Source organism: Aliiglaciecola sp. 2_MG-2023 (assembly GCF_030548145.1).
GTDB lineage: Bacteria > Pseudomonadota > Gammaproteobacteria > Enterobacterales > Alteromonadaceae > Aliiglaciecola > Aliiglaciecola lipolytica_A.
The window spans coordinates 1-57,671 of record NZ_JAUORY010000006.1 but is presented as its reverse complement, the minus strand read 5'-3'; the positions used below and the strand labels follow the sequence as shown (position 1 = coordinate 57,671).

The window sequence follows — 57,671 nt, the reverse complement described above, 5'->3', positions numbered from 1 at the left end:
TTCGCCGCGTCAAAACAGCTCTGCACAAAATGCAGTCTTACGTTTAGAGGCTTGTGGGAAAAAGTTCATACGCTATGTTGGTGCAAGTTCTGCGGCATTTTCCCAAAGCTTTGACACTAATTTGCACATAGGTCTTGGAAATTGCAGCACTATTGATAAAGCGACTATTACTTGGAGCAACGGCGAATTGCTTAACTTAACAAGTTTAACAGTTAATCATTTAAACAAAGTGGGTAGCTAATAAACCCAAAAGCCGTCTAACCAATTATTGAGGCAGCGCTACACGTGGTTATGAAACAATGACCATGCTCAGTGTTGCTTTCCCACACCATATTACGTTTTTAGGGTTCTAAAAACGTCCACAATATCAAAAAATCAGACTCAAATTACAAATATGCAACCTTTGAGTAACAATTTGTTGCTAATATAAACATCATATGTTTATATTAATAGCATGGAATCCATTTGTTAATAAATGCTTTAGTAAACGTAGATTTATCTACCGGGTACTTACCACTAAGAAGACAGGCCAAACTAAAAATGAATATAAAGTGCATAAGAACACACCACGTAAGATGCAACTTGGACAACCCTTTTGGATTTTCCCAATGGTATTACGACCAACGTAATGTGTTGATAGTAGAAATCATCGCCGATAATGGCGTGACAGGTTGGGGGGAGTGCTACGGTCCCGCAGCTGTTATTGAAGCGGCAATCGAAAAATTCTATGCGTCAAAAATACTAGGTATGAATATTCTGTCGACCGAAGCAATTTGGCATTTCATGTGGCGCGCTTCATTAGATTTTTCACGTTCAGGAATCATGATGGCTGCAATGTCGGGTATCGACATGGCACTTTGGGATGCAAAAGGGAAAGCTCTAAATCAAAGCGTTGGTCAACTAATGGGTGGCTCAAGTAGAGATAAAGTACCTTGTTACGCGACAGGTATGTATTTCCGAGATTTACCTGAAGATAATCTGCTAGAAGTTTTGGTAGACGAAGCCCTTTCTTATGCAAAACAAGGCTTCAAAGCAATGAAAATCAAAATAGGTAAAAACCCTAATTTTGATGAAAAGCTAATTGTTGCTATGCGTAAAGCGTTACCTAAGACGATCTTAGCTGCTGATTCGAATCACGCCTATGACCTACCAGAAGCAATAAAAATAGCTCGCATATTAGATGATAATGATTATGCGTGGTTTGAAGAACCATTATCGCCAGAACATCCAGATTTGTTTACGAAGTTACATGAAAAATCCAATATTGCTATTGCGACCGGTGAGTGTGAACAAACACGTTATGGTTTCCAGCGACTTATTAGTGCCGGAGGCGTGCAGCTGATTCAGGCTGATTTGGGATATTGCGGTGGTATTAGTGAAGCACTAAAAATTCGCGCTATTGCTTCTTCTAATGGACTCAACATGATCCCACATGTTTGGGGTACTCAATTAAATTTAGCTGCTGCTACCCATTTTTTATCGACTTCTTACAGTGAACCTGGCCGAGCGGAGGAAAAGCCTCTATTCCTTGAATATGACCGAACAGAAAACCCATTGAGAGATGAGCTATACACAACCAATGTGGAAGTGCTGAATGGACACGCGATCGTACCAAAAGGGGTGGGGCTTGGAGTAGAGATTGATGCTAAAAGGTTGAAAGAATTCACTGTTAAGCAAACAGAAACGGTGTTAGCTGAGGGCTAAAAACCTCTAGACCGTTAAATAGTATTTTGAATATTGAACACGACGATAAACAAACGTGGAGAGACCACATGACACACAATTTTAAACTCAACGCAATATCAGCTGCTGTTATAGCTACTTGCTTTAATCTTCCGGTGTTAGCTCAAGAGCTAGAAGATGAAGTAGAAAAAAAAGAACTCGAAAATGAAATAGAAATCATAGAAGTTACTGGATTTAAGGGGAGTATTCAAAAAGCGTTGAACGCCAAGCGCTTTAGTGAAAACGTCAGTGACTCTATACATGCAGAGGATGTAGGAAAGTCAACAGACCAAAATATTGCTGATGCTCTGTCAAGAATTACCGGTGTAACCGTTCAAGAGGATTCCGGTGAAGGAACAAGGATTTCAGTGCGAGGTGCTGGTCCTTCTATGAACCAAATTTCGATTAATGGAGTAGCTCTCACCGGTGGTATAAGTGATCCCTCTGGCAATGGTAGCAACGACAACAGTATAGATTTAAGCTCCTTCTCAGCGGATATCCTTTCTTCCGTTGATGTAGTAAAAACAGCCGCAGCAGATCAAGACGAAGGCTCTTTAGGGGCTAACGTAAACTTGAAAACAGTTCGCCCTTTGAATTTAAACAAACCACGTCGTTCATTTACTGTTGAAGGTCGTCATAACGAGTTTGCAGATGATCAAGACTTTCGGATCAATGCGAGTTTTTCTGACAAGTATTTTGATGATAAGTTTGGATTTATTATTACGGCTTCAAAAGACACTCAGAACACTCGTCAAGACAGAATAAATACTGGTTATGAGCAGGGGGCAATCCCCATTGCCGATTTAGCCGATGCCACTAATTTGCGCAAAGCGACAGATTTGGAATCTGGAATGCCTATACGTGTTTTGGGCTATCAGCGAGATGCAAATGGCGAACTATTACTCGATGCTCAGGGGCAACGACAACTCAATCCTATTGAAAGTTTATTAGATTATGATCCTGCGACACAAAAATTGGTCGAAGGCGATTTATTCGTTTTGGCCAGAGACAGCGTAAATTTTAGTTTAAGTAATAATAAGCGAGAGAGATTTTCAGTCTCTAGCGGTTTTCAGTACCGTCCAACAGACACAACAGATATTCAGCTTGACTTGACCTACAGTAAGCAACAGGTCTACACAGATTATCAAAGTTTGGTTATGAACATTTCACCCGATAATTTAATACACCCAGGAGATGATAATGTTGCGTTGAACGTTGTTGATTTAAATACAAATACGCTCCAACGCTCTACCAGTCGCTCGATTTCGGGGGGCTTTAATCGTACAACAGGGTTACGAGAAATAGATACAAAAGTAGCGACCCTTGATATCAATCATGAACTTACCAACGATTTATCAATGAGCTTTCTAGTAGGTTATTCAAAAACTACTGACGAAACCCCAGATGATAATGAGGCAGATAGATGGTTATCAATTGGAACTGCTACATGGGGTACTGCGGGCAGAACTATTGTTGAAGCTCAACCTAGCGAACGTTTAGAACTTGTGGGTTACGACTGTACTCAGGGAAGCACGAGAGATTGTAATTACTTTACTGGAACTCAAAACGCTATCTTTGATGCTCTTGATGGTTCAACTAACTATGTTACGAGCAGGTTTAACCCTTATGACCTAGAACACAATCATCTTGGAAATCTTAATTTCCGTAAGAATGAATTAGTTGATGAGAATAAATCTGTCTTTTTAGATTTCGATTGGGTTTTGGATTTCGAACACGTAACTAAAGTTGAATTTGGTGTGAAGTGGGCGGATAGGTCACGCTCTGTAAGCATAAACAATACTAATGTAACAAATGGAGCTGAACTGATTGATGTTGATGATCCTTCCGCAAATTTTGAGGTCAGAGGATTAGGGACAATTCGTGTTGCTGATTTTGTTTCAGGAGAGGCTTTCCCATACAACAATTTCGCAGAAGATATTCAAGGCAATCGCAGTAATGCCTTTTTTGGTGGTTGGGCGCAATTAGATGCAGAAAAAGCCTTAGAGCTGGTGGGTGGTAAAGATGCCGGTGAGTTAGGGGTTCGACATTCTAGGGCCGGTACACGAGAGATTGCGACAGAGACTGTAGCCGCATATTTCAAAACTAATTTTGAATTTATGGACGGAAAACTAACAGGTAATATCGGTGTTCGCTATGTTGAGGATAATACTGATGCAACAGGGTTAGGTGGTATAAATTATATTCGCTTCCCACAAATGCTTGACCCCTATGATTTGATTGTAAATAGAGGTTTGGCGAACATGGATAATCCTGCCTGCCCAGAGGCAGTTATTGCAGAAGGAAGTGATACTCGTTATACCCCTGCTAATGATGATCAACTGCGTAATTGTTGGTCATACACTATTACCCACGCTTACAACTTTAATAATGCAGCGACGATTCCGTTTGAATCATCCACTGGTGAATTTGTTATTCCAGGAGCTGATGGTATTCCAGGGCCGGATGTAAACCGAATGCTGTTTGTCGATGCCTCAGGCAATATTATTATGAGTAACGAATTGCCGTCACAGATATACGACCGCAGTGGTAATTTGGTGCCAACCAGTGCTTCAGATTGGGCTCGTTTTAATTCCAACGGATTAATATGGCCATTCCTTGACAGAAGCACAGCGTTTACTGGTCCTAATGGAGATGGACAAGAAGTGCAACAAAGAGAGGCTGCGGTATCTGACAAAGCGAAAAACAAACAATGGTTACCTAGTCTTAATCTAAATTACGCTTTGAATGAAGACACGATTGTCCGTTTTGCGTTAACAAAAACAATGACACGTCCCAATTTTGATTCATTAAATCCAGCTAATACTATTCGCGAAAGTCAATTTAACGCGAGTAATGGTAGAGCCGGAAATACCGGTTTGAAAAATTTAACGTCTAAAAACGTAGACTTTTCCTATGAGTGGTATTTCGACGAATCTGGTTTGTTATCAGCCGCTCTATTTTATAAAGATATGAGTAACTTTGAAGAGAATATTGTGACTCCTTTCCATTATAAGGACGTGCGAGATCAAATACCGCTGGAAAATGCCAATTTGTTGTTAGATTTCGATGCTAATCGCACACCTGGAGATGCGGATAAATGTCACCCTCATCGTTTACCTGCTGGCTTTTTCAATCAATGGACGATTGAATGTGATGTGGCCAATATTAATTTTGTTAAGAATGGTAAAGGTGCCACCATAAAAGGTATTGAAATTGGTTACACACAGAACTACAACGAGCTACCTGGTTTACTTTCTGGATTAGGAGTTAGTGCAAACTATACCTATCAAGATTCAGAACGTGATGTTGAATTAATCGGCACAACTGGTCGAACTTTGCGTCCACTCCCTCAGCCATTTACGCCCAAACACTCAGCTAATTTTACTTTATTTTGGGAAAAAGACGGAACGCAAATGCGTTTAGCACATCGTTACAATGGTGTCCAAGCAGTCTCGCAAAGTGGTTTTGGTGCAGTATGGCAAGATGCAACTAATCGTCTCGATTTTAGTGCTAGCTATAGAATTAATAAGAACTTTTCTCTGACCTTCAACGCATTAAATTTAACTGATGACACAATACGCAATTTCTTTACTGCAAGCGGCACAACCGATGTGACTAACGCGAATTCTCAAGAAGTCGTATTGGACGAAGGAAATGTTCTTGATAACAGCGATGTTACGCGTGACAGAACAGTGGCGGCATTTAAAACAGGGCGGCAGTTCCGCTTCGGTTTGCGCGGTACTTTTTAGTTAATTAGATGAACAATTATTTTAGGGCGCTGAGCTCAAAGCTTCAGCCCAAAACAACAAAATTTTGGAGAAGTAAGATGAAAGAACACTTACTAAAAAATACGCTCATTACCGTTTCTATTGCCGGATTTCTGACAGGGTGTGGAGGTACCGAAGAAGGATATGACTCGGGTTTTAAAGCGCAAGATCCTGTGGTGATTTCTATGCCTGAAATCTCAGCTAGTTTAACTGAAGAAACTGGTATCCAAGAAATAGATTTGTTAGAGGGAGCGACGGCGGGCGGTGAACCTTTAAACGGCAATATCAATATTTCCGATTTAAACTTTTCCGTAGATCAAAATTATCTCACACCTGATGTCCCGTCGGGAGGGGTTGCCAATCAACGAGTTTCTCCTTTTACAGAAAAAAATGGCAAATTAATCGTCGATACCGATATGTTCTCTGATTTCTTAAGTACCTGTGATGATACAGATAGACGAGGTGGACCTAGAGTAGATGGTTCACCAACACCTGATGGCTTTTTAGATTCCCCTCCAGTGGTTACATATACTATTGATTTTGCAGTTGATAATGGTTTTAAACTACAACCGGGCGAGTCACTACCCAGACGCACATTAACGTTAGACGTGAATGCGGTATTTGATGGGGTTGTAGGCATAACTGCGCAACCCGCTAGAATTTTGCTTGGTCAAGAGTTTAAGTTATTTGCAACTGTGTTGCCTGAAAAAGCCTGTGCGCCTGAAGTTGGATTTGAAGTTGCGGATACCGATATTGCCACTATTGATGCTCAAGGTAACGTAACCACAAAAGATGTCGGCCAAACCACAATTACAGTTACAAGCTTGGATGATCCTAGTAAAGCGATCACGGTTGACTTGGAAGTTTATTCAGAATTTATTGTCGCGATCACTAACAAAGATACTGATGAAAATGGTCTAGAAACCGACATGAAAGAAATTCCTGCCTGTGTTTCTGCTGGTTTCGATGTTTCTCCAACACCAGCCGCCGGTGAATCACTCTCTGGTAACTACGCCTATACCTGGGAGTCAAGTAATAACAATGATTTCCCTCTTATTGAAAATATTAGTTATGGTGAAAAGGGCTCAGGTCGATTTTCTACCGGTGATGAAACTAACGTTGGAGACTCTTTCACTGCAACAGTAGGTTTAGCATCTGGTGATACTGGTACTACGGCTTTGGCTAATGTAGAAGCGAAATTAGTAACCGCTACTATTGTAAAAAATGAAATGTGTGAACCGGGTATCTCAGCCCATCCCGCTGGATTTAACTCTGATTTCTTATTGGATTTCTCTGGTGCTAAGTGGGTTGTAGCTAGCGGTGGCGCGTCTGGGGGAGCGGTTGCGCAGTCCGATATCGCGTTGTCTGGAAACTCTGTTGAAATCACATCGTCAACGGAAGATTTCACTGGCATCTTGCAAGGTGTTTTCAATAAGCAGCGTAACTGGGCTAGCGCAACTTATGGTTTAGGAACAACATCCATTGGGAACACATACAGATTTGCAGTTTGGGTGAAGTTGCAGGTTGTTCCCGATACTGAAATACGTGTTGACCACACTTTGTTACCTTGGACCTATGAAGGCGGCCCGTCAGGCCCCGGGTATAATTTAAGAAGACCTGGTGCTGGCATTATGTCGGCCACACTTAAGCCAACAACGGAGTGGCAACTATTAGAATTTACTGATGCTAATGGCAACAGAGAATGGACTGTGCCTGCTATATGGAATGTTGTTACTGATGTATTTGTTACTTGGGATGTTTATGGATTACCAGCTGGTGAGACTATTCTACTTGACGAATATTCAGTGATTAAAGTCAATTAAAATTTGTTGTTATGGGTGCAAATAAGACCACTTGATTGTGAGTGGTCTTTTCCTTCAATTTAGTTGCTAAGTATAGGTGACTAAGGCAAGGAAATATATGCACTATCATCTACAAGCGTTCATCAAGAACTTGTCGCCAAGTAACTTCCGAGAAGATGTTTCCCTTAGTCTGCGAGAATTAGGGTTTCAAAAAGTTGTAAATGTTTACGCAATTCAATATGAAAAAAGAAAAATTTTTTGTTTTGGGGAAGTGTACTAGCGAAACCTCATACCGTTAACAAAATGGATTAAGTATGAAATTAGTTGTTTTACTATCGTTAATTATTTCAGTAATAACCTTTGGCTTGGTTGGATGTAGTTTAACTGAGTTGCAAAGATCACAAGAGGTGGTCAATTCTCACCAGTTGTTTGCTCAGGATGACACTTTTCTAAGTAATCAGAAAAACCTCAGAAAGTGGGATGCACCAACCATTGCTGATTTAGATCAAGACGGATATCCTGATTTGCTCCTAAACGATCATGGATTTAGTGTCAAAATTATTTGGAATAATCAGGGAGAGTTTGACGAGCCTTTCGATTTAATTATGGGGGATATGCATGGTATATCAGTGGCTGACTTTAATACTGACGGAAAATTAGAAGTTATTTTGGCTAGAGGAGGTGGGTCAGGTTCAAATGCGCGTAATTCAGTCATCTTTCAAATCGACAAACAGCGCAACATTGTCCAGCTTGCTGATTTTGATGAACCATTGGCAATGATGCGTGGTAGAACCGTTAAGTTTGTTGATCTCGATAAAGATGGCGATTCTGATTTAATTAACTTCGCTTTCCCATCACAAGAAAAGCAAGGTGCAAGTGAAAACTATCTGTATGAAAATGATCAAGGTAAAACGCTTCTCTTAAAAAATACCTTACCAGCCTCTATTCAAAATGGCCAAAAACTATTGTTGACCGATACCAACAACGACGGCTATGTAGATATTTTTATGTATGGTCAGGGTTCAGCAAAGTTATATCGAGGCGGACCCAATTTCATGTTTGAGTTTGCCAGTGAACAAATATTGCCCCCTAATATTCGTGATGTCACTGGGGCAGTAGAAATAGACTTTGATAATGATGGAGATTTCGATTTATTCCTAACTCGAGGCAAGGAATTTGAAGCTGGTCAAACGTTTTATAATGAGCCCACAAAAACCTTCGGATTTTATACCAAAAGAGGAAAGTTTGACTTTTTGCTTGAAGGTGTTGGCGATATTCTTTCACTAGAAAATATCCAGTCACAATGGCCCAACAAAAATATCTATATTGGTGAATCTGGCTACGATTATGTGTTTCCAGGAGAAACACATTCAGGTCGTGATATTCGGTTAGTGAATAGCGACGCGTTAGGATTTCCACAAACGCGCGATAAAAAAGGCACATACATTGGTTACGTCGGTAATCAAAATTGGCGCATTGCGGGTGATATCTTCTCACCCTTCACAGGAATTGTGCACGGTGTTGAATCTCAACCTATTGCTCCTCCTGACAATGGATTAACCAATCTTTTGCTGATTAATAATAAGGGAGCTTTCACTGATGGTACTAAAAACGCCAACCTAATGTTGCTCGAACATAGTATGGGAGTAGCCGTGGGTGATTTAAACAATGATGGCTATGAAGATTTAGTGGTTGTTAAACGAGGCGACTTAGTAAATCAAAATTCTGCCATATTGTATTTCAATATGGGCGATGGGCGCTTCGAGGAAGTAACTGACCATGGAGTTGTGACCACAGAGTTAGGTGCTATCGGAATGGCCGTCGATATTTTTGATTATAATCGTGATGGTCAACGAGATATTTTGATTGGAAATGAAAGAGGAAAATGGCATTTATTTGAAAATCAATCGAAGCAAACCTCTTTTGTCACAATTCAAGTTGGAAAATCGCCTGCTAATCAGGCCAGTCCATTAGGTGCTCGGATTCAACTAAATTCATGTAATGGAACTCAATTGAAAACAGTCGGATCTACAGGAGCTGCATATTCGTTAAATTACGTCACCAATATACAATTTGGGCTGGGCGACTGCGCCGATGAAGGCGCAGTAAAGGTGCTTTGGAGTAATGGAGAACAGCAATCAATCAAGCTAAGAGATGAATCACTGTATAAGGTAGGGAACTTTGTCAATTGATTTCTTAATTTAGCCTTTGATCCACGTACGAACGTAATCTACGGTCATAGTAGGTGGATCTTGGTTAAACTCCTCGCCGTCGAAGTCTTGAATATGTTGAGTCGGATCTAAGGGGACAAATCCATTACATTTGAATTCAGTAAAGGGCTTTCTTAGCCCTAACGATAATGCAACTTGCATAGGACGTTGCTTCCAAAACATGTTTTTTGATCTACCAACTTCAATATTGTCTACGTACCAAATTATCAACTCTGTGGTCACTTTTGCGCCGTATACATGGTAGGTTTTCCCTGGATCTTGCTGCAAAACATGCACATTCTCTTGCTCATGATATTTACCTGGACGGCGCCATTCTCGACCGGAAGGATTGGCTTTTGCGTTCTCTTTAGTTATTGCAGCATGTAGATTGTGATCGGTAATTTTTTCATTACCTGGAGTGAACGATTGGCGTTGCTGCATTTCAACAACATCTATTTCACTGTAACGCACGCTACCCGCTTCAAGTACAGAGTCATCAAAATTACTATACATCCAAAATGCAGGCGAAAACCCAGGAAATGTTGATACACCTTTTATGCGTGCTTCATAGTAGCCTAAAATTCCAGATGCTTTTGACTGCAGCATGGCAGATTTAAAATATAAAGTACTGTTCGCTATGCTTTTACCTTGCGAGCATGCATTACTAATGGTTCTTTTATGTTTATCATAAACCATTTTAATTTTTAACGAGCCTTGGCTTAATTCGGCATTTTCAGAGTTGTTCCAGGTCCATGTTTGCACATGCTTAGGATCTTCGATCCATTTTGTGTAGTCTAGTTTGTTGTTATTGAACTCGTCTGATCGCAGTTCATCAAGTATCCACTTTTCATCTTCAGTCGCATTCAACGGTCTAAATTCGTCGGCTTTAGCCAAGTTAGCAGACAAAGCACAGGGTAATAATGCGACGAAAATGCCAGTTCGTATTTTATAAATTACGTTGACCATAAATGGCTCCATTAATTAACACCAACATCGATTGCTGCTGGTAAGGGTTATTCTCGTTTTTCACTACCAATTAGTAACATGCGGCGTTTATTACACTTAGCTGAATTTAGGTAGATTTAAATTTATTATTATGTTGCCATATTGTAAATCAAAACATCATATGTTTAAATACATAATATTAAAGGTTTGTGGGTATTTATTCGGCCTTTTAGTTTCATTTGTAGAGATTGTGAGTAAAGGGAATAGCCTCTAGATAGCGCGTGCAGACCAGCCCTTTTATATCTGCAAGCAACAGTAGTTAAGCAGACCAAAATAAACGAACGTTTGATAGCGCATTATATTTTGGGAACAGGAAAAGGTTATAAACTATGAAAAAAATGTTAATAAAAACTACATTAATCTTCGCAATATCAGGTTTTTTATTGAGCAGTGCTATTGCCAGCGAGCAACCTGTGCACGTAAAAAAACCAAATATTGTTTTCTTGTTCTCTGATGATGCCGGCTTTGCAGATTTTGGTTTTCAAGGTAGCGATACCATGATTACGCCAAATCTAGATAAACTCGCGACTCAAGGTGTGAAGTTTACCCAGGCATATGTCTCTGCTTCCACTTGCGGTCCTTCAAGAGCTGGATTAATGACCGGGCGCTATCAACAACGTTTTGGCTATGAAGAAAATAACGTTCCCGGTTACATGAGCGAAGTTTCAGCGCTCGATGGCGAAGATATGGGCTTGCCACTATCAGAAACTACGATGGGCGAGTACATGAAATCTCAAGGTTATGCTACTGCATTTTTCGGTAAATGGCATTTGGGTGGAACTGATCAGATGCATCCAATGAATCGTGGCTTCGATACTTTCTATGGATTTCGCGGCGGAGATAGAAGCTATTTTGCATATCCGCCTGATGCATCGGCACGTCAACAGGTACAAACATTCTTCGATAAAAAGTTAGAGCAAGGTCTGGGAAATTTTATAGAGCACAATGGTTACCTAACAGATGTGCTTGCAGAACAAGCCAATCAATTTATTAATGATAATAAAGAAAAGCCGTTCTTTGTGTTTCTCTCATTCAATGCGGTACATACGCCAATTGAAGCATTACCAGAGGATTTAGAAAAATTTCCTCAGCTATCGGGCGTCAGAAAACAAGTTGCGGCGATGACTTTATCGCTAGATCGGGCTAGCGGTAAGGTATTAGATAAACTTGAAGAACTTGGTTTGGCAGACAATACAATTATCGTCTACACAAACGATAATGGCGGTCCCACGGATAAAAACGCTTCTTCAAATTGGCCTCTAAGCGGGACAAAATCTAATCATCTTGAAGGTGGAATTCGGGTTCCTTTCTTAATGAAATGGCCTGGCAAGTTACCCCAAGGTAAAACGTATGATAAACCAATTAGTACCCTTGACTTGCTACCAACATTTTATGAAGTAGCGGGTGGAGAGCAATATAAAAAACCAGTTGATGGGGTCAATCTTATGCCATTTCTTATGGGGATGAAGGAAAGCAAACCCCACGAAACATTGTATTGGAAAAAAGAGTCAAGAGCCGCTATTCGTCATAATGATTATAAGCTAATTCGTTTTCCTGATAGGCCTGCAGAACTATACGATTTAAAAAGTGATATATCTGAACTGAACAATATTGCAGCTGAAAAGCCGAAGTTGGTCAAACATCTTTTCAAACAACTTTTTGCGTGGGAGTTAGAGCTTGAAAGGCCCCTGTGGATGTTAAAAAGGGAGTACGAGAAATACGACATTGACCGGATGGATAAATATCGTCTGCAACATGGTGATATCGATAAAAAATAGATGTGAATTTACCTAAATCGTGCGACTTAAAATTAATTTCGGAGTGAATATAAATGATGCTCGATAAATCTCAATATATCGCGGGCAAAATAGTAAAAGGTCCAGTCTTACATGAAGTGATTAACCCTGCGACGGGGTTGAAAACGGGGGTGATACATGCCGCCACAGCTAACGAGGCCAATAATGCGCTAATCGAAGCTCAAAAATGCTTTGTAAATTGGTCTAGTACCGCTGTTGCTGAGCGGGTTGAGTGGATGATGAAACTAAAACAAGCCATTATTAACAATGAACATGAATTACGCATGTGTGTGCATTTGGAAATGGGGAAAAGTTGGAGTAGCACTCAAGGCGACTATCAAATGCTAATCGATAGTCTAGATTACTACGCAGACCTGATTAGTAATAGAAAGCACAAGCAAATTCTGGCTAAAGATGGCAAAACTACACATACAATTATGGATGAGCCAATTGGTGTGGTCGCGGCTTTTCTAGCGTGGAACTTTCCATTGTTAAATTTAGCCTATAAATTGGGTCCAGCAATGGCTGCGGGATGTCCAATTGTCATTAAACCTTCAATCAAAACGCCACTGTCAGCCTGTTTGATTGGTGAGTTGTGTGCGTCAATCAACCTACCTGCAGGTGCAGTAAGTATTGTATGTGGTGATGATATTGAAATTGGTGATGCTATTTCAACGTCGACGATACCCGCGTTAATCACGCTAATTGGTTCAACCGAAGTTGGAAAGCATGTTATTGCCAAAGGCTCTACATCTATTAAAAAATATTCAATGGAGTTGGGGGGCAATGCACCCGTTCTCGTTATGCAGGATGCTGATATTGAACTGGCAGCAGATATTGTTGCAACGTTAAAAACAGAAAACGCTGGCCAGATTTGTGTCGCCCCTAATCGTATCTTTGTTCATAAAGATGTCCATGACCAATTCGTGGAAGCGCTGAAGTCTAAATTTGAGGCGAAAAATGTGGGTTTTGACCGTGAAGAGGATATAGATATGGGGCCTGTTATGGATACAGGTGCGTGGTCAAGAATCGATGGGTTAGTGAAAAAAGCAGTCCATCAAGGAGCGACAGTCGTAACCGGCGGCGGACGACCCGAAGGACTCTTAGAGGGATCATTTTATGCGCCAACTCTATTAACAGGAGTCACTAATAATATGGATATTTGTAGAAATGAAATTTTTGGGCCTGTTGCTAGTATTATCGCTTTTGATGAATTGTCTGAAGTTATCACCCAAGCGAATGATACGGATGCCGGTTTGTCTTCGTATATTTTCACTGAAAACTATGATGTAGCTAATAAAATAGCACGACAACTTAGATTCGGTGAGGTACACATTAACAGTGTCAATTATGCTATAAATTTACCGCATTGTGGATTAAATCAATCTGGAGTAGGGGTAGACTGCTCCGAATTGGCATTGGATGATTATTTTGCCACTAAACGCATCTCTGCTTTAAAACACTAACGCTGATATTTTCTTTCTCAATTTTTGACACTGCTGGAGCTGTTCCTCGAGGAAGCTCTAGCAGTGTTAACGTTGACAACACTTCTATTGGAATAACCACAATCGCAGCGCTGGCCTTTAATTCGCATCAATTGGCCGTGGTGTATCGACGTTTACGCTATGATCAAATACACCTAAATACTTCCTTTTTAAGACCGCCTAGTTAAGGACACCTTTACTTTCTTGACGGTTTAGCATTTTATCTAAACGTTATTTTAACTTTCCTATTATTTGTCAATGTTCTGTTTACGCCAAATTACCCTTAGGTATATAACTGAACACAGTGCCTGAACAAGTACGATATAAAATAGGCTTTCAGGTAACAGTGTCGAAATCCCCGACACTACCCCTGCGATGGTAAATTGAGTTGCACCAAACAACGCCGCCGAAGTCCCACTGTTTTGTTTGAAATAATCCATATAACAACTTTGAATATTAGAGGAAATTACTCCCAATGAGCCAATCGCTACTATCATTGATGTAGCAAACATCCAAAGTGGGGGCTGCAGACTAGTTAGTAGGAGAAGTACGACTAAGGTTACCCCTTGTAACGTCAGGCCCCAACGCAAAATTTGCAATGCGGGAAAATGATTTAACAAACGGCGGTTACTAATGTTAGTGACTATTATTAGCAAAACCTTTGCACTGAGTAACGCAGAAAATTGCGCCGGACTAACTGCAAAATGGTGCTGATATATAAATGATGCGTGGGTTAAAAAACAATTAATACTGAAAACGTCAGGGATTCAATGTGAATAATGCTCTGCCTCAACGCCGGAAAAGTCACCCAACACACTATGTTTGTTGGCGATGGCCATCGCCTTTGCATGGTCTGATTGATTCCAATCTGACACTGCTTGTTGATGGCAAGAGACACAATCGCCTTTAGCTGTTATTTACACATCTTATTTTAAATTAAAGAATTCACCTTGAGAGCATAAATAGCTGATTTATAGCTTATATATTTGTTTTTTAAATTATAGTATTTTGGAATTGCGTATTGGTAAACCTAACAAGTCGGAATCTACCGTCATTATTGCGTCGGAATAGGATTAATAATTTGAGTCATAGTATTCAGTGCTTTCAACGAGTTTGAAAGTGCGATGTATAACCGGAAACTTAAGTGGGAAAGTATGAGTGAACTAACAACGAATAAGACTATAAATTCCTCACGCCGCGCGTTTATGGCAACGTCAGGTAAATTAGGTGCAGCGCTTATTACCACAAGTTTAGGTGCGGGGGCATTCGCTAAGACAAAGTTAAAGCATAGCACATCGATAACCGAACTCTCGGCCAGTGTCCTTTCGAAAGCTATTAAAAGTCGACAAGTTAGTTGCGTTGAAGTTATGCAGGCTTATTTGGCTAGAATCGAGAAGTATAATCCGATTTACAACGCCATAGTGAGTCTACGAAATAGCGATGAGCTTCTTGCTCAGGCTAAAACTGCAGACGCCGCACTAGCAAAGGGTGAATATCATGGTTGGATGCATGGCATGCCGCATGCAGTTAAAGATCTCTCTGATGTAAGTGGAATAGTCACTACCAGTGGCTCGCCGATCCTCAAAAGCAATCTGGCAAAAGCGGACACCATTTTTGTTGAAAGGTTACGCAAACAAGGCGCTATTTTCATTGGCAAAACCAATGTGCCTGAATTTGGCCTCGGCTCTCAATCCTACAACAGTGTATTTGGCGTAACGCGTAATGCGTAATGCGTATAACCCAGCACTGTGTGCGGGTGGCAGCAGCGGCGGAGCAGCAAGTGCTTTGGCTTTGCAGTTACTTCCCGTTGCAGATGGCAGCGATATGATGGGGTCTTTAAGAAATCCTGCTGCATACAATAATGTTATCGGCTTCAGGCCAAGTCAGGGGCGTGTTCCCTATAAAGATAAGAATGGATTCTACCAACAGCTCGGCTATGAAGGGTCAATGGGTCGAAATGTTGAAGATACTAGGTTATTACTCGAAACAATGGCTGGTTATGATGCCCGCGTTCCCCTTAGTTTGCGTGATTCATTAGCATCCAGTCGTCCTGCCAATTTGTCTGAATTTAAGGTTGGATGGATGGGCGATTACAATGGGCATTTAGAGATGGAGCCTGGTATTCTTGATATGTGCACATCGGCATTATCCGGCCTTAATGGTGAAGGCCTGGTGGTTGAGGATTGTATTCCTAATTATGATTTTAATCGTCTATGGCAAACTTGGTTAACATTGCGTCATTGGACTATTGCTGGCGGTGCTAAAGGACTCTATGACAATCCTAAATTTCGAGCTTTAATGAAGCCCGAAGCCGTCTGGGAGATTGAAGGTGGTTTAGACATAACTGGCTTGGAAGTTTATAAAGCAGGTATAGCTCGCACAGATTGGTACAATTCACTATCTACACTATTTTCCAAATATGACTTTTTAGCCTTGCCATCGGCCCAAGTGTTCGCTTTTGATGCTGATTTGCACTGGCCGAAGAAGATCAACCAGAAATCAATGGAAAGTTATCACCATTGGATGGAGGTTGTAGTGGGCGGAACACTATCTGGCTGCCCAGTGATAAACCTCCCGGTTGGGTTTGACGCCAAAGGTCGAGCCATGGGAATACAAGTGATGGCGCCCATGGGAGAAGACGCCAAACTGCTTGATTTCGCTGCTGCATACGAAGCTAAAACTGACTATTTATCTATACGGCCTAGCTTAAGCTAGGCTGCCTTCGTATGGAACTGCAGGTAAGTTAAATCAGTTTACCCAAAACGGTTTTGGTTTGTTCCGAGGCTTCAACTGATGGTACATGGCCGACATTTTCAAGTTCGATAATGTCGTTTTCGCCCATTAATTTAGCCAATTCTCGAACCAATTCAGGGGGGGTGGCAACGTCGTCTTTACCAGCGATGAAGGTAAGCGGTATATCAATAGAATGGAGTAAAGTAGTTTGGTCGCGTTCGCCTAACCATTCGCACAATAGGCCATATGAGCGATCATCAGTGGCAGCTAAACTTTGTTGCCATTTTACTTTTAGGCTTGGATCACGTTCAGTGGACTTTGGACTAAACCAGCGCGCGACTATGTCTTCACTCATCTTTTCTAAGCCAATGTTTGCAACATTATCTTTGCGCTCTGCCCAACCTTCAGCGCTACCAATTTTGGCGCCTGTGTTGGTAAGCGTGAGGCTGAGCAAACGACTTGGATGATGTATCGCAAGTTGTTGACCGATGGTTCCGCCAATGGATGTTCCTACATAATGGAAGGTATCAATATTGAGATCGTCACAGACTTTAAGGAGTTGATTAACTAGGTCGAGCTCGCCTAGGTGAGCGGCACTTTCAGCCACAGGCTGACTCTTTCCATGGCCGGGTAAATCCCATCTGAGAACATAAAAATCTTTCGCCATTGCTTGGGCAACGTCATCCCACGCATATAAATTCATGCCCAGAGGGTGGCCTAAAACCATTGCTGGGTTTGCGGGATCACCTGCTACTTCAAAGTGTGTCATTGGTTCGATATTATTCATAATTTACCTAAGCTCTCTCAATTAACATTGCAATGCCTTGGCCTACACCAATACACATTGTGCACAGAGCATATCGTTGCTGAGTTTGTTGTAGTTGCATAGCTGCTGTTTGCACTAAGCGCGCTCCCGACATGCCCAATGGATGTCCTAGGGCAATAGCACCTCCATTGGGGTTAATACGCTCATCGTTATCTTGTAAACCGAGCTCGCGAATGCATGCTAACCCTTGGGCCGCAAAGGCTTCATTTAATTCAATGACCGCAATATCTTGAAGTTTGACTTTGGTTCTAGCCAGTAATTTCTTGACCGCATTGACCGGCCCCATTCCCATAAATGCCGGATCAACACCCGCGGTTGCCATACCGATTACGCGAGCAATAGGTTGTAAGCCATAGCTGTTAACCGCATGTTCACTGGCAACAAGCATTGCTGCAGCTCCGTCATTTATACCAGAAGCGTTGCCCGCGGTGACGCTACCATTTTCCCGAAACGGCGTTTTTAATTTTGCTAAATCGGCTAATGTAGTTTGTGGGCGTAAATGTTCATCATTAAGTATCTCAACGGCGTCACCACGTCTAGGTTGGTAGATAATCGGCGTGATTTCTTTGGCAAAACGGCCTTCAAGCTGTGCCCGGTTAGCTTTTTGTTGTGACTCATAGGCGAATATGTCTTGATCTTCCCGTGAAATTTTATAGCGTTCAGCCACATTTTCGGCTGTCTGTGGCATAGTTTCAGTGCCATATAAGCGGTTAAGCTGAGGATTCACAAAGCGCCAACCCATGGTGGTATCTTCAAGCTTCTGGGCGCGATCGAATGCATTCCCCGCCTTTCCCATAACAAATGGGGCACGAGACATGGACTCAACACCGCCAGCAAGATAGACGTCTGCTTCAGAACATGCAATTGCTCTGAACGCGGTGCCAATGGCATCCATACCCGAACCACATAGGCGGTTAATGGTTGCAGCAGGCACGTCAACGGGCAAACCAGCCAGTAGGGTAGACATACGAGCAACGTTACGGTTGTCTTCACCGGCTTGGTTTGCACAACCAAAAATAGCATCATCGATGCGTGTTGTATCTAATTTAGGGGTATCAGCGATAACCGCTTTAATCACTTGAGCTAGCATATCGTCAGGTCTGACGTTTGCCAGCGCACCGCCGTAACGGCCGATGGCAGAGCGTTTAGGAGAACAGATAAAAGCCGACATTATACTGCTCCTTGAGCACTATGAGCGCGCGCTGTTTTTTCTTTTAATGTACGCAAAACATCCAACTCTTGTGCATTGGGAGTGGGTGTGGTGGTGACGGATTCTGAAAACTTGATAGGCCAACCTGTGGCCGCTATTACTTGTTCTTTGGTGACACCAGGATGCAAGCTGACAACCACCAATTCTTTGCTGTCAGGATCAGGTTTAAGAATACATAAATCGGTAATAACAACAGTCGGGCCTCGACCTATTTGCGGATGTTGATCGCGAACTTTACCATCGCGGCCAAAGCCCACGGTGGTCACAAAATCAACTTGCTCCACAAAAGTACGCGTAGAGTGTTTCACTGTGATAAACACTTCTTTGGCGTTGGTGGAAATCTCGGGTGCGCCGCCGCCACCGGGTAAACGAACCTTAGGGTTAGCGTAACTTGCTTTGCCTTCTTTTACAGACGAATCATCCTTTGCTGCAATAACGGTGGTGTTTAGGTTTGCGTATTTATCTATTTGCGCTGTCCCTAGAAAACCAACATCAATGTGCCCACCTTGTAACCAGTATCTAAACATTTCGGGTACAGAAACCGTAGTAAGTGCTGACTCGCATAATTCACCATCACCAATAGATAGAGGTAAAATTTCAGGTTTGGTTTGAATTGTACCTGATTCATAAATTAGGGTGATGTCGGGTGCGTGGGTCATGCGGGCTACGTTCGCCGCTTCGCTGGGTAAACCGATACCCACAAAACAGGTCATATTATTCGACAGCGCGCGAGCTGCGGTCACTGTCATCATTTCAGCTGGGGTATAATTGGCTGTCATCTTAGTTTGCTCCCGTTTGCAGAATTTCGTCTTCTAACCATTGATTGAAACGCTCTCTGTCTCTGCTGATCGCATCCCAGTCTAGATAATATTGATTATCCCGTTGATAGTAACCATGGGCATAGGAAGGGTGAGCGCCTTTAGGAGCAACTGCAATTTGGTCAACGGTCCAGCCTGGCAACACACAGGAGTTTGGTCCAGCATTAAGGTCATCAACTATTTCTTCAACGGTGACAATGCTTATTTTTGAACTCAATACGACTTCTTTTTGCACACCAACAATACCTTCTATTAGTACATTACCTTGGCGATCTGCTTTTTGAGCATGAATAATACCGACGTCAGGTTTTATGGCGGGAACACAAGCTAGTTTTTCGCCGGTGAAAGGGCAGGTAACTGAGGAAATAGCGTCATTCACATCGGTGAGTTCACTGCCTATGTAACCCCGAAACACCGCCATTGGTAGACCCGCAGCGCCTGCTTCATATGCATTGGCCATAGCTGCATGGCTATGCTCAACAGATTCTAAAGCATTGGGATAATTATTTTGAAATGCATCACGAACACGGTGTAAAGAACCTACTCCTGGATTACCACCCCACGAAAAAATCAGTTTTTTGGCGCATCCCGCTCCCACCAATTGGTCATAGATCAAATCAGGCGTCATTCTTATAAGGGTTAAATCACGTTTTTTCTGGCGAATAATCTCATGTCCTGCGGAAAAGGGAATAAGGTGAGTAAAGCCTTCTAACGCAAGGGTATCACCATCTTTAACCGATTCGGATATTGCTTGTTGCAGTGAATTGAAAATAGCCACTTTTGCCTCTTGTTCGTAATACGAATTAAAATTCAATATGCGAACAATATAATGTATGCTCACTATACCGTCAAGTTCTACCTGTGGATCTGGGTATTAAAAACAAGTTGTCATAATGATAAAACGGGTTTTAATGGTTTGGATTAGATAGAATGTAATAAGCTCTAAAAAATAAATTAAAGCGCGTATAACGCGAATGAAGCATCGCTAATGAATGAAGAAAAAATATCTGTAGATAACCGAGATTATGTGGGCGCATTAGCCTCAGGACTTGAAGTGTTAAGCGCCTTTGATGTGCAGCATAAAAAAATGACACTGTCTGAAGTCGCGCAAATAACTGGAATGGACCGAGCCAAAGCTCGTAGGCTGCTATTGACCCTACACGCCCTAGGATACATTGCTAAAGATGGCCGTCAGTTTATGCTAACACCTAAGGTATTGCGCCTTGGCTATGCATTTAACGCCACTAATGATCACCTAGACGTAGTGCAACATTATTTGCAGTCGGTCACATCAGAGCTCGGTGAGTCTTGCTCATTGTCGATACTCGACAACCAAGAAATCATATATTTGGTAAGGTCGTCGGCTGCCCACCGATTAATGGCGATTAATTTAACCCCAGGTACTAGATTACCGGCAGCTTATACGTCGATGGGCAGAGTGTTGCTTGCTCAATTGTCTGAAACCCAACAGAAAGCGTGGCTGCAGACGGCCGAACTTTATCAGCATACAGAAACCAGTATTGTGGATAAAAAAGACTTTTTGAACATGCTGAAAGAGGTCAAACAGAACGGGTTTTGTGTGGTTGACCAAGAATTGGAATTAGGTCTTCGATCCCTCGCCATTCCCGTGTTTGATTATCATGGAAAACTACTTGGGGCGGCCAATATAAGCACCAATTCTCTGCGAGTCAGTATCGAAAAGCTTATTAACGAATATTCACTGGTGTTAAAAGATGCCGCTAAACAGATTTCTGCGCATGCTAAATAGCCGGTTTGAATTGTTTATTATGGCCTAAATCTAATACTGCTTACGAATACCGACCGTTTTTTTGATTCTCAACTAATTCATCCAGTATTTGTGTCGCAGCTTGCATTATTTCGCTATAGGGCTCTTTTCGTCGGCTGCAAATGACAGGGCTAGTTATGGATTTATCTTCTAGTTGCACCAGCACTACATCATCTCTCGTCATGCGTTTAACTTGTTCAGGCACAAGCGCAAAGCCCATTTCTGAGGCCACCAATGCCAACGCCGTTTGAATATCATTTACCTGTTGTGCAATACGTACGTTTAATCCGTTACGAGAGAATAAATCAATACAAATGTCGGCAAATGTCGGGCTTTGACCAGCTGGATATAGGATCATAGGTAACTTTGCTAATTCAGCCATGGTGATGGTTTTTGATGCCAATGGGTGTTCTTTATGCAGTGCCACTAACATCGGCTCTTGTAACAAGGTTGTCTGTTCAATTTCTGGATCGTTTATATAGATGCGTCCTAAACCGATATCAATTTTGCCGGTTTTGAGTGCGTCTAATTGGTCACGGGTTTTTAATTCGTACAATATAATTTCAGCTGTGTTGTTCTGCCTTAACCTTCTAACCATGGTCGGAAATTGACCATAAAAAACCGATGGTACAAATCCAATACCAAAAACAATTTTGCCACTTTCGGCCACTCGACGTGTATCTTCTATGGTTACCGATACCTTAGATAGGATTTGTTTAGCATGTTGCCAAAAGTATTGGCCGGCCGGCGTCAAAGTTAATCCACGTGGATGGCGGTTAAACAGAGTGACACCGATCTCTTCCTCTAACTGTTTGATTTGTCTGGTTAAAGGTGGCTGAGCGATGAAGAGTTTTTTAGCCGCGTTGGTTAAGTTTAACTCCTCAGCTACCGCACAGAAATAGCGTAGATGCCTTAGTTCCATCATACCTCCAAGGTATTGCTCGCAACCAATTCAATATTGGTAAGCACTCAAAATAGCATTTAAATTAAATAAACTTTAACTACATGGTAACAGACGATTAACATGAGCAAGATTGCAAGTATCAATACTTTTATTGTCGATATTCCGACAATTAGACCACACAAACTGTCGATGACCTCGATGTCAGTACAATCAATGGTGATTGTACGCATCCGTGATAATAACGGTTTAGAAGGTATAGGTGAAGGTACTACTATTGGTGGTTTAGCTTATGGACCTGAAAGCCCCGAAAGTATTCAAACGAATATCGACAAATATTTTTCGCCACTCATTATCAATCAGCCAGCAAGCAATATCAATGTGCTGATGCAAATGCTGAATCAATCTATCCGCGGAAATTACATTGCTAAATCAGCAGTAGAGACCGCTTTGTTGGATTTGAAAGGCAAGCAGTTAGGTGTTCCTGTTTCTGATTTATTAGGTGGTGCTTGTCACGATAAAGTGGACTGTCTTTGGGTATTGGCCTCTGGAAATACTGAAAAAGATATCGAAGAAGCCAAAGCAATGATTGCCCAAAAAAGACATTGCCACTTTAAGATGAAAATTGGTGCTAGAGCACTCGAAGCAGATATTGAGCACGTCATAGCCGTGAAAAAAGCTCTTGGCAGTAACATCAGTATTCGCGTGGACGTGAATCAGGCGTGGAACGAAGTGACCGCGGTAAAAGGTATGGCAGCGCTACAAGATGCAGGCATTGATTTAGTTGAGCAACCGACACCGGCTAAAGATTTTGCCACTTTAGTGCGATTATCCGAAAAATTTAATATTCCCATTCTGGCCGATGAATCTATTGCAGACAAACAAGACGCCTACATTCTTGCCAAGCAGGGCTTTGCTGGCTCAGTGGCACTCAAAATTGCAAAAGCAGGCGGGCTTAAAGGCGCACTCGATGTTGCTACTTTGTGTACCGCTGCTGGAATCGATGTTTACGGTGGAACCCTGTTGGAAGGCTCAATAGGCACAGCCGCCGCCTTACACGCATGGTCGACCATCCCTAATATGCAATTTGGCACAGAAATGTTTGGCCCTTTGCTTTTAAAAGACGATTTTATCAAAAACCCACTTCAGTATCGTGATTTCGGTGTTGAAATTCCTACGCTTCCAGGATTGGGACTTGAGATTGATGAAGATAAATTTACTCACTACATGCGTAAGTAACGCGAGGATAAAAATATGTTATTTCAAGTAAATATGACCGTAATTCCACCAAAAGATATGCCTAAAGAGCAATTTGACGAAATAAAAGCAACAGAAAAGAAATATGCCGAGCAGCTTCAGCAGCAAGGTATTTGGAAGCACCTTTGGCGCGTTGTAGGGCAATATGCCAATGTGAGTATTTTTGAAGTAAAAGATAATGCGCATCTCCATGAGATTTTGATGGGGCTTCCTTTATATCCCTATATGGAAATGACCGTGACTCCTTTGTGTGATCACCCTTCTTCCATTCATTAATCATAATCAATTAGCGTACTTGGAGATTTTTATGAGCGTTAAAACAATGCAAACAGAAGCAGTACAAACCCTACTAAAAAAAGCGGCTGGACTAGATAAAGAAGGCGGAAACCCGCGTTTTAAAACCATAATGCATCGGTTTTTATCAGACATTTATCAAATGATAGAAGACTTGGACATTACTCCAGAAGAGTTTTGGCAAGGCGCTAATTACTTAAATGAGTTAGGTACAAACAAAGAAGCGGTATTGTTAGCGCCAGGTCTTGGATTCGACCACTATTTAGATATTCGCGAAGATGCAAAAGATGAGTTAGCAGGCATCGCTGGTGGTACTCCTCGCACAATTGAAGGGCCACTTTACGTAGAAGGTGCACCTATTATCCAACAAGGCGAAAAAATGGATGATGGTAAAACACCAGGCCAAGAAATGTTGCTACATGGTCGTGTTACCGATGAAGAAGGAAAACCAATCGCCGATGCAATGGTCGATATCTGGCATGCAGATACGAAGGGCGCTTATTCATATTTTGATCCAAGCCAAAGTGAATTTAACTTGCGTCGCAGAATTCGTACCGACAAAGATGGGAAATATGTTGTGCGCTCAATCGTGCCAAGTGGATACGGATGCCCTCCAGGCGGATCTACCATGAAAGTGCTTGAAAACTTAGGTCGCCACGGCAACAGACCTGCTCACATTCATTACTTTGTATCTAAACCTAACTTTAAACACCTTACCTCGCAAATTAATTTAGCCGGTGATGAATACACCTATGACGACTTCGCTTTCGCCACACGTGACGAACTGGTTGTTGATGCAAATCCGGTTAATGATGCCAAACTTATTAGTGAACATGGTTTTGCCAAAGAATACCTAGATGTTGAATTTAACATCGAACTTGTTAAAACCACTGAAGAATCAATCCAGCAAGCCCATCCTCGTGCCCGAGTATCCTTAGAACAAGCATAAGTTTATTCTTTGGTGATGCAAAAAGTTTACAAAAAGAAGGTTACTAAAGCCTCGGAATGTAAACGCATTGAGCCCATTTGGGCTCTTTTTTTATATTTTTTGTAGATGCTTTAACCTATATGCCTTTTATTAAACGACTAGTTGCTCGTTAATCTCCTCTTCTAACTAATCTGCTTTATTTCACATTGATTGATGCAAAGGAGCGCTCTGTATTTATTGATTTGCGGCTGAGTGCTGTATCGCACAGACTAGCGTCCATTAAAAGGTCAGTTTAGGGTGTAATGGTCTAATTTTTCAAGACACTTTGTTGGAGGTATCATAACCAAAACCAACGAGGTAAAAATGAAAAAGTTTACAACTGAATTTAAATTGGAATGTGTAGAGCTGATCACCATTCAAGGGTATCCAGTTAAGCAAGCTGCTGAATCTATGAATGTTGGTTATTCAACATTACAGAAATGGTTACGACAATATAAAGAAGAGCAACGTGGTATCACTCCAAAAGCCTCAGCAATTACAGCTGAGCAAAAACGAATTCAAGAGTTAGAGAAACAAGTTAAACAGCTAGAAAGTGATAACAACTTATTAAAAAAGGCGTCAGCCTTCTTCGCTATCGAAATGAACAAAGGCAGCAAGTCGCGCTAAAGTTGAAGAAGGCTGGGTTTAGTGTTCAACATATTTGTCGTTGTTTTAAATTGGCGCGTAGCTCGTTTTACTTTAACGCAAAACCTAAACCGTTAAAACCAGATGAAATTCGTTTAGAAGCCGCGGTAAAGCATCTTCACAACGAAATGGATGCGACTTATGGTAGTCGCAGAATGATGATAGAGCTTAATCATCAAGGTTACCGAGTGGGTCGTTATAAAATACGACGATTGATGCGCAAATTTAAATTGATAGCGAAACGGCCTCGGTTACATCGTTATCCCTATGCAGGAAAGGCGTCTATCATTGCCCCTAATTATTTAAATAGGCAGTTTAACCCTGAACAACTTAACACCCATTGGTCAGGTGACATCACGTATATCCGAACAGGCCAAGGATGGTTATATTTAGCAGTAATAGTAGATTTATGCTCGAGAAAGATTATTAGCTGGGCATTCTCAGATAAACCCAATACTGAGTTAACAACCCGCGCTATACGTTTAGCAGTTAATAAAAGAGAGCCTATGACAGGAGTCATATTCCACTCGGATCAGGGGGCTCAATACACAGTGATTCGTTCCAGAAGTGTTTGAGTGAATTTGGAATCCAGGCAAGCATGAGTCGAGCAGGAAATTGTCTAGATAACGCCGTTACGGAACGTTTCTTTAGAAGTTTAAAGTCTGAAAGAGTTAACTACCGAAGGTATCAAACTCGTCACCAGGCCCAAGCGGATATTATTGATTATATCGAACCATTTTATAACCAGAAACGACGACACCATAAACTGGGAAACATCTCACCAGTTGAATATGAGATGAAATTAATGAAAAGTGCCTAATAAAGTGTCCAAGAAGAGTTGACCATTACAAAGAGAAGTTTACTTTGATACATCTTTTCAACGACTAATAATGATAGTCACGAGCACGTCACGGAAAATGCTTAAAAGCATTGGGTATAAATGACCAATATAGATCCCCACTGAAATATACAAGTGTGGTTTCTTTGCACTGCAATGTTGAATTAACTTCCTACTCGTTCATATTATTAAAATAGTAATTAATACCCTAAAGGGTTCAACAACCAAGGACTTTAGACCGTAATATATTTCTCTGATCCTTAGTACTCTTACCATCACTTTAATTTGTAACCTGTAACAATTTGTCAGCGTATCTATTGGAATGTTACCTTCCAATCGAAAAGCCGATAATCTCTAGGCCTCAGTCTTTTTGTGTAAAATCAAAATGCAGCAAAATAACTGGCTAAAAGATTTGCGCGTTTCTTTTTATCTATGACTAGAAAAATAACCTCTTATTCATTTTTACCAGTATAAATCAATTTATATAAATTATTAGTATATTCATTTAATGGGATTATATTTATTTTTGGGTTTTGGGTGTTATTTTAATTTTTGTTGCAACTATTTGATATTTTTCATTTTATTGCTATTTCTTTGGTTTTTTTGTTTTTTATTTGGGTATTTAGGTGTTGACTGGAATTTAATCATGGGATTAAATGATGTCTTGTACGGCGCGGTTGGATTTGGATTATAAATGGTTAGCAACACTAATTTTTCTATTTAGTCTGAAATTCTTGCTGAAAAACATTGCCACTAGAGCAAATCCACATAAGAGGTGAAAAAGTGTATATCAACATTGGAAAGCGAAAATTTGCATGCAGTATCTTAGCTATAGCTATCAGTGGAGGGGCTTTAGGGCAATCTGCCCAGGAATCAATAAATTCCGCTGAAAATGAGAAAAATAATGATGCACAAGTTGAAAGAGTAACTGTTACGTCACAACGCCGAGTGCAGTCTGAGTTAGATGTTCCCATAAGTGTATCTGTTTTCACTGCTGCTGATTTGGAAAAAGGCAATATAACGGAAGCTTCTGAATATTTAAGTCTTACTCCTAATGTAGGCTTCTCTGAAGATGGGGAGGGTGGCAGTCGAAGCATAAATATCGCTATACGTGGTGTTAGTAATATTGTTTTAGATGGAATAGCCTCGGCTAATTCCATTGGTTATTACATTGATGAATTATCCGTTGGAAGTGTGGCTCAAGGTACAATTAACCCTCAAATGCTGGATATGAGTCAAGTAGAGGTGTTGCGGGGTCCCCAAGGTACCTATTTTGGCCGAAATGCGGTAGGTGGTGCGCTGAATTTAACAACCAATAAGCCGAATGATGAATTGTATTTTCAAGGTGGCTTAGGTATCGCTAGTTTCGGTACTAAAAAGGCTGATGCAATATTCAATTTACCCATAAGTGAAAAATTTATGGTTCGAGGTGTATTTAGTCACGAAGAATCAGACACTCCCATTACCAATATTGATGAAAGAGGTAACGACCCTTTCTATAAATATAACTCAGGTCGACTTGCCTTTAGATATATTCCAACAGATGATTTATTAATTGATTTATCTGTCACAAAAACTAAAGAAGATGAAGGTGGGGACATCTCTATACCTTCTGGTGTATTGGATTTGGACTCACTTTCTATCGCTGGTGAAGGTGGTTTTGACGGTGAAGGTGGCGGTTTTGATGAGGGTCCCGGATTTTACCCCAATAACGAAGATACTATTAGTCGAGATACTGAAGAGTTTAATAACAAAGATTTTACTATAGTTAATGCAAGGGTCGAATGGGATATCAATGATTTTACTGTGTTTAAATCAGTGACTGGTTGGTTGGATAGCAGTTTCGATCGTGTTTCCGACTTAGATGGTGTAGGCCAAAGCTTTGGCCCCCTTCCGCTTCGTCGTGTCAATGATTACACGGGGGAATCTTTCAGCCAAGAGTTCAGACTTCAATCAATTGATAATGGTGATATAGACTGGACTGTCGGTGTATTTTATGCAGATGATGATTTAGATCAAACGAATCAAATTCAAATGCTTCCAGATGACGAACCTAATGGGATTGAAGTAGGCTTTATCAATAATAATGTGCGTACATTTGAGCTAGAAAGTATGGCTGCGTTTGCAGAGGTTAATTGGTCTTTGAATAGTCTTTGGGATTTAACCCTTGGAGGACGCTACACTAAAGATAAAGTGACAGCCTCTGAGATCGACTTAAATCGTGGTCCTGATGCGCTTATTGGCAATGAGAAATTTAACGACTTTTCACCACGTATAGTTGTGAATTTTAGACCGGATGATGACAGCTCTATTTTTGCTAGTATTTCAGAGGGCTATAAATCCGGTGGGGTGGATGTCACTGGTGGTTCGAGAGTCATGCCAGAGCCATTTGATTCAGAAAAGCTTACCAGTTATGAGATAGGCTACAAAGGGTATCTATTAGACGGTATGGTAAGGTTGTCTAGCTCATTATTTTATCTAGACTGGCAAGACTTCCAAGTTCAAACAAATCGTTTGGCTGATCCAAGCGATATTAGTTCTGCTATAGAAACAACTCAAAATGCAGGAAAAGCTAGTAGTCGTGGATTTGAAATTGAAAGCTTTTTTGTCATTAATAAACAGCTAAATTTTTCATTTAATGTCGGTTATGCTGACGCAACGTTTGACGATTATAAAGATGCTGTATTAAAAGGTGAGCAAAATGGTTTACCTAATATTGTTGATGTGAGTGGTCAAAACCTACCTCGAACAGCAGATTGGAATTTAAGTAGTAGCTTAAATTACACTTATGACATTAATAGTGACTGGGATGGTTACGTTCGCATAGACTGGAGCTATACGGGAGAAACGACTAGTGATATAGAAGGCGTCGCTTCTTTGGTCGGAGAAACAATATACGGTGAATCGTTTGATTTACCAGAATTTCCTTATCAAATCCCATCTTATCAAGTCGTTAATCTTACAACCGGATTTAACTATAAAAGTTTAGCGATTAATGCATATGTCCATAACCTATTCGACGAACAGTATTATACTGGAACGGCTGATAACTTTGGATTTGCTGGGATAAGGCTGAAACCTCACCAACGAGAGGTTGGTATTAAATTTACTTACAGCTTTAGTGATTAACTAACCTGTTCCCCAAGCACTATAGACAATAAATGGAAGAGTATTCCGGATGTTGTTTATAGTGTTTTTTTAGAGTACACACTCTACTTACATACTATCTTTGTATGCTTACCGGATCGATTCTGCTCTAAGAATTACATTTACCAATTTTGCTATCATCATACAAATAGCTAACTTATATGATTACTACTTATACTACTAGTCGTATTTAGATTTGGTTCTATTTAGTAGGGGGTAAATGGCTTGTATTTTGAACTAAAATATCTTTTACGATAGAGTAGGCTTTGTCTGCTTGACCACTTGCTATTGCCCAGGCTAGTTCTTGGTGGTGCTGCAAATCAAGGTTAATTTCTTCAGTAGTTTGCTCTTTACCTAAATTTACATGAGCTTTTAAATAGGTAGCAACAGCCGTTTTAAATTGACTTAGAATTGTATTATGGGAAGCCATTAAGATTAATGAATGAAACTCAATATCAGCCTCAAGCCGTTTTTCCAAGTCGTCTTTATGTTCTTTCATCGACTCAAACGCGCTCATGATATTTGATATATCTTCTCTAGTTGCACGCTCAGCAGCTAATTTAGCCGCTTTCGGTTCTATTATTTGTCTGATTTCAATCAAATCTAACATAAAGCTTTCGGTTGCTATTGCAGGGTCTGCATGCCAGCTTAGTACTTGTTGGTCGAGCATATTCCAGTATATTTTGGATCTAACCTTAGTGCCGCTTCGAGGGGCTGTTGTTAAAAAGCCTTTGGCCGATAGAATTTTAACCGCCTCACGCAGGGCATTACGACCAATGCCTAACATTTCTGATAGTTCAGCTTCAATTGGTAGTGTTTCACCTTCTTTATAATCGCCAGAGGCTATTCGTCTCCCTAATGTGTCAACTGCTTGTTTTGATTGTCCTCGAGCTATTGGCTTCGAAGATTTTTTTTGGGGAGGGGTTTTGTCTAATTCCATATTCTCTTTATCACCATGATTTTGTATTTCGTCTTAATTCTATAGATTTTTGAGTTAATTGTCATCTAAAGGTATATAGATGTAAATTTCTATTAATGGGATTATTGATTTTATTTGGTTTCGTTTTCATCGGCGAATCTACTTTTATCGCCTTTTATAGCTATATTTAACAGTTTATTAATTTTATCGTTTGATTAATAGTGGGATTAATAGTATTATTTTTTTATCGTTTGGTGGGTTTATATTCATGTGGGGTTAATTATTATTTTTATGTTTGTTTTTAAAGCTCCATTGAATTTTTTTGTAAATTAAAAAGGTTATAAATATGGCTGATTTTGATGTGATTATTGCTGGCGGTGGCCACAATGGTCTGATTTGTGCCTCATTACTCGTTAAAAATGGGTTGAAGGTTTGTGTCGTCGAAAGAAACGAATGGGTAGGTGGCGGAGTTTTAACTCGAGAATTAACAATACCTGGATTTAAACACGATCCATTTGGTTCGTCTCATGTGTGGATTCACTTAAATCCCGATTTTCAAGAACTGCGCCCTGAGTTAGAAAAACACGGCTTACGTTATATTTATTCTGATGATCATATAACAGGCCACCCTAACAAATACGATGGCCAAGGAATTATAGTCTATAAAGATGTAGACAAAACCTGTGACACAATTGCCGAATATTCAAAACAAGATGCTATTCGTTATCGTGAAATTTACGAAGAATTTGGGGAAATTCAAGACGGCGTAGTCAAGAGTATGTTTTCTCCTCCTGCACCTCCAAGCTATTTGTATCAGGGCCTCGAAAATAATCCTGAAGGTATGAAACGCCTTCGAGATTACCAACTGAGTTCTCGTCAATTTACCTTAGAAAATTTTGAAGATGATCATGTCAGAGCATTTATTCTTGGCTGGGCAATGGCCCCTCAGACCTTACCTGACCAACTCGGTACTGCATCTGCATTTTCTGTGATGATTCCAAGTATCCACTACTTCGGTCAGTCAATTCCTGAAGGCGGTAGCGGTATGCTTTCGGAATCTATGAAATCTTACATAGAGGCCAATGGTAGTAAAGTTATTACCGGTGCTACGGTCAAAAAATTCATTGTTGAAAATGGCGAATGTATTGGTTTAAGACTAGTTGATGGGACGGAAATAACGGCTAGTAAAGGCGTCGTAAGCTCACTTGATCCATTTCAAACCTACCTTAATGGATTTGACGATGATGAGTTGCCTTCCGGATTTAAACAAATGGTCCGAAGTTTTAAATTTGGTGATATTACCATTGCACGAGTGCACTACGCGTTAGATGAAGCGCCCAAGTTTAAAAACGGAAGCGAAATGGACAAAACCGCTTTCCAACGGATGTTTGGCACTGTTGCAGACATTGATAAACAGTATCAAGAAATAGCAGCCGGGCAGGCACCAAGTGATCCATTCTTGTGGACTGCTGCTTGGAGTCAAATGGACCCTACCAGAGCCCCAGAAGGTAAACATACTTTGATTATGGATACCTTTGTACCTGTTGAGCTTCAATCTGGAGAAGACTGGGAAAAGTTAGCGCCTGATTATTGTCGTGACGTACTACTCAAACAACTACGAAATTACACCGTAAATATGCAGGATGACAATATTTTAGGTGAATATGTTGAGTCAGGGCCGACTTTAGCACGGGCTAATTTATGTTTTAACCGAGGCGTCACTACAGGTGGAGAAAGAACACTTTCCCAGATGGGCGCTTTCAGACCATTTCCAAATTATGCAGATTACCGTGGACCAATTAAGAAGTTTTACATGACCGGTCCTTCTTGTCACCCAGGAGGTGGTATTTGCGGTATGGGAACAATCGCAGCGAACGAAATTCTGCATGACCTTGGTATCAAAACTGTCGATGACGAATTTGACTTTTAAAACCACTAATTCAGTAACTAATAAGAGATTATAGGAAGTTTGTTATGCCTAGAAAAAAAATTGAGCCTTATACCGCATTGGTTATACAGCCAGAAGTAACAGTCGTCAGTGATAAGGAAGGAATAAAACTAAATCTAGATAGAGTCAAAAATCTAATCCATTTTGGTGTTGGTTACCACTGGGAAGTTCCAGTACGTTTGGTTGTTTTACCTGAATACTTTATGCAAGGTGTTGGTACACCCGGTAAAGGTGAAAGTACAATTAATGATGCCATGAAACGAGCGGTGACAATTCCTGGCCCTGAGATTGATCAACTAGGAGAAATTGCAAAAGAATACGGTTTATATATTTGCGGTGGTGGTGTAGTGGAACAAGTAGAAGAATTTCCTGACCGCTGGTTCAATACGAATTTTATTGTTGGGCCTTGTGGCAATGTTGTACTTAAATATCACAAATGGCATATCAATGCGTCGTTAGGTTTGGGCACGAGTCCACATGATATATTTGACGAATATTGCGCTCATTTTGGTGGTGGCATAAAAGATTTGTTTCCTGTCATTGATACCGAAATTGGTAAATTAGGTACCATGACCTGCCATGATGGCTGTACACCAGAGGTCAGTCGTGCTTTAGGATACAACGGCGCGGAAGTCATTTTGCATCCAGGAGCGATTCAAGAATTTGAAGGCGTTTCAGAGCCTTGGGACTTCTGGAAGTTTACTCGTCGTACTCGCGCTCACGACAATATGTGTTACTTACTGGGCGCTAACTGGGGAAGTGTAAATTACGAATATTACCCTAAAGCATTTTGTCCTGGCCATTCTTTTGCCATTGATTACACCGGACTAATGTTACGTGAAGCACCGTATCCGAATGAGCAAGTCTTGTCTGTAACCATTGATATTGAAGCGCTTCGTCATCACCGAACCCGAGTGAACCACAACAATTGGATAGATGTACGCACCGAAGGGTTTAGAGAAATGTATACCAATCCGATTTATCCAGCAAACCGCTTTCCTTCTGGAAAACCACCAAAAGCTCTAGTTGATAAAATTTCTATATGCAAAGAAGTTTTTGATAATTTGTACGCACGAGGACAATTTACCCCACCACATGGTTATGAACCTGAAGATATCTCTGAGTTATTGCAGTCCAGAATAGATTATGCACAGGAAACGGGACGCCTAAAAAAAGGGTGATAACTATATGAAAGTTATAAGTAAGCTAGCAGATATTGATTTTGAATTCGGACATTTTGAATACAAAAAAGATCATTTAATTATTCATAGTCATAAAGATTCAAAGATGCAGAGTAGGGTCTATGTAAGTCCCAATGACGTCGTAACAGCAATGGGAAAAGCTCTAAAAGTACCAAAGGTTTGGGTATATATCTTATTTTTTCCATTTTTTTTAATACGCTATCGTAGGCGCCATGCTGCGAAAATGGCGAGTAAACAAGGTAATAAATCATGACAAAAATGACAGGTGCTGTAGCCATTATAAAGTCTTTGAAAAATAACGGGGTGGATACCATTTTTGGCCTGCCTGGTGGGCAATTGGATCACCTTTTTGATGCAATGTATCACGAGGGGAAAGATCTCAAACTGATTCATTCACGTCATGAGCAAGGTGCAGCATATATGGCCTACGGCTATGCCAAATCGACAGGTAACGTTGGTGTTTATACTGTTGTGCCAGGTCCAGGTTTATTAAATTCAACCGGAGCTTTATGCACGGCATGGGGAAACTATAGTCCTGTTTTGTGTATATCAGGTCAGATACCTTCTACAGGTATTGGTAAAGGGTACGGCGATTTACATGAGATTCCAGATCAAATGGGAATGATTAGTAATATAACAAAATATCAAGCTCATATAGGTCACCCCTCTGAAGCACCCGAAGTTATAGAGGAGTCATTCAAACAACTGACAACTGGTTGTCCTCAACCTGTAGCAATTGAAATGCCAATGGACACCATGGGTTTAAATGCAGAAGTCAATTTATTAACTGCGGTTGAACATCCTAAACGAGCGATAGATCACGCTCAAATTAAAGATGCAATTCAAATGTTGCTGAAATCTGAAAAACCGATGATTGTAGTTGGATCTGGCGCGATTGAAGCTGCCGATGAGATTAATAGGCTTGCCGAAACCCTACAAATACCGGTAATGGCATGTCGGAGTGGAAAAGGTATTGTACCGAGTGAAAGCTATCTAAGCGCTAATTTTCCAATGGGACACAGGTTATGGGGAGAAGCGGATGCTGTACTCGCGATAGGAACTCGATTGCATTGGCCCTTGGTAATGTGGGGGAATGATGAAGATTTAAATATTATTCGTGTCGATATTGATCCTCAACAGATAACCAGAATTTGCACACCAGAAATTGGCATTGTTGGCGACGCAAAGCAAGTTACCGCAGCTATGAACGATATTTTAGAGCGAGAAAGCTTCGAAGTTACGTCTCGTAAAGATGAATTACTAAAGTTGAAATCAGTTGTTGACGCAGAAATCAAAGAAAAAGTAGGCCCTCAAATGGCTTATCTCGAGGTAATTCGTGAAGAGTTACCAGAAGATGGAATTTTTGTTGATGAAGTTACACAAGTCGGCTTCGTGTCTTGGTATGGCTTCCCTGTGAATAAACCAAGACAACATATAAGTGCTGGCTATCAAGGAACACTTGGTTACGGTTATGCTACTGCACTCGGTGTTATGGCGGGTAACATGGATAAACGAGTTATCCAGATAAGTGGTGATGGGGGCATCATGTTTAATGTGCAGGAAATAGCAACAGCGGTGCAGTACAAACTACCTTTAGTTACAATTATCTTCAATGATTCACGCTTTACTAATGTGCAGCGCCAACAGAAAGAGTGGTTTGATAATCGAGTTATTTGTTCTGATTTAACCAATCCAGATTTTGTTCAATTAGCTGAAAGCTTTGGTGCAGCCGGTTTCAAAGCGAACGATCCTGAGTCAATGCGCACCGCTATTCGTGCTGCTTTTGAGCAAGATGGTCCTTCAATCATCGAGGTGATAATCGATGACTTTTTCCCCGCACCCTGGCCTTTTCTAATGATGCCTCAGAATAGAAAAGAAGTGTGTAAGTAAGTTTAAAAATAAATTAGCAATGCCGCAATTTGAAAAAAGCTGGTATTGCTGATTTATTCTCTAATGGATATATAAAATGACTAAACCAAAACCTAACTCTTCCATTTTACGCATAAATGCATACAAGCAAGGAAAAAGTAATATTGAAGGGGTAAAAAAACCACTCAAATTGTCATCCAATGAATCCTCTCATGGTCCCTGTGAGGAGGCGGTAAATGCGTTTATAAAAAGTGCCTCTAGTTTGAATCGATACCCAGATGGAAGCCAAACAGAGTTGCGTGAGGCAATTGCTGAGACTTTCAAGTTAAACGTAAACAAAATAATGTGTGGTAACGGTTCAGAAGAACTTATTCAACTGGTCGTGAGAGCCTATCTGTCTCAAGGAGATGAGGCATTATTGAGTGAAAATGGCTTTATTATGAGCAATATTCATTGCTTAGCTCAAGGAGCCGAGCTAGTCATCGCACCGGAAAAAAACCATAAAGTTGATGTAGATGCATTGCTGAAACGGGTTACTGAAAAAACTAAGTTTTGCACTATAGCTAATCCAAATAACCCAACAGGAACCTTCATTTCAGAGGAGGAGATGCGACGCTTACATGCAGGGCTACCTAAGGACTGTATATTCTTAATTGACAACGCATATTCAGAATACGTTGATAATGAAGACTTTAGTGATGGTATCTCTTTAGTTGAGGAGTTTGACAACGTAATAATGACAAGAACGTTTTCAAAAATATATGGTTTATCTGCCTTACGCATTGGCTGGATGTATAGTTCTCAGGAGGTTCATGACTATATTCAACGGATTAGAACCCCCTTCAATGCAAACTCTGCAGCAATGGCGGCAGCAACTGCAGCGGTTAAATCAATTGACTATGTCGCTAAGATTAAAAAACTTAATCGTGTTTCTTTAAATTACGTTACTCAAAAATTGACTGAGTTAGGTATTGAAGTTGTGCCGAGTGTTGCCAACTTTTATTTGTTGGATTTTACCAATGTTGCTCAAAAATCAGCAACCGAGGCTGCTAAATTTCTTCAATCAAAAGGCATAATTCCTAGACCTGCAGGTAACGATAGCTCCTTTTTACGCATTACCGTTGGATTAGAAAATGAGAACCAAGCTGTAATTGATGTTTTAACTGATTATATGCAGCAATAGATTACGCTTGATTTTTGTTAACTAAATTTAATTTAAAGCAATTACCTATTGAGGGTGCACGATGGATACTGTAGAGCAACGACTAAATCAACCTCAAAAATTACTGATCAATGGAAAATGGTTTTTATCTTCTAACAAACAAATGTCAGAAGTCATTAATCCATCTTCAGGAAGTGTAATATCTTCTGCCGCGGTTGCTACTGACAAGGATGTTGACCGTGCTGTAGAAGCGGCTAGGGCGACTTTCGAACGTGGTGACTGGAAAGGGTTAACACCGAGTGAAAGAGGAAAAACACTCTGGAAAATAGCAGATTTATTAGAGAAGTATGGTGATGAAATCGCCACGCTAGAGATGTTAAATGTAGGCAAAAAATATTCTTCGGCTAGATATGGTGAAGTTTCATTTGCTGCAGATTGCTTTCGCTATTACGCCGGGTGGTGTACTAAAATTGAAGGAAGCACCAAAACCATGTCGGTTATTCCAGGGCAAGATTTTCATGCTTATACTCAACGTGAACCCATTGGTGTTGCAGCCCTTATCGTTCCGTGGAACGGACCTTTAGTGCAAGCCGCATGGAAAATTGCTCCCGCATTAGCGTCTGGGTGTAGCTGTATTCTCAAACCCGCAATGGAAACACCATTATCTGCGATGAAATTAGCTGAAATAATAATGGAAGCGGGTGTTCCCGCAGGCGTTTTCAATGTTGTGCTGGGGGAAGGCGTGGGTGCAGGTCAAGCGTTAGCTAAACATCCTGGTGTAGATAAAATTTCGTTTACTGGCTCCACTGAGGTAGGCAAAAGAATACTAGATTCAGCAAAAGGCAATCTTAAAAAGGTATCGCTTGAATTAGGGGGGAAATCAGCAATGGTTGTTTTTCCTGATGCAAATGTTGAAGAAGCAAGTCAAGGAGCTATTGATGCGATCTTTTCCAATGCTGGACAAGTATGCGTAGCTGCTTCGCGTTTATTTGTTCACGAAGATATTTATGCAGAATTTATCGCAAATATCAAAACCAAAACTGAGGCTATTAGAGTTGGCCCCAGTGACGATGAAAGCACCGATATGGGGCCCGTAATTAGTGCGCGACAGTTCTCCAGTATTAGCTACTACATTGAAAAAGGGATAAGTGAAGGAGCTACACTGCTTAGTGGGGGAATACCTAAATCATCAACCGGTGGATACTTTATACAGCCAACAATATTTGTAGACGTCACTGCAGATATGACCATTGTTCGTGAAGAGATTTTTGGACCAGTTTTAGTAGTTCAAATTTTTAACGACGAAAGTGATGTACAAGAAATGGCAAATGACTCTGAGTACGGGTTAGCTGCGAGTATTTGGACTAAAGACGTTAGTCGAGCTCATAAAATGGCCGCAGCTTTGAAAGCTGGACTAGTGTGGGTCAATTGCCACGGAATTCCTGATATGGCTGTACCTTTTGGAGGCTACAAAGAGTCCGGGTGGGGCAGAGAAAATGGATATGAAGCGTTGCTTCAATATACAGAGTTAAAGTCTGTCGTCGTCAAACTATAAAAAGAGGAACTAATACAATGCAGCAAACATGGCGTTGGTTTGGAGCAGATGACTCGGTGAGTTTAACGCAAATCAAACAGGCAGGGGCTACCGGAGTTGTCAGTGCTTTACACCAAATCCCCACAGGAGAAGTTTGGTCTTATGAGGATATACTAGAACGTAAACGGCTAATAGAAGAGCAGGGCTTACAATGGAGTGTAGTGGAAAGTGTTCCTGTTCATAATGATATAAAAAGCCGCCAAGGGAACTACAAACAATATATTAAGAATTATAAAGAAACTATTAAAAATCTATCAAGCGCAGGCATTTATACCCTTTGTTACAACTTTATGCCCGTTGTTGATTGGACTCGAACAAACCTTAACTATCAACTTCCAAACCAAGCTCAGGCCTTACGTTTTGAAATGACAGAATTCGCAGCATATGACATTTTTATTTTGAAACGTAAAAATGCTTCTGTTGATTATACTCCTGAAATTTTATCTGCAGCTAAGCATAAGTTTGCTCAAATGAATGCTGGTCAAATTAGATCTCTAGAAAAGAATATTATTGCAGGTTTACCAGGAGGGGAAGGTTCTTATACACGCAGTAAAATTAAGCAACAAATAGAACTGTTTATTGATCTTGGTGAAAATAATTTTAGAGAAAATTTAATAGATTTCCTTAAGGACGTTATACCAGTCGCTGAAGAGTATAAAGTAAAAATGTGCATTCACCCCGATGATCCTCCTTTTCCATTATTTGGTTTACCACGAGTTGTCTCTACTGCCGATGACGCAAGAGCCATAATATCGGCAGTACCAAGTCATTACAATGGACTAACTTTTTGTGCCGGATCTTTCGGGGCACGCGCTGATAATGATTTAGTCGCGATGGTTAAAGAATTTGGTTCGTCAATTCACTTTGTTCATTTACGTAACGTAATACGTTATAACGATGGTTCATTTTATGAATCCGATCACCTAACGGGTGACAACGATATGATTTCCTTAATTAAAGCAATTGTATTGGAAGAGCGGAGGCGTAAACAGCAAAAGTGCGCTGATTCTAGTATTCCTATTCGTCCAGACCATGGGCATTTAATGGGGGATGAAATAAATAGGGAGAATATAAACCCTGGTTACTCTTATGCTGGTCGAATGAAAAGTTTAGCTGAGTTGCGTGGAGTGATATTTGCCATAGAGCAGATTAATTAGCGGTGTTTAGCGCTCGAAATGAAGTTGCCTCTAGCAATGGAGACTGAACAACCCTACAGATTATATGGATATGTTATTTAAGTTAACTATGCAGAGAATTTGTAGGGTATAAATTGAATCATGGACCTCTTTTATGCTTACAGAAAAACGATTTTTTGAATTAACTAGAAACAATACAGCTGCTATTAAAAAAGGCTGTGCGAGTTATAACAATTCGAATGCCTACATTTTTGAGCCTATTAGTTTAGCCAGAGTGACAGCTCTTTCCGAAATACTTGGGATGGAAAAAAAACAGCTCGTTAATGAAATGATTAGTTGTGCTTTGGGTGACGCTCACAATGGTTTTCTATCAGCTTTTGATGATAAGGAAAAGCGAGAGGAAATGGATCATTTGCTTAAATCTAGAGTGAAAGAACTGCTTAATAAAAGCTAAATTAGTATTTTACGGTTTGTAACTTACTTAATCCATAAATAAACACTCTTTGATTTTAATGTTCACATTTATCCCATTATTTATGCTGTGTTAGATGTAATTTAGTCATTTGAGAATAAGTTAACACCATCCAGTTATAGTTGGGTGAACCTATTAGGAGATGTATCTACCTATGATTTCTGGAGACAATATAGCAGCTGTTTGTTCAGTGATATTTGGTTTAGCTTGGTTCGGCTTTTGGATTGATAACTTTGCGATAGGCAAAAAAATATCGGGGGTGGTTTGTATACTTGGACTAGGAATGCTTTTTTCAAACTTGCAGCTTATTCCATTTAATAGTCCTGTTTATGATTTTGTTGGAAGTAATTTAGTTCCTTTAGCTATTCCTTTGTTGTTATTTAAAAGCAACTTACTTTCCATTTTTAAAGAAAGTGGTGCCGTATTGGTCATTTTTTGTATCGCATCAATGACAACAGTATTTGGCGCTATTCTTGGTTTTTATATTTTTGATCTTGGTAATATTGGGCCTAAAGTAGCTGGAGCATACACCGGAGGCTATGTAGGTGGTGCGGTCAATTTTTTGGCCGTTTCTCAAGTTGTTGAAATGAGTACGGACGAATTTAGTGCGGCTATTAGCGCCAGTAGCATCGTTAGTATCATAGCCCTTATGATTTTACTGGCTATACCCTCAACAAAATGGATTACAAAGCATTTTTCTTCATTCAAAGAGGGAGAGTTAAAAGATCAACCTGACAGTAAAGAAATTAATGAGCATAAAGTAAACTTCAATTTGACGCATATTTCTGGTGCTATTTGCTTGAGCTTTGTTATCTGTGCTTTATCAGAATACTTAGCAAATAGCATAGGTTTTAAACAATATTCTTTTTTGATAATTACTGCATTAACTCTACTCATAGCGAATGTATTCCCAAAAACGATGGGCCAATTAAAGGGAGAGTTTGAGACTGGTATTTTATTAATGTATTTATTCTTTGCGGTAGTTGGTATTGGCACTGACATGTCAGTATTTATTGGGGCTGCAATCAAACTATTTTTCTATGGAATGTTTATTATTTTCATCCATCTTACAGTAACTTTTCTATTGGCTAAATGGTTCAAATTCGATTTGAAAGAAACATTAGTTGCATCTGCAGCAGCTCTAGTTGGCCCCGCGGTTACCGCCGCAATAGCAACCTCCAACAATTGGCGTACCTTAGTCACTCCGGGAATTATGTGCGGTATTTTAGGGTATGCAATTGCAACTTTTATCGGAGTTACAGTTACAACTTTCTTAAGCTAAGAGTTTTTAAAGTAAGAAAATTAAACTTATAAGTATTATCTACAATATCGAGAGTTTGCCTTATTGATGGGATTAAATGTCTTGTTTATAAATTGGGAGAGACGGAAGTGGCGACAATTTTAATTACTGGTACCGGCTCAGGTCTAGGTGCTTCTCTAGCATCAGAGTTAGCTAACGACGGACACACAATAATAGCAACGGTAAGGTCGTTGATTCCGGATAACTTTCCAGAAATTAAACCTAGCAGTTTGGGAACGATAAAATTCATGCAGATGGATGTGACGAAAATTGCTGAGATAAAAGGTGTAATGAAACAGTTATCAGACAGTAAATTAACTATTGATACTGTAATTCTAAATGCGGCACACTATCCAATCGGAACAATTGAAAGCGCTAATTATGAATATATTAAACAATGTTTTGAGGTTAATTATTGGGGGAACATAAACGTTATAAGAGAGGTAATGCCTTTTCTCCGGCAACAGCGCTATGGCAAAATTATTGGAGTAAGCTCATTGTCTTCAGCTGTAGGTTTACCTTGCGATGGACATTACTCTGCCAGTAAAGCCGCTATGGATAGAATGTTGGAAAGTTTAAGGTATGAAGTATCTGCTTTTGGAATTCAAGTTAGCTCAATTCAACCTGCTTCATTTGCATCTAATTTATTCAAATCATTAACTAACGAGAAGATTGAGGATGGTCCTTATTCGCAACTTATAGAGCATTGGATGCGAAGTATATCCAATGCAGAAGGTGAAAATGGAAAATACCTTGAAGAGATTCATAATACTATACGTAAGATAATCGCAAACGGACAACCTGAGTTTTTATATACGGTAGGAGCTAAAGCGACTGAGATAGCAGCATTGTTGGCATCCATGTCATCTAAAGAGCGTGAAGAAGCTATTCTCAATTGGTCCGACACTGATTGGTGGGCGAATAGTAAGATAAAGGCCAAGCTCTAATATCGTCGCACAATCTTGCATTTACACTAAAGTGAGCCTCTTCGAAATTACTTGCTATCATTTAGCATAATGACTTAGCGAGAAAACTAGAATCCTAAATGCCAACTTGGAATTAATCGGCTACGATAATCAGTTATACATCAATTCTTGTGATGCTCAATCATATCGCGAACAAACTTGACTTCATTGTGTCTAGCACAAAAATACGTAATTTCCTAATGTTAGTTTAATAGAGATTATATAAGAATCGCTGATGTTTTATTTATCAAACTTACCTTGCACTTTGTTGCGTGATTAGACAAGTTAGTAAATAAATGAAGCATGACTTGGCGCGATCACTTAACACACGCCTCTGTTTCGTGACCCGCTAAAGTTATTCTAATTTGTCCAGAAAAATTAGTCGAACAATGAATTCAAATCTACAGGCTGCTTGTGATGGTTTAGGAGGCGTTAAATCGTGAAATGGTTATTTTTAAGTCGTCAGACAGCCAAGCTCACCTCGCGCTAACGTCATCTCAGTCATATGCGCTCACTGCGTTCGGTAATGAGCTTTGATAAGACAGCGCGATAATGGCGCACTCGGTGAAAAGCGTCTACATCGCGTATATCAAGTGATTGATAGTTTCATGGTCACAAGCCGAATTACTACGATTAACACCTTTGGTCTAGATCACGTCACGGAATGGCCAAAAAACATTGGTTAAAATTAACCAATATAGGCCCCTGCGAAAAGAGTATGCCCACTATGTCGACATAGTTATCACTTGGATACCAATTGCTAGCTAAGCTTTGTGCAGGGGTATAAACCCAAATTAAATTGTTTATACCATGAGTGTTAGTCATGCGGTCGTACATTAAATCCATAGTTCTTTTAACGCTTTTTGGTCCAACTGCTCCCCACCAAAATCTTGCTCCTTCAGCTTCATGTCATGGGCGTCATAAAATAGGGATATCGGCATCAGTAAACTTTTTCAGTTCGGCAGAAATAGTGTCAGATAGTTTTACACTTAAAGGTAAATCACACCGTAAGTCTTTGATTTAATTGGTAGACATGAATTTTGCTAAATTAGATAATTAAATATAGATTCATAACAAACAGAAGTGTGATTAAACAATGAAAACATTCTATAGTTTTTTAAAAGTATTAGTTTTGGTATCTGCAGGATTAACAAGTACTGCGCAAGCAGCACTCATTTATGACTTTTCATATGAGTTTGATGGGTTTACCAGCATTGATGGTACCCTTGAAGGCACGCCTACTGGGGGTGTTGTTACTGTAAGCGATGTAATGGGGACTATTTCGTCAACTGGAGGAACGCTTGGTGTAAGTACATTCTCCTTTGATACATCACTAGGTGGTTTCCATATTTCTGGAGATTCTGATGGCGATTCAGGAACATTTTCTCTTGATGGGAGTTTTTTCGACCTAGCAGTTGTCTTTTTACCTGAAAGTAATAACTGTTTGAATGGTAATGGCTTTTGTCTGATTGGCACATTTGCATCTGTATTAACACCTTCTGGTAGTGAAAGTTATACATTAAATGCCGCAAATTTCACAGTGTCCGAACAGGTCGTATCTGAGCCTAGCACCCTAGCGATAATCGGCCTCAGCCTAGCAGTAATAGGTTTTGCTCGCCGTAAAAAAGCGTAATACATACTCTGTTATCAAAACCGATTGCGATCGGTTTTTTTGTGCCTGCAATTTGGCGATCATCAATTACCTGATCAGCCTAAAGTCGCAGTAAAAATTAAATTGACTAACTCAGGCCTTTTTCTTATCTAATTTCACCACTTCTGCTTTTTCTTCTGTCAACTGAGGTTCAGAATTTCATAGTGTTTGAACTGTACTATCAACGCCGGAACGATAGGTTTTAATAACACAGCGATCATCAGGGAAAGTACAATGGGTTGAATGAGGGCAATGCTCTGAATCGTACCCGCTTTTTCAGCCGCGGGAGTATACAAAGGCGGTTGATTTCCAAACACTCCCTCCAAATCAGGCTCCGGTTACCACCTAATCAATGCAGATGAAGCCTGAGTTTGATCCACGATTTCATTCAGTAAATCAACCATTGAAACTCTCAAAGCTGGTAATGTTACGACCCGTGACTTAGCCATTTTTTTACTGTCTAACGTTGCGCCTTCGGCTAAGTTGGCTGCGCATTGCTGCACTGACAGCAGCCATATTTTGGCTTGTTTTTGAAACCGGTGATGTAAAACATTCTTTGGCAGCGAGCAGGTGGAAAGCGTTACGTAAAAATGCAGATTTCAAACCGTTTTTAGCTTGTTAGCACGATAATGGCGCACCCGGCGAGATTCGAACTCACGACCTCTGCCTCCGGAGGGCAGCGCTCTATCCAGCTGAGCTACGGGTGCGCTGGAAGCAGGCGTGATCTTAATGAAAACCTAGGAATTTTCCACTGTTATTTTCAATTATCCTTAATCCTAGGCATTTTTTGCGAAATTATCGAGCTGAGGTTGATTTTTAAACTATAAAATAATAGTGATTACTAACTAACTTAGATAAAAACTTCTGGTTAGATTCAGTTATCGACATCTTGTGAATACGATGGAAATTTAGGCCTCATTTTTTTAAATTAATTTTTGTTTTCCTTTATGTTCTCTAAGCCTTCCTATTTTGAATATACTAACAATCAAACGCAGTGCAGAAAAATTCCAAAGTAGTATAAAGCTTGTCTTCGTCGGATTCAGATTTTACAGACAGGGCAATGCCGCGCATGAGGGTCATTAAAACATCGGCTAGTTCTTCTGGGTTTTCGGATTCTAATTTTTGTAAACGGATTTTTATATTTGTTTGTATTTCTGTTTGCTGTTTGGCTATTTCTTCTAGCAAAATTTTATTTCGACAAAAGAGGTTTCCTTGCAGAATTAAACAGCCGGATCTGTGATTGTCGTTTAGGTAAAATTCTAAACTCATTTCAAGGCAATTCCTGAACATTTCACTGGGGCTTTCTGATTCTTTTAGGGTCTGTTCAAGTTTTCCTAAAAACTGATTTTTATACAGTGCTAAGGCGCGTAGAAAAAGTGACTCTTTATTTCCATAGGTAGCATAAATAGAAGTAGCGGTTGCATTTAATGTTGAGCACAATTCGGCTACTGATACATTTTCAAATCCGTACCTTTGAAAGAGTGTTAGGGCTCTTTTTAGGCCTTCGTTGGTATCTAGTTTTCTCGGCCTGCCTCGTGTCGAGGAACTATTTGTATCATTCATTACATAATTTAGCTAATTGCTAGGAATATTAATTGTATTAAACGCTACAAAAAGCTATTTTACAAGGCTTTCGAGATAAATAAGGCGGGTTTTTTATAAATGTCGTACAAGCAAGTGACGGGGTGCTAGTGGATTTAATGTAATCATCACTACAATAATCTAAGAGGTTTTAAAATCGATTATTGTAGTGATTGATATAAAAATTGATAAGGCGCTTTTTCGGCGTCCTTAATCAGCGCTTAAAACGGTTTGTTTATAAAGTTCTAAGGCGTGAATATTGTCTTTTTGCGCCTCTTTGATTTGCGCTAAAAGCAACACATCGCGACGTTCATTTGCAAGCTTAATGGCCTTGGAAAGGGCCTTTTCGGCAAGCATATAATCGCCAGAATTATACGCAAGTTGTCCTAGAGTTGAGAGTATATCAACATTGGAATCGTCCTTTTTAAGCCACCCTTCTAGCTGTTTAATTGCACCATTTGTTTGGGTATTTTTGAGCTGTCGATAGAGATTATACAGTACCGGTATTGGACCACTTTTCTGGCTATTCACTAAAATTGTTTGTGCTTCTTCATACATCTCTTGATCGATCAATTGTTGAGAATAAGCTGCAACCTGACCGGATTCTTTGCGAACGCCTCTAGGTAAAGATTGCCATTTTTCCTTCAATTTTAACGCACCTTCTTTGCTGGCAATTTCTGCATATTCACCTTTTGATGCTTTTAATAACCAGTAATCGTATTCCTCTCCAAGTGGTTTTTTCCACTTTTTAACGTGCTCTTTTAACACCGTAAATTTCCCAGTTTGCTCTAGTGCTCTGGCCCATAATTTAATGATATTTGGATCTCGTTGGATCTTTTCTGAGGCTTCATTGATGTGTGTAAGTGCTTGCTCACCCTGATTTTCTAAGACCAAATCACGGATAAGGCATAGATTTGCGGCTAAAGCAGTTTTGTCTTTTTCTGCTGCTTCATACCATAACTCTCGAGCATCAACTTTGTTATTAAGCTGCGCTTCCACTTCGGCCAAAGCTAATAAGTTAATGCCGTCAAAATCTTCGTTACGTATTTTGTTTAGGGATTTTTTGGCTTCTAAAAAGTTTCCTTCTGCAAGTGAAATTAAGCCGTTGGTGAAAGCTTTTTGTTTACGTCTGCTGCTAAATCCGAACAACCAGTCTTGTGAGCCTGCTAAGATATCGATGAGCTTTTTAATCAGAATGATGGATAACCAAGTCACAAAAAACAAGCTAACAACTAAAACCACAAAGCCGAAAATGGAAACCTGATAAGTACCACTTTCAAGGGCGATTAGAAAATACCCTTGGTAATTAATTAGACCTGGACCTGCGTACAAACCTACGATAATGAGGCCGATGATAATTAACAGCAGAATGATTTTTTTCATAGTTCAAACTTCCCGTTTGAGAATGCGTTGCTCATTCGGTTTTCTAGGATATCTTGCAATGGTTTTGCGGCATCAAGTTGCTGAGGATATTTACGCGCGACTTCCGTTTCTTCGAGATTACGTAACGCGTCTAACATGCCCGCCACTTCAGTGGTTTCAAGATCATAATGCTGAACAATTAATCCTATCGCCCGTTGTAAACTTTGTTTAAACAGAGTGTCTTGCTCTTTCATTATTGCCGTTTGCGCTTGCATTAATGCAAAACGTAACTGCTCTTTGGCTAGCCACTGTTGTTGTTGTGATAATAAGGGTTCAACTGGTCCTTCATTGGCTTGATATTTAAAGTTGCTCTCAATATAGGCCCAAACTCTTGCCATTCCCGTGAGTTCTTCTGGCTCAAAACCCTTCACTTCTACTTCTGGTAACGACAAGGGTAGATTATTAACTTGTTGCACCATGCCTGATAACGACAAAGCGATAGAGGTTAATGAAACCTGATTGATCTGTTGAAGGTTTTGAATATCGCTGGCAATAAATTGTCTTACTGGTAATAAAGACGGATCCGCTAAATCTTGTAATCGGCTATCTGCTGCTTGCAGCATAGCCACGGCAGTGCGGACATCATTTTCCAACCAAAGTTTTCGACCGGCCATGCGGACCAAATAATCTGCTTCTGCTAATAACCAATCGGCCGGACGACGACCTGATACGTCTGCAAGATTTTTACTATTGGCTTGCGCTTGGGTCAATGCTTGGTTAGTTAATTCGTTTTGTTTGGCGATGGACTCTTCAAACTCTGTTTGTTGAGTACCTAACTGACGAGCCAATTGGTCAATTGTTCGACCTTGCTCTGAAATAGTTTCACTTTGCGCCGTCAAAGTTGCATTTTCATTATTTAACGTACTATTCCATTGTTGCCAAAACCAATAACCGGCAGCTGCAATAGCCAAGAGGCAAAGCAAATTAATTAATGTGACAAACCATAAAAATCCAGTCTTCGATTTACCTTTAGCTGGCGCATCTTTGCCTGGAGTGTTCTTAGATTTGGGCGTAAATGGCGGTTTTTCGCTTTTTGTTTCAGCTTTAGCTTTGGGCTTCGGCTGTTCCTTTACTTCGACGTAGGACGCATTCTCGATTTCCAAGGCTTTCATTTCCTCTTCGAGGGCGGTGATTTTGTCTTTTTCCGTCATTTAGCGCTCCAAAAATTGATTGATTGCGTCTTTTAATTGCTCGTCACTTGCACCAGCACTGAGATATACCTGTTGTATACCTAGTTTAGTTGCATAATCGGCAAGACGCTGACTAACCATAATCCAAGGTGTAGATTTTAACCAATTTTGGTCAAATTTGTCCCATGCTGCTTGGATAATTTCGCCACTTGTAGCCACAATACATTGAATGTCTTGCTGCTGCCAAGCTTCTGTTTGCGAATAATTTACACATGGCAAACGATTATAGAGGTTGATATGTTCCACCTCAGCCCCTCGTTGTTGCAGTTCTGAGGGTAACATTTTGCGGCCGCCAACACCTTTTAGCAGAAATACTTTGTGGCTCGATAAATTTTGCAATTGTGGGAGCGACAATAAGCCTTCTGAACAGGCCATGTCAGGCACAATTACTTGCTCGGTTAATTGTGTTAAACGCTCACCAGTGCTTGGACCTACCGCAAAAACAGCGAGTTCAGAGGGCCAACCTTTGACACCTTCAATAACGATTTCGGCAGCGTGCGTGCTGACAAATATGCACTTACTACGGCTAATTTGCTGTGCATCCATGGCTAAAATAGTTTGCGCAAATTGCTGTAGATTATCCTGATTGATGTCTATTTCTATCAGTCCTACACCAACGGTTCTAATACCTTGTTGTTGCAAGTAACGGGTACTTTTTTCAAATTTTTCTTTTGGCCGCAGCAATAAAATAGACATTTATGTTACACGTATGCTTCTGCTAAATATTCTTGTGCGCCTAGCTCTAACAATTTCTCAGCTACTGCATTACCAAGTTGTTCGGGTTCTGCAATATCGCCGTACTGCTCAGCCATAATAATCTGTTTTCCAGAAATAGAGCCTACCAAACCACGCAAGTGTAGTTGATTATCTATGATTTCGCAGAAACTGCCGATGGGGACCTGACAGCCACCTTGCAGTTTAGCGTTAAGCGCCCGTTCTGCCACCACACGGGTCGCAGTATCAGGGTGATTCAAGGGTTGTAATAATGCCACTAATTCTGCGTCTTCAGTACGACATTCAATCCCTACAGCACCTTGACCAACAGCTGGTAAAGAGACCCTGCTACTAATTTCTTGTCGTATGCGGTCAGCCATATTTAAACGAATTAACCCCGCTGATGCTAAAATAATTGCATCGTATTGGCCTTCATCTAGCTTCGCTAAGCGGGTATTCACGTTGCCGCGCAGATCTTTTATCTGCACATCTGGGCGATACGCTTTGAGCTGGACTTGCCGACGTAAGCTTGAAGTGCCAACAATCGCGCCCTTGGGTAGGGAAACAATATCTTCGTATTTGTTGGATACAAACGCATCTAATGGATTTTCCCGTTGGCAAATAGCGTGTAAACCAAAACCATCGGGAAATTCGACAGGAACATCTTTCATGGAATGCACTGCAATATCGGCTTCGCCTTTTTGCATAGCCACTTCCAATTCCTTGATGAACAATCCTTTACCACCTACCTTTGCAAGTGGTGTATCTAAAATCACATCGCCCTTTGTAGTCATAGGGACTAGTTCAATTGCAATGTGAGGGTGCGCCTTTTCTAATTCTGCTTTGACAAATTCTGCCTGCCAAAGAGCAAGGGCACTTTTACGGGTAGCAATTTTAATTACTGAGCGAGTCATAAACAATCCGATTAACCTTTTAACACCATTTTAAGGTTTTGCTGACCGGATTGGTACAGCAGAGTTGTAAAAAACCTAACAACCAAGCTGATCTGCATCAATAGCAATGAAAAAAGTTTAAAAGTTAACCACTAATGGGTATTGCTCGTCAGCTTTTCGAATATATTCATCACGGTTTTCGAGCCACTTTTCCATCACGCCGATACTATAATTTAGATAGAGTTTGTTATTTACAATTGTAAATGCCTCTTCATCTATACCAACTAAGTTGCCATCAGCCATTGCGTAAGCGCAATATCCACCGTACTGGGGGGCATATTTCTCGGGATTTGCGGCAAACATGGCTTTATGTTCTTCCGATGAAAAATGCCACTGCGCGCCACGCCAATCATAACTAATCTGTTTGTTACCTTTTACAGGTTTGTTTTCGGTGAAGTAGGCCACTGTATCGTAACCATAAATAGCGTGATTATTAAAAAAGCCTGTCTCAATGGGATCTGAAGCGTGAGCCGCAGTGAAAAACAAACTGGTTAAGGCAAATATTAGTACTTTTAAAGCGTTCATGAGGAATCCGATTTGGTAAGTAAATTATAGTTACTTACAAAACCGGCTATTCAGACTTAAAATTTCATCACAATTTTATCACGGTAGAATTACGGGAATCGCAACGCTTACGTATTTTACATGGGATGTTCACTAAAACCTATTTAATATAGGGTAAAGGCAGTGTGAACACTTACTTTTTTACGGATAGCTAATTTAGAATACTCAATAAGAGTTTATAAAATGTGCCATAGACGCCTTTTTTAAAACCGTCGCTTGTGCTGTTTAATCTCATTATCTAAATAATCATGGCCTTGAGACGCGGCTCTTATAAAAGTTCATGCTGTTATTTATAAAAATATTAATGGCGCTAGCCACAATGAAACAGCACTAATAAGAATTAAACCCACAATATTTAGTACAAAACCCGCTTTTATCATCTGTGGAATATTGAGCAAACCTGAGGCGAAAACTATCGCATTTGGAGGTGTTGCAACAGGTAACATAAAGGCACAGCTTGCAGCTAAGGTAATAGGAATACACAACACTAACGGAGATACACCAAGCTCTAATGCAACGGCCGCTACTACTGGTAAGAAGGTTGCCGCTGTTGCAACATTACTGGTTAGTTCTGTTAGGAAAATAACCAATGCAGTAGCTGCGATCACCAACACAAATACACCAAATGTGCCTAAAGGCATTAAGCTACTTCCCAACCATGCTGCCAGCCCAGATGAAGAAACTGCTGCGGCTAAACTTAATCCGCCACCAAATAAAATCAACACTCCCCAGGGTAGCCGACTTACATCGTCCCAAGTCATTATTTGCGGTTGAGCTTTGTTACCACTTGGAAGTAAGAACAATAGTAACGCCGCGGTCATTACTATTCCTGTATCAGTTAAAAAGTCGATACCAAGAAGTAACGAGATAGGGCGTCTAACAATCCAAAATGTGACAACTAGAGCAAATACTATTGCTACTCGCTTTTCGGCACGACTCATTGGCCCTAATGCTTGGCGTAACTCGGTTAAGTGCTCATGGACTACTGGATTTGCTGGAATATCGATCTTAAAAGTCCAGCGTGTTAGAGACCACCAAGCCAGCGGCAACATTAGCAACATTACAGGTATGCCAAGTGCCATCCAGCTAGCGAAAGTGAGTTTGATATCATAGTTTTCATTTAAAAATGCAGCTAACAATGCATTAGGCGGAGTACCAACTAGTGTGGCTAATCCACCGATTGTAGCGGCGTAGGCTAAACCCAGTAACATTGCTACTTGAAAAGACTTAATTTGCCGTTTGTTGAGGTGCGCATTTTGCTCAGAAATTATATGCGTAACCGATAAGGCGATGGGCATTAACATCATAGTAGTGGAAGTATTTGTCATCCACATTGAAAGCAATGCCGCGACTACCATAAAACTACCAACCAGATTTCGACCATCGGTGCCGGTATAAGACAAAATGACTAGGGCTATTCGTTTATGTAAATTCCAGCGTTCAACCGCCAATGCTAGGATAAAGGCTCCCATAAACAAATAAATAATTGGGTTAGCATAATGGGATGTGGCGTCTGCTAGAGTTGTTATTTCTAGAAAGGGAAAGGTAATTATGGGTAAAAATGCGGTGACAGGGACGGGCGCGGATTCTGTTGCCCACCATAGTGCCATCCACATACCTACAGCCGCGACGCGCCAAGCGGTAGGATCCATTGTTGTTTGATTTGCTCCTAGAAGCATCATTAAAACGAATAGGGCAGGCCCAGCCAATAATCCAATATTTTGATATCGACCACGTTGCGGATCAGTTATTTCCGGTAAACTATCACTCATAATACTGCCTTAACATCGAAAAGGTCGAAACTGGAAAACAATTCCAGCTATAGGACAAATTTAAAGTATTGTTCTAAAATCTGTGTAAAAGCCACGTTTGTAATTATTCTGCGTATTGCATTGCAATTGAACCCAACCAATCTAGTCATTGATAAGACTTGTGGGGCAGTAAATTACGAATACCAAGACACAGCCGAGTGTCTGCATATTGGTATTTTTATGTATTTAGATAAATGAGGTTAAGGCTGGTATTTTATAAAGCATGTCACCACCCAAGGTGAACGAAATCAAATTCATCCACATGGCGATTTATGATGACGGTTGAAATTGCTATTACTTTGCTTAAATTACCGCTCTTTTAATAAGATATACCGCGTTAGCGTAACGTTGGCAAGTCTGAGTTGCTTAGGTTAAGTATTTGCTAGTTAACCTAAACGCTCCTGCAACCACTCTGAAACATCCTTAATTTCTTGGGGGCAAACATTATGTTGCATTGGATATTCTTTCCATTTCACAGGGTAACCAATATCTTCGAGCACTTTAAACGCAGCATGTCCTAAAAACATTGGTACTACTTCATCTTGCTGGCCATGGGCACATAGAATAGGTGTGTTTTTATTGGCCTGATGAACTTCACTGGCAAACTTATCTGGTTCAGACATATAAGTTGAAAGCGCCATAATGCCAGCTAGCTTTTCTGGGTATCGAGTGCCTAGGTGAAGTGCGATAACTCCGCCTTGTGAAAAACCGGCCAACACAATGCGATCAGCTGATATTCCTTTGGCTTTTTCGGCTTCAATTAAATCACTGACTTTAGCTGCTGAGTCCAACACTCCGTCCACATCTGCGCGATTATTAAAATCCATGGTTTTAATATCGTACCAAGCACGCATCGGCATACCATTATTGATGGTTACTGGTCTTACAGGCGCGTGAGGGAACACAAACCGTACCGCCATACTTTCCGGTAACTTTAATTCGGGCACGATTGGCGCGAATCCATTACCAGAATCCCCTAGACCATGCATCCAAATTACAACGGCATCGTATGGCTTTTTGGGATTTACTTCTACGTAGGGCAATATCTGCTCAGTCATTTAGCTACTTCCTTTGATTTAAATTATGACAATTTTACGCTTTGCTCTGCTTGTTTACTGGCAGCTTCATCAATAAATGACCAAAATTCAACACCGGTGCGCTCATCTATCCATACTTCATCTTGATAATTGAAATGATGACCATTGAATTTGGTCGCCACCCAAAGTTGGTGCAAAGGTGCTTGTTTGTTCAAAATAATCTTGGTTTTATTTTGAAACTCTAGGGTTAAAATTCCTTCTGCTGATTCGTAGTCGATATCCACTTCGCAGGCATCTAACGCTTCTTCCAGTTGGATAAACATGTCATCTACAAGTTGGTGATACTGGCTGTCATTCATTTTGTGATTCGCTAGTTAGGTAATAAGTCAGAATATGTTAACATTGCTAAAAATTCGCGACAGTTATTTTATTAAATTTTATGGCAAAAGCACCCGGTAACTTATTTATTTTGGCCGCTCCTTCAGGAGCAGGTAAATCTAGTCTCATTAATGCGCTAATAGAAAGGCATAGTGAGTCGAATATGCATAGCAATAAACTGCAGGTTTCAGTTTCGCATACAACCCGCGCTCCTAGACCCGGAGAAGTCGATGGTCAACACTATCACTTCGTCTCAAGAGAGGAGTTCGAGGATTTGATCAAACAGCAGGTTTTTTTCGAATGGGCTGAAGTATTTGGAAATTATTACGGTACGTCGCGAGTGGTAATAGAAAAAACCCTTAAAGAAGGTACCGATATTTTCTTAGATATTGACTGGCAAGGAGCGCGTCAGGTCAAAGCGCAAATTCCTGACACTGCGACGGTTTTTGTCGCGCCACCGTCTCGAGAAGAACTTTTCCGTCGTCTTACACAACGCAATCAAGACTCTCAAGAGGTGATCGAGCAGCGAATGCAAGAAGCGGAGTCAGAAATTTCCCATTATCATGAATTTGATTTTATTGTCGTCAACGATCATTTCGAATCAGCTTTAAATGAGTTAGATGCGATAGTAAGTGCTCGCAGACTACGAAAAGAGAAGCAAGTAATTCGGCATGCTGGCTTATTTGCTGATTTACTCGGAAAATAAACAGTCTAATGATCGTGAAAGATCTTTCCTTTAGACCAATAAAAACGTAAACTACTCGACCTTTTTTTGAACACCTTTAGACATATCGACCACCTCGGAGAAATATATGGCTCGTGTAACAGTAGAAGATGCCGTAGACAAAATTGGCAATCGTTTCGATTTAGTATTAGTTGCTGCTAAGCGCGCACGTCAGATTGCTATTGAAGGCAAAGACGCTCATGTTCCTATGGGAAATGATAAGCCCACAGTAATCGCTCTTCGTGAAATTGAAGAAGGTTTTGTTGATGCTTCAACAATTGCAGCTGAAGCAATTCGTGACCAACAAGAGCACGATCAAGCTGAATTCTCGTCAGTTGCTAACATCCTGTCTGAGTAAAAATAAGCCAATCCTGAACTCATATGAGTTCAGGACAAACTTATAGGCTGACAAGCTTACAAAATCTCCGTATTCTTAACTCCTAAGTCAACTAAAAGCATGTGTTAAGTGTATTTATTCGAAGGCCTTAAAAACAAATTAAGTGATTACCTACCTCTAGACGCGGTCAAGGGGATTGAGGCTGCCTTCGTTTTAGCCCAAGATGCACATGATGGACAAATGCGTTCCAGCGGTGATCCTTACATTACCCATCCAGTTGCCGTTGCAGGCATACTTGCCGACATGAACCTTGATGAAGAAACCATCAAGTCTGCGTTATTACACGATGTGATAGAAGACACCCATTATTCCAAAGAAGATCTGGTTGAAGCATTTGGTGAAACTGTTGGCGATTTAGTGGAAGGGGTGTCTAAGCTGGATAAAATCCAGTTTAGTACCAAACAAGAAGCCCAAGCCGAAAATTTCCGTAAAATGATGATGGCGATGGTGCAAGATATCCGGGTCATTCTGATTAAACTCGCAGACCGAACCCACAATATGCGCACTTTAGGTTCGCTAAGACCAGATAAGCGTCGCAGAATTGCCAGAGAAACCCTCGAAATTTATGCGCCTATTGCTCACCGACTCGGTATCCACGATATTAAAAATGAGCTAGAAGACTTAGGTTTTCAAGCCATGTACCCGATGCGTCATCGAGCTCTTTCGGCGGCCGTTAAACAAGCTCGCGGTAACCGCAAAGAAATCATTGAAAATACCCGCAATGAAGTGGAAACTCGTTTAAAAGCCCATGGCCTTGATGCGCAAGTCATTGGCCGCGAAAAACATTTGTATTCGATTTATCGGAAAATGAAGAACAAAGAATTGTTGTTCAACGAAGTCATGGATATATATGCGTTTCGGGTGATAGTCTCCTCTGTCGATAATTGCTATCGCGGGTTAGGGGCTATGCATGGTTTGTATAAGCCTATTGAAGGTCGTTTTAAAGATTACGTGGCCATTCCACGCACCAATGGTTATCAGTCATTACACACTTCTTTGATTGGACCTCATGGTATTCCTGTTGAAATTCAGATTCGAACTGCTGAAATGGATCAGATGGCTGACAAAGGCGTCGCCGCACATTGGATTTACAAAGATGATGGTGAAACGCAGCAAGGCACTACGGCGCAAGTTCGAGCACGCAAGTGGATGCAATCCTTATTAGAACTGCAACAAAGTGCAAGTTCATCATTTGAATTTATAGAAAACGTTAAAACCGATTTGTTTCCTGATGAAATATACGTGTTTACACCAGACGGCCGAATTATAGAATTACCCATGGGTGCCACGCCCGTCGACTTTGCTTACGCAGTGCATACTGATGTAGGTAACTCTTGTGTGGGTGTGCGAGTAGAACGACGTAACTACTCACTTAATAAGCCACTGCAAAATGGTCAATCGGTGGAAATAATTACCTCTCCAAGAGCAAAACCTAACGCCAACTGGCTCAATTTCGTGGTCAGTGCCAGAGCCCGTTCTAATATACGCCACTACCTTAAGCGCCAGCAGTCCAAAGAAGCCATCAGTATGGGTAATCGTTTACTTAGACATGCTTTAGGGGCGAGAAGATTAGACGATATTCCGCAAGAAGATAGAGATCGTGTTGTGGCTGAAACCAAACATGATTCTTTTGACGAATTGCTTTCAGATATTGGTTTAGGTAATGAACTCAGTGCCATTGTCGCTCGACGACTGTTGGGCGAGTCTGAAGAGCTGCCAGATAAAGGCCGTAATGTGGCGATTAAAGGCACTGAAGGCTTGTTAGTGACCTACCCCAAATGTTGTTACCCGATTCCCGATGATGAAATTATCGCGATTCTTAGTCCTGGTCGGGGCATGGTTATCCATCAGGTAGGTTGCAGTAACATTCGTAAGCTAAGTAAAGAAGAGCCTCAACGTGTTTTACCAATGCATTGGGATAGCGAAGCTCAAGGTGAATTCAAAGCGTCGGTAAGAATAGAGCTAATTAATCATCAAGGCACATTGGCTACGCTAACCAATGCCGTTGCTTCGTGTGATTCAAATATTATTGGTTTACAAACAGAAGAAAAAGAAAGCAATGTTTATTACATTGATATTGAGTTAACCACAAAAAATCGTGTACATCTGGCTAAGGTCATGCGCAAAATTCGCTCCATGCCGGAAGTGCAAAAAGTCTCACGTCATAGTCAAATTCGACACAACTAAGGTAAATAATTATGTCAAAGTCCGTAATTCATACTGACCGGGCCCCTCAAGCTATTGGGACTTATAGTCAAGCTGTAAAGTCTGGTACAACTGTGTATTTATCTGGCCAAATTCCTTTGGTTCCAGAGACCATGGAAATGGTTTCTGACGATTTTAAAACACAAGCTATTCAGGTATTTGAAAATGTAACTGCAGTGTGTGAAGCCGCTGGTGGTACTACTAATGATTTGGTTAAAGTGAATATATTTCTAACCGATTTATCTAATTTTGCCACCGTAAATGAGGTGATGAGCCAGTATTTTAAAAAGCCATATCCTGCTCGTGCCGCTATAGGTGTAAAAGAACTACCAAAAGGTTCACAAATTGAAATCGACGGCATTATGGAATTGCCTGAGTGATATTGCTTTAGAAAGTTTGGCTTTCAGTTAGAGGTTTTTTAGTGTCAGTGTCACCAGAACGTTATCAAAAAATTCGTGATGTCTTAAGCAAGCGACAAACTAGCTTAACCGTATGTTTGGAGCAAGTTCATAAGCCCCATAATGTTTCCGCAGTGATTAGAAGTTGTGATGCGGTAGGCATTCATAAAGTGCATGCCGTTTGGGATGATGAAACAAAAGAATTACGTGGTGGCACCGCAATGGGCAGCCAAAATTGGGTGTACATGGAAAACCACAATAGCATTGGTGATGCAGTTTCTCATTTGCAAGAACAAAAAATGCAGGTGTTGGTTACCCATTTGTCTGATCAGGCCGTAGATTTTCGCGATGTCGATTATACCAAGCCAACAGCGATAATTTTAGGCCAAGAAAAGCACGGTGCTACGCAACAAGCTATCGATTTAGCCAATCAAGAGATTGTCATTCCTATGGTCGGAATGGTGCAATCCCTCAACGTCAGTGTAGCAGCTGCACTGGTTTTATATGAGGCGCAGCGGCAACGACAAATTGCCGGTATGTATGATACGCAGCACCTTGATGAATCAGACTGCCAAAAAATGTTATTCGAACGGGGTTACCCTGACTTTCGTAAATTATGCGACGAAAAAGACCTGCCATACCCACATATTGATGAACAAGGAAGTATTGTCGCCGACGATGATTGGTGGCAAGCATTGCAATTCCGAAAGCTGTAGGCGGGTGTTTTAGCCCCGCGCTATCCTATGATATTCCATGGCCTGAAGGCCATGCTACGGGTTTCTGTTGTAGGCGGTTGCTTTAGCCCCGCGCTATCCTATGATATTTCATGGCCTAAAGGCCATGCTACGGGATTTCTGTTGTAGGCGGTTGC

The 57,671-nt window shown here is 40.6% G+C and carries 53 protein-coding genes, 1 tRNA gene and 1 pseudogene (1 of these 55 running past the window's edge); 33 read left to right on the top strand and 22 right to left on the bottom strand.

Annotated features, from left to right (window positions below; genetic code table 11):
• The 5 genes from Q4567_RS08050 to Q4567_RS08030 form a co-directional block, all read left to right on the top strand.
• Positions 1–241: the end of a CRTAC1 family protein gene (locus tag Q4567_RS08050; protein WP_216049244.1), read on the top strand. 1,670 nt of this gene lie to the left of the window's left edge; the window shows 241 of its 1,911 coding nt (coding positions 1,671–1,911); its start codon lies off the left edge, out of view; its stop codon occupies positions 239–241.
• A 299-nt stretch (positions 242–540) separates the two neighbouring features.
• On the top strand, positions 541–1,704 hold the full coding sequence (locus Q4567_RS08045; protein ID WP_303500040.1) for a mandelate racemase/muconate lactonizing enzyme family protein: 1,164 nt from the start codon (positions 541–543) through the stop codon (positions 1,702–1,704).
• A gap of 68 nt (positions 1,705–1,772) precedes the next feature.
• A complete protein-coding gene (locus Q4567_RS08040; protein ID WP_216049243.1) occupies positions 1,773–5,471 on the top strand; it encodes a TonB-dependent receptor in 3,699 nt (1,232 codons plus the stop codon).
• A 77-nt stretch (positions 5,472–5,548) separates the two neighbouring features.
• Positions 5,549–7,312: an Ig-like domain-containing protein gene (locus Q4567_RS08035; protein WP_303500037.1), complete on the top strand. Its 1,764-nt coding sequence runs from the start codon at positions 5,549–5,551 to the stop codon at positions 7,310–7,312.
• A gap of 293 nt (positions 7,313–7,605) precedes the next feature.
• Entirely contained in the window at positions 7,606–9,483 is a 1,878-nt protein-coding gene (locus Q4567_RS08030) for a VCBS repeat-containing protein (RefSeq protein WP_216049241.1), read from the top strand.
• A 9-nt stretch (positions 9,484–9,492) separates the two neighbouring features.
• Here the strand turns inward: Q4567_RS08030 and Q4567_RS08025 are convergent, their stop codons facing one another.
• On the bottom strand, positions 9,493–10,467 hold the full coding sequence (locus tag Q4567_RS08025) for a family 16 glycosylhydrolase (RefSeq protein ID WP_216049240.1): 975 nt from the start codon (positions 10,465–10,467) through the stop codon (positions 9,493–9,495).
• 368 nt (positions 10,468–10,835) lie between these two features.
• On the opposite strand from Q4567_RS08025, the gene Q4567_RS08020 reads away from it, so the two are divergent.
• Both Q4567_RS08020 and Q4567_RS08015 read left to right on the top strand, forming a co-directional pair.
• The gene (locus Q4567_RS08020; RefSeq protein WP_216049239.1) at positions 10,836–12,284 is read left to right on the top strand and encodes a sulfatase; all 1,449 of its coding nucleotides are present in this window, start codon (positions 10,836–10,838) and stop codon (positions 12,282–12,284) included.
• A gap of 53 nt (positions 12,285–12,337) precedes the next feature.
• Positions 12,338–13,768 carry an aldehyde dehydrogenase family protein gene (locus Q4567_RS08015; RefSeq protein ID WP_252729294.1) on the top strand — a complete coding sequence of 477 codons (1,431 nt, stop codon included), beginning with the start codon at positions 12,338–12,340 and terminating at the stop codon, positions 13,766–13,768.
• A gap of 266 nt (positions 13,769–14,034) precedes the next feature.
• Here the strand turns inward: Q4567_RS08015 and Q4567_RS08010 are convergent, their stop codons facing one another.
• Both Q4567_RS08010 and Q4567_RS22255 read right to left on the bottom strand, forming a co-directional pair.
• The gene (locus Q4567_RS08010; RefSeq protein ID WP_303500035.1) at positions 14,035–14,283 is read right to left on the bottom strand and encodes a hypothetical protein; all 249 of its coding nucleotides are present in this window, start codon (positions 14,281–14,283) and stop codon (positions 14,035–14,037) included.
• Between the two features lie 270 nt (positions 14,284–14,553).
• Positions 14,554–14,703 carry a multiheme c-type cytochrome gene (locus tag Q4567_RS22255; RefSeq protein WP_354667880.1) on the bottom strand — a complete coding sequence of 50 codons (150 nt, stop codon included), beginning with the start codon at positions 14,701–14,703 and terminating at the stop codon, positions 14,554–14,556.
• 237 nt (positions 14,704–14,940) lie between these two features.
• Here Q4567_RS22255 and Q4567_RS08005 point away from each other — a divergent pair, with 237 nt between their 5' ends.
• Together Q4567_RS08005 and Q4567_RS08000 are read left to right on the top strand one after the other, a co-directional pair.
• Entirely contained in the window at positions 14,941–15,516 is a 576-nt protein-coding gene (locus Q4567_RS08005; protein ID WP_303500034.1) for an amidase family protein, read from the top strand.
• Entirely contained in the window at positions 15,509–16,501 is a 993-nt protein-coding gene (locus tag Q4567_RS08000; RefSeq protein WP_303500033.1) for an amidase family protein, read from the top strand. The genes Q4567_RS08005 and Q4567_RS08000 overlap by 8 nt, the downstream gene beginning before the upstream one ends.
• A gap of 28 nt (positions 16,502–16,529) precedes the next feature.
• Here the strand turns inward: Q4567_RS08000 and Q4567_RS07995 are convergent, their stop codons facing one another.
• The 4 genes from Q4567_RS07995 to Q4567_RS07980 are packed head-to-tail and all read right to left on the bottom strand — an operon-like array spanning position 16,530 to position 20,151.
• Positions 16,530–17,306 (bottom strand): alpha/beta fold hydrolase, encoded by a 777-nt coding sequence (locus Q4567_RS07995; RefSeq protein ID WP_216049235.1) that lies wholly within the window; start codon positions 17,304–17,306, stop codon positions 16,530–16,532.
• Between the two features lie 7 nt (positions 17,307–17,313).
• On the bottom strand, positions 17,314–18,519 hold the full coding sequence (gene pcaF, locus Q4567_RS07990) for a 3-oxoadipyl-CoA thiolase (protein ID WP_368509179.1): 1,206 nt from the start codon (positions 18,517–18,519) through the stop codon (positions 17,314–17,316).
• Positions 18,516–19,334, bottom strand: a complete 819-nt coding sequence (locus tag Q4567_RS07985) for a CoA-transferase subunit beta (protein WP_216049234.1) — start codon at positions 19,332–19,334, stop codon at positions 18,516–18,518. The genes pcaF and Q4567_RS07985 overlap by 4 nt, the downstream gene beginning before the upstream one ends.
• A gap of 1 nt (position 19,335) precedes the next feature.
• Positions 19,336–20,151, bottom strand: coding sequence for a CoA transferase subunit A (locus Q4567_RS07980; RefSeq protein ID WP_216049233.1), 816 nt, complete (start codon positions 20,149–20,151; stop codon positions 19,336–19,338).
• A 210-nt stretch (positions 20,152–20,361) separates the two neighbouring features.
• Here Q4567_RS07980 and Q4567_RS07975 point away from each other — a divergent pair, with 210 nt between their 5' ends.
• Positions 20,362–21,141 carry an IclR family transcriptional regulator C-terminal domain-containing protein gene (locus Q4567_RS07975; RefSeq protein WP_303500031.1) on the top strand — a complete coding sequence of 260 codons (780 nt, stop codon included), beginning with the start codon at positions 20,362–20,364 and terminating at the stop codon, positions 21,139–21,141.
• A gap of 40 nt (positions 21,142–21,181) precedes the next feature.
• On the opposite strand, the gene Q4567_RS07970 is transcribed toward Q4567_RS07975, so the two are convergent.
• Complete coding sequence (locus tag Q4567_RS07970; protein ID WP_216049402.1) at positions 21,182–22,081, bottom strand: LysR family transcriptional regulator; 900 nt, start codon at positions 22,079–22,081, stop codon at positions 21,182–21,184.
• A 102-nt stretch (positions 22,082–22,183) separates the two neighbouring features.
• Here Q4567_RS07970 and Q4567_RS07965 point away from each other — a divergent pair, with 102 nt between their 5' ends.
• The 7 genes from Q4567_RS07965 to Q4567_RS07935 all read left to right on the top strand — a co-directional run bounded on the left by Q4567_RS07965 (position 22,184) and on the right by Q4567_RS07935 (position 29,190).
• Positions 22,184–23,299, top strand: coding sequence for a muconate/chloromuconate family cycloisomerase (locus Q4567_RS07965; RefSeq protein ID WP_303500030.1), 1,116 nt, complete (start codon positions 22,184–22,186; stop codon positions 23,297–23,299).
• Between the two features lie 15 nt (positions 23,300–23,314).
• Positions 23,315–23,593, top strand: coding sequence for a muconolactone Delta-isomerase (gene catC / locus Q4567_RS07960; protein ID WP_216049230.1), 279 nt, complete (start codon positions 23,315–23,317; stop codon positions 23,591–23,593).
• 31 nt (positions 23,594–23,624) lie between these two features.
• Complete coding sequence (gene catA / locus Q4567_RS07955; RefSeq protein ID WP_303500029.1) at positions 23,625–24,560, top strand: catechol 1,2-dioxygenase; 936 nt, start codon at positions 23,625–23,627, stop codon at positions 24,558–24,560.
• Positions 24,561–24,902: 342 nt separating this feature from the next.
• On the top strand, positions 24,903–25,205 hold the full coding sequence (locus Q4567_RS07950) for a transposase (RefSeq protein ID WP_216047876.1): 303 nt from the start codon (positions 24,903–24,905) through the stop codon (positions 25,203–25,205).
• Positions 25,145–25,798 carry an IS3 family transposase gene (locus Q4567_RS07945; protein WP_303500119.1) on the top strand — a complete coding sequence of 218 codons (654 nt, stop codon included), beginning with the start codon at positions 25,145–25,147 and terminating at the stop codon, positions 25,796–25,798. Before Q4567_RS07950 ends, Q4567_RS07945 begins: the two co-directional genes overlap by 61 nt.
• Entirely contained in the window at positions 25,795–26,043 is a 249-nt protein-coding gene (locus Q4567_RS07940; protein WP_303500027.1) for an IS3 family transposase, read from the top strand. Before Q4567_RS07945 ends, Q4567_RS07940 begins: the two co-directional genes overlap by 4 nt.
• An 801-nt stretch (positions 26,044–26,844) precedes the next feature.
• Positions 26,845–29,190, top strand: a complete 2,346-nt coding sequence (locus Q4567_RS07935) for a TonB-dependent receptor (RefSeq protein ID WP_303500025.1) — start codon at positions 26,845–26,847, stop codon at positions 29,188–29,190.
• A gap of 220 nt (positions 29,191–29,410) precedes the next feature.
• Here the strand turns inward: Q4567_RS07935 and Q4567_RS07930 are convergent, their stop codons facing one another.
• Positions 29,411–30,148, bottom strand: a complete 738-nt coding sequence (locus Q4567_RS07930) for a FadR/GntR family transcriptional regulator (protein ID WP_303500024.1) — start codon at positions 30,146–30,148, stop codon at positions 29,411–29,413.
• A gap of 307 nt (positions 30,149–30,455) precedes the next feature.
• Here Q4567_RS07930 and Q4567_RS07925 point away from each other — a divergent pair, with 307 nt between their 5' ends.
• The 10 genes from Q4567_RS07925 to Q4567_RS07880 all read left to right on the top strand — a co-directional run bounded on the left by Q4567_RS07925 (position 30,456) and on the right by Q4567_RS07880 (position 41,757).
• Positions 30,456–32,057 carry a phytoene desaturase family protein gene (locus Q4567_RS07925; protein ID WP_368509319.1) on the top strand — a complete coding sequence of 534 codons (1,602 nt, stop codon included), beginning with the start codon at positions 30,456–30,458 and terminating at the stop codon, positions 32,055–32,057.
• Positions 32,058–32,101: 44 nt separating this feature from the next.
• Complete coding sequence (locus Q4567_RS07920) at positions 32,102–33,256, top strand: nitrilase-related carbon-nitrogen hydrolase (RefSeq protein ID WP_303500023.1); 1,155 nt, start codon at positions 32,102–32,104, stop codon at positions 33,254–33,256.
• 7 nt (positions 33,257–33,263) lie between these two features.
• Entirely contained in the window at positions 33,264–33,530 is a 267-nt protein-coding gene (locus Q4567_RS07915) for a hypothetical protein (protein ID WP_303500022.1), read from the top strand.
• On the top strand, positions 33,527–35,167 hold the full coding sequence (locus Q4567_RS07910; RefSeq protein WP_303500021.1) for a thiamine pyrophosphate-dependent enzyme: 1,641 nt from the start codon (positions 33,527–33,529) through the stop codon (positions 35,165–35,167). The genes Q4567_RS07915 and Q4567_RS07910 overlap by 4 nt, the downstream gene beginning before the upstream one ends.
• Before the next feature lie 76 nt (positions 35,168–35,243).
• Positions 35,244–36,329, top strand: coding sequence for a histidinol-phosphate transaminase (gene hisC / locus Q4567_RS07905; RefSeq protein ID WP_303500020.1), 1,086 nt, complete (start codon positions 35,244–35,246; stop codon positions 36,327–36,329).
• A 61-nt stretch (positions 36,330–36,390) separates the two neighbouring features.
• Positions 36,391–37,863, top strand: coding sequence for an aldehyde dehydrogenase (locus tag Q4567_RS07900; RefSeq protein WP_303500019.1), 1,473 nt, complete (start codon positions 36,391–36,393; stop codon positions 37,861–37,863).
• Between the two features lie 17 nt (positions 37,864–37,880).
• Positions 37,881–39,059, top strand: a complete 1,179-nt coding sequence (uxuA, locus tag Q4567_RS07895) for a mannonate dehydratase (RefSeq protein ID WP_303500017.1) — start codon at positions 37,881–37,883, stop codon at positions 39,057–39,059.
• Positions 39,060–39,192: 133 nt separating this feature from the next.
• Positions 39,193–39,492 carry a hypothetical protein gene (locus Q4567_RS07890; protein WP_303500016.1) on the top strand — a complete coding sequence of 100 codons (300 nt, stop codon included), beginning with the start codon at positions 39,193–39,195 and terminating at the stop codon, positions 39,490–39,492.
• Between the two features lie 172 nt (positions 39,493–39,664).
• Complete coding sequence (locus tag Q4567_RS07885; protein WP_303500015.1) at positions 39,665–40,792, top strand: DUF819 domain-containing protein; 1,128 nt, start codon at positions 39,665–39,667, stop codon at positions 40,790–40,792.
• A gap of 107 nt (positions 40,793–40,899) precedes the next feature.
• Complete coding sequence (locus Q4567_RS07880; protein WP_303500014.1) at positions 40,900–41,757, top strand: SDR family NAD(P)-dependent oxidoreductase; 858 nt, start codon at positions 40,900–40,902, stop codon at positions 41,755–41,757.
• Between the two features lie 675 nt (positions 41,758–42,432).
• Here Q4567_RS07880 and Q4567_RS22250 read toward each other — a convergent pair.
• Positions 42,433–42,672: pseudogene (locus Q4567_RS22250) on the bottom strand (glycosyl hydrolase); the annotation flags it as partial.
• 199 nt (positions 42,673–42,871) lie between these two features.
• Here Q4567_RS22250 and Q4567_RS07875 point away from each other — a divergent pair.
• Positions 42,872–43,408, top strand: a complete 537-nt coding sequence (locus tag Q4567_RS07875; RefSeq protein WP_303500013.1) for a PEP-CTERM sorting domain-containing protein — start codon at positions 42,872–42,874, stop codon at positions 43,406–43,408.
• Between the two features lie 158 nt (positions 43,409–43,566).
• On the opposite strand, the gene Q4567_RS07870 is transcribed toward Q4567_RS07875, so the two are convergent.
• The 12 genes from Q4567_RS07870 to cyaY form a co-directional block, all read right to left on the bottom strand.
• Positions 43,567–43,752, bottom strand: a complete 186-nt coding sequence (locus tag Q4567_RS07870) for a hypothetical protein (protein WP_303500011.1) — start codon at positions 43,750–43,752, stop codon at positions 43,567–43,569.
• A gap of 12 nt (positions 43,753–43,764) precedes the next feature.
• Positions 43,765–43,929 carry a hypothetical protein gene (locus tag Q4567_RS07865; RefSeq protein WP_303500010.1) on the bottom strand — a complete coding sequence of 55 codons (165 nt, stop codon included), beginning with the start codon at positions 43,927–43,929 and terminating at the stop codon, positions 43,765–43,767.
• A gap of 127 nt (positions 43,930–44,056) precedes the next feature.
• Positions 44,057–44,133: transfer RNA gene (locus Q4567_RS07860), tRNA-Arg, on the bottom strand.
• A gap of 271 nt (positions 44,134–44,404) precedes the next feature.
• Positions 44,405–44,989, bottom strand: coding sequence for a TetR/AcrR family transcriptional regulator (locus Q4567_RS07855; RefSeq protein WP_303500009.1), 585 nt, complete (start codon positions 44,987–44,989; stop codon positions 44,405–44,407).
• Between the two features lie 228 nt (positions 44,990–45,217).
• Positions 45,218–46,390: a heme biosynthesis protein HemY gene (locus Q4567_RS07850; protein WP_303500008.1), complete on the bottom strand. Its 1,173-nt coding sequence runs from the start codon at positions 46,388–46,390 to the stop codon at positions 45,218–45,220.
• Entirely contained in the window at positions 46,387–47,580 is a 1,194-nt protein-coding gene (locus tag Q4567_RS07845) for a uroporphyrinogen-III C-methyltransferase (protein ID WP_303500007.1), read from the bottom strand. Before Q4567_RS07845 ends, Q4567_RS07850 begins: the two co-directional genes overlap by 4 nt.
• Positions 47,581–48,315, bottom strand: coding sequence for a uroporphyrinogen-III synthase (locus Q4567_RS07840; protein WP_216049224.1), 735 nt, complete (start codon positions 48,313–48,315; stop codon positions 47,581–47,583).
• A 5-nt stretch (positions 48,316–48,320) separates the two neighbouring features.
• Entirely contained in the window at positions 48,321–49,247 is a 927-nt protein-coding gene (gene hemC, locus Q4567_RS07835) for a hydroxymethylbilane synthase (RefSeq protein ID WP_216049223.1), read from the bottom strand.
• A 117-nt stretch (positions 49,248–49,364) separates the two neighbouring features.
• Entirely contained in the window at positions 49,365–49,811 is a 447-nt protein-coding gene (locus Q4567_RS07830; RefSeq protein WP_303500006.1) for a YHS domain-containing (seleno)protein, read from the bottom strand.
• A gap of 329 nt (positions 49,812–50,140) precedes the next feature.
• Entirely contained in the window at positions 50,141–51,622 is a 1,482-nt protein-coding gene (locus Q4567_RS07825; protein WP_303500005.1) for a DASS family sodium-coupled anion symporter, read from the bottom strand.
• 425 nt (positions 51,623–52,047) lie between these two features.
• Positions 52,048–52,719: an alpha/beta hydrolase gene (locus tag Q4567_RS07820; protein WP_216049220.1), complete on the bottom strand. Its 672-nt coding sequence runs from the start codon at positions 52,717–52,719 to the stop codon at positions 52,048–52,050.
• 23 nt (positions 52,720–52,742) lie between these two features.
• Positions 52,743–53,057, bottom strand: coding sequence for an iron donor protein CyaY (gene cyaY / locus Q4567_RS07815; protein WP_216049219.1), 315 nt, complete (start codon positions 53,055–53,057; stop codon positions 52,743–52,745).
• Positions 53,058–53,137: 80 nt separating this feature from the next.
• Here cyaY and gmk point away from each other — a divergent pair, with 80 nt between their 5' ends.
• From gmk to trmH, 5 genes are all read left to right on the top strand, one after another.
• Complete coding sequence (gmk, locus tag Q4567_RS07810) at positions 53,138–53,782, top strand: guanylate kinase (RefSeq protein ID WP_216049218.1); 645 nt, start codon at positions 53,138–53,140, stop codon at positions 53,780–53,782.
• A 106-nt stretch (positions 53,783–53,888) separates the two neighbouring features.
• Positions 53,889–54,158, top strand: coding sequence for a DNA-directed RNA polymerase subunit omega (gene rpoZ, locus Q4567_RS07805; RefSeq protein ID WP_216049217.1), 270 nt, complete (start codon positions 53,889–53,891; stop codon positions 54,156–54,158).
• A 108-nt stretch (positions 54,159–54,266) separates the two neighbouring features.
• Complete coding sequence (gene spoT, locus Q4567_RS07800) at positions 54,267–56,384, top strand: bifunctional GTP diphosphokinase/guanosine-3',5'-bis pyrophosphate 3'-pyrophosphohydrolase (RefSeq protein ID WP_216049216.1); 2,118 nt, start codon at positions 54,267–54,269, stop codon at positions 56,382–56,384.
• 11 nt (positions 56,385–56,395) lie between these two features.
• The gene (locus Q4567_RS07795) at positions 56,396–56,782 is read left to right on the top strand and encodes a RidA family protein (RefSeq protein ID WP_216049215.1); all 387 of its coding nucleotides are present in this window, start codon (positions 56,396–56,398) and stop codon (positions 56,780–56,782) included.
• Between the two features lie 47 nt (positions 56,783–56,829).
• Positions 56,830–57,516, top strand: coding sequence for a tRNA (guanosine(18)-2'-O)-methyltransferase TrmH (trmH, locus tag Q4567_RS07790; RefSeq protein ID WP_303500115.1), 687 nt, complete (start codon positions 56,830–56,832; stop codon positions 57,514–57,516).
• The last annotated feature ends 155 nt before the right edge of the window (positions 57,517–57,671 follow it).

Coding starts and splice junctions, on each gene's coding strand:
- Q4567_RS08045 (WP_303500040.1), top strand. CDS start 541: ATGAATATAAAGTGCATAAGAACACACCACGTAAGATGCAACTTGGAC.
- Q4567_RS08040 (WP_216049243.1), top strand. CDS start 1,773: ATGACACACAATTTTAAACTCAACGCAATATCAGCTGCTGTTATAGCT.
- Q4567_RS08035 (WP_303500037.1), top strand. CDS start 5,549: ATGAAAGAACACTTACTAAAAAATACGCTCATTACCGTTTCTATTGCC.
- Q4567_RS08030 (WP_216049241.1), top strand. CDS start 7,606: ATGAAATTAGTTGTTTTACTATCGTTAATTATTTCAGTAATAACCTTT.
- Q4567_RS08025 (WP_216049240.1), bottom strand. CDS start 10,467: ATGGTCAACGTAATTTATAAAATACGAACTGGCATTTTCGTCGCATTA.
- Q4567_RS08020 (WP_216049239.1), top strand. CDS start 10,836: ATGAAAAAAATGTTAATAAAAACTACATTAATCTTCGCAATATCAGGT.
- Q4567_RS08015 (WP_252729294.1), top strand. CDS start 12,338: ATGATGCTCGATAAATCTCAATATATCGCGGGCAAAATAGTAAAAGGT.
- Q4567_RS08010 (WP_303500035.1), bottom strand. CDS start 14,283: ATGATAGTAGCGATTGGCTCATTGGGAGTAATTTCCTCTAATATTCAA.
- Q4567_RS08005 (WP_303500034.1), top strand. CDS start 14,941: ATGAGTGAACTAACAACGAATAAGACTATAAATTCCTCACGCCGCGCG.
- Q4567_RS08000 (WP_303500033.1), top strand. CDS start 15,509: ATGCGTAATGCGTATAACCCAGCACTGTGTGCGGGTGGCAGCAGCGGC.
- Q4567_RS07995 (WP_216049235.1), bottom strand. CDS start 17,306: ATGAATAATATCGAACCAATGACACACTTTGAAGTAGCAGGTGATCCC.
- Q4567_RS07985 (WP_216049234.1), bottom strand. CDS start 19,334: ATGACAGCCAATTATACCCCAGCTGAAATGATGACAGTGACCGCAGCT.
- Q4567_RS07975 (WP_303500031.1), top strand. CDS start 20,362: ATGAATGAAGAAAAAATATCTGTAGATAACCGAGATTATGTGGGCGCA.
- Q4567_RS07970 (WP_216049402.1), bottom strand. CDS start 22,081: ATGGAACTAAGGCATCTACGCTATTTCTGTGCGGTAGCTGAGGAGTTA.
- Q4567_RS07965 (WP_303500030.1), top strand. CDS start 22,184: ATGAGCAAGATTGCAAGTATCAATACTTTTATTGTCGATATTCCGACA.
- catC (WP_216049230.1), top strand. CDS start 23,315: ATGTTATTTCAAGTAAATATGACCGTAATTCCACCAAAAGATATGCCT.
- catA (WP_303500029.1), top strand. CDS start 23,625: ATGAGCGTTAAAACAATGCAAACAGAAGCAGTACAAACCCTACTAAAA.
- Q4567_RS07950 (WP_216047876.1), top strand. CDS start 24,903: ATGAAAAAGTTTACAACTGAATTTAAATTGGAATGTGTAGAGCTGATC.
- Q4567_RS07930 (WP_303500024.1), bottom strand. CDS start 30,148: ATGGAATTAGACAAAACCCCTCCCCAAAAAAAATCTTCGAAGCCAATA.
- Q4567_RS07920 (WP_303500023.1), top strand. CDS start 32,102: ATGCCTAGAAAAAAAATTGAGCCTTATACCGCATTGGTTATACAGCCA.
- Q4567_RS07915 (WP_303500022.1), top strand. CDS start 33,264: ATGAAAGTTATAAGTAAGCTAGCAGATATTGATTTTGAATTCGGACAT.
- Q4567_RS07910 (WP_303500021.1), top strand. CDS start 33,527: ATGACAAAAATGACAGGTGCTGTAGCCATTATAAAGTCTTTGAAAAAT.
- hisC (WP_303500020.1), top strand. CDS start 35,244: ATGACTAAACCAAAACCTAACTCTTCCATTTTACGCATAAATGCATAC.
- Q4567_RS07900 (WP_303500019.1), top strand. CDS start 36,391: ATGGATACTGTAGAGCAACGACTAAATCAACCTCAAAAATTACTGATC.
- uxuA (WP_303500017.1), top strand. CDS start 37,881: ATGCAGCAAACATGGCGTTGGTTTGGAGCAGATGACTCGGTGAGTTTA.
- Q4567_RS07890 (WP_303500016.1), top strand. CDS start 39,193: ATGCTTACAGAAAAACGATTTTTTGAATTAACTAGAAACAATACAGCT.
- Q4567_RS07885 (WP_303500015.1), top strand. CDS start 39,665: ATGATTTCTGGAGACAATATAGCAGCTGTTTGTTCAGTGATATTTGGT.
- Q4567_RS07875 (WP_303500013.1), top strand. CDS start 42,872: ATGAAAACATTCTATAGTTTTTTAAAAGTATTAGTTTTGGTATCTGCA.
- Q4567_RS07855 (WP_303500009.1), bottom strand. CDS start 44,989: ATGAATGATACAAATAGTTCCTCGACACGAGGCAGGCCGAGAAAACTA.
- Q4567_RS07850 (WP_303500008.1), bottom strand. CDS start 46,390: ATGAAAAAAATCATTCTGCTGTTAATTATCATCGGCCTCATTATCGTA.
- Q4567_RS07845 (WP_303500007.1), bottom strand. CDS start 47,580: ATGACGGAAAAAGACAAAATCACCGCCCTCGAAGAGGAAATGAAAGCC.
- Q4567_RS07840 (WP_216049224.1), bottom strand. CDS start 48,315: ATGTCTATTTTATTGCTGCGGCCAAAAGAAAAATTTGAAAAAAGTACC.
- hemC (WP_216049223.1), bottom strand. CDS start 49,247: ATGACTCGCTCAGTAATTAAAATTGCTACCCGTAAAAGTGCCCTTGCT.
- Q4567_RS07830 (WP_303500006.1), bottom strand. CDS start 49,811: ATGAACGCTTTAAAAGTACTAATATTTGCCTTAACCAGTTTGTTTTTC.
- Q4567_RS07825 (WP_303500005.1), bottom strand. CDS start 51,622: ATGAGTGATAGTTTACCGGAAATAACTGATCCGCAACGTGGTCGATAT.
- Q4567_RS07820 (WP_216049220.1), bottom strand. CDS start 52,719: ATGACTGAGCAGATATTGCCCTACGTAGAAGTAAATCCCAAAAAGCCA.
- cyaY (WP_216049219.1), bottom strand. CDS start 53,057: ATGAATGACAGCCAGTATCACCAACTTGTAGATGACATGTTTATCCAA.
- gmk (WP_216049218.1), top strand. CDS start 53,138: ATGGCAAAAGCACCCGGTAACTTATTTATTTTGGCCGCTCCTTCAGGA.
- rpoZ (WP_216049217.1), top strand. CDS start 53,889: ATGGCTCGTGTAACAGTAGAAGATGCCGTAGACAAAATTGGCAATCGT.
- Q4567_RS07795 (WP_216049215.1), top strand. CDS start 56,396: ATGTCAAAGTCCGTAATTCATACTGACCGGGCCCCTCAAGCTATTGGG.